We start from the raw sequence: 55,543 nt of genomic DNA, 5'->3' as shown, positions 1-55,543 counted from the left end.
GCCTGCCTGGACCGGATCGCGGCGGACGGCCTGGACACCGTGATCGCCCGCCACCGCGCGGCGGCGGCCGCCACCCGCGCGGGCGTCCGGGCGCTCGGCACGCTCGCCCCCTTCGTCCCGGACGACGCGCACGCCGCGCCGGTCGCGACCACCCTGCGCACCCCGGACGGCCTGGACGCCGCCGGCCTCGCCCGCGAACTGCTGCGGCTGGACCCGTCGCTCCCGGTCCAGGCCGGCGGTGGCGCGCTGGCTGCCACGATGCTGCGGGTGAACCACTACGGCGCCGCCGCCGCCCCCGGCACCGTCCGCGCCACCCTGACCGCCCTCGCCACCGCGACCGGCGCGGACGCCGCCCCCGCCCTCGCCGCGGCGGACGCCGCCTGGGGCGAGGCGCTCACCGTCTGACCACGTCACCCTGCCGCCGCCGCGGCCCGCTACGCTCGCGCTCCGATCTTGATCACAGGGGGAGCGCGAATGTCGACGGTATGGACCAGAACGACCGGATGGCTGACGCTGATCGGCGCCCTGGTCACCGAGGTGTGGGCGTTGCTGCCCGCGGTGAGCCCGAGCGCGGTGGCGCTGTCGGCCCCGGCCCGGCTGCTGCCGCTGCTGGTGACCTCGGTCTGCGCCCTCGGCTGGCTGGCCGCCGCGGCGGTGGCACGCCGACGGGAGCGGGCCCGGCGCGAGCTGGTCCGGCGCTCGGCGTTCCGACGCGACCCGGACCAGGACCGGTCGCGCACACCCGGCCGGACCGCCGCCGCCCTGCTGGGCGTCGCGCTCGCTCTCGGGCCGACCTCCGCCCTGGCCCAGGCGGTCGGCCCGGACGGCGCCGAGGGCCGCTGGACCCAGCGGGTCCTGCGCGCGGGCGGCGGCCTGTACACGGTGGAGATAGCGGAGGTGCTCGGCACACCCCGGCGCACCGGCGTCAACATCAACGACCACCAGGTCTGGAGCGCGCCGATGGTGCTGGCCGTGCCGTGGTCCGACGGCGAGCCCCGGCGACTGACCCTGGACCGGGTGGAGACGCTGGACGAGCCGGAACCGGGGGACTCGGTCTCGCTGATGTTCGCCGCGAACGACCTCGAACTCGGCGCCCGCGCCCACCGGTACGGCGCGATGAGCGGGATCGCCGGGCTCTGGATCCTGATCCTCGGCCTGATCGGCTCGATCTTCGGCGCCGGCACGCTGGTCTCCGGGCGCGAGACGGTCGGCCGCCTGCGGGACTTCGCCCCCGGCGTGCACCTGCCGGTCGCCGCGCTGCTGGCCCTGGGCGCCGGCCTCGACCTGCTGGTGGTGTACGCGTGGCCGCCGACCGCCCTGGGCTGGCTGCTGGCCCTCGCGGCGGCCACCACCCCGGCGCTCGCCGTCCTGTGGGCACTCCGACGACTCCTGTACCGACGCTGACGACGACGGGGCTGCCCGGCCGGGGGCGCGCACGCTCCCGGCCGGGCAGTGTTCCCGAGCCGTTCACTCCCCCGGCACCGGGACCTCACCGACCCCGGGCAGGCTCCCGCACGACGGAGAAGTTGTCTGTACAACTTTGACCCCTGCCCCCGGGCCGCCGAGGAGAAGACCATGACCACCGCCGAGCTGTCGCCGTACTGGCTGCGCGACAACTGCCCCTGCGCCGAGTGCCGCGACCCGCGCAACGGGCAGAAGCTGTTCCAGATCACCGACCTGCCGGACGATCTGGCGATCGCCGCGCGGGCCGAGCTGGACGGCCACCTGGAGGTGCTCTGGTCGGACGGGCACCGCTCGCGCTACCCGTCCGCATGGCTGACCCAGGACCCGGACGGCGACGGCCGGACCGAGGCCGACAAGCGGCTCTGGGCCGCCGCCGACTTCGCCCGCGGCATCCCCGAGGCGCACTGGGACGCCTATCTGGCGGACCCGGCCGAGCGGGCCGCCGTGCTGGCCGCCGTCCGCCGCTCCGGCTTCGCCGTGCTGCGCGGCGTCCCGGCGGTGGAGCGGCAGGTACTGGCGGTCGCGGAGACCTTCGGACACGTGCGGGTCACCAACTACGGCGCGCTGTTCGACGTCCGGGTCGAGCCGGACCCGAACAACCTCGCCTTCACCAGCGCCGCGATCACCCCTCACAGCGACAACCCGTACCGGGACCCGGTGCCCACCCTCCAACTGCTGCACTGCCTGGAGAACTCGGCGACCGGCGGCGACTCCGGCCTGGTGGACGGCTTCCACGCGGCGGCGCTGCTGCGCGCGGAGGCGCCGGAGCACTTCGCGGTGCTGACCCGCACGCCGGTGCCGTTCGTGTTCCGCGACCGGGGCACCGAACTGCGCGCCGACCGGCCGCTGATCGAGGTGGACCCGCTGGGCCGGATCCGCGAGGTGCGGTTCAACAACCGCTCGATCGCGACCCTGCGCGGCCCGGCGGCGGAGCTGGACGCCTTCTACGCCGCCTACCGGGCCTTCGCCGCGATCACCCTGCGCCCGGCGCTGCAGCTGGAGTTCCGGCTCGACCCCGGGGACTGCCTGATCTTCGACAACGTCCGGTTGCTGCACGCCCGGACGGCGTTCGCCCAGGACGGCCGCCGCCACCTCCAGGGCTGCTACGCCGACCTGGACTCGCTGTCCTCCTCGCTGGCCGTGCTGGAGCGCCGTTCGGCGGCCCTGGACGAACTGGCCGCGTTGTTCGAGGGCGAGGGCGCCGGGGAGTACCTGGGCGAGGCGGTCACCATGGCCGAACACATGCTGCAGGCCGGCGCGCTGGCCGAGGCGGCCGGCGCGGGCCCGCACCTGGTCGCCGCGGCGCTGCTGCACGACCTCGGCCACTTCTCCGACCCGGCCGACCGGAGCGCGCTGCACGGCCGGGACCTGATGGAGGGCCGGGACAACCGGCACAGCCACACCGGCGCCGACCGGCTGGCCCGCTGGTTCGGCCCGGAGGTCGCCGAACCGGTCCGGCTGCACGTGGCCGCCAAGCGCTACCTGTGCGCGGTCGAACCGGACTACCGGGCCCGGCTGTCCGCGGCCTCGGAGTACACCCTCCAGGTGCAGGGCGGGCCGATGTCCGAGGAGGAGGCCGCCGCGTTCGCCGCCCACCCGGGCGCCGAGGACGCGGTGGCGGTCCGCCGCTGGGACGACGAGGCCAAGGAGGCGGACGCGGTGACGCCGGACTTCGCGCACTTCCGGCCGCTGCTGGCCGCGCTGATGCGCTGACCCGCGCCGGACGCCCGCACAACGCCGCACCGCCGCACCGCCGTTGAAGCGGTGCGGCGGTGCGGCGGTGCGGCAGTGCGGCGGTGCGGCGGCCAGGCGGCCGATCCGTCCGGCCGTCGTGCCCCGACTCAGTCGCTCTCCCGCGCGTGCCGCGAAAGCGCCGACGTGGCCAGCGAGTTGTGGATGCTGAAGGCCACCGTGCCGGGCAGGTAGCGGTCCTGGGACCACTCCACCGGCGTACCCGTCGGATCGGTGGTCCGGCGCCGCTCCCGCAGCAGCGGACCGCCGCGCCGGCAGCCCAGCAGCCGGGCGTCGTCCGCGTTGGCCGCGACTATGTCGATCGTGTGGTCGGCGTCGGTGAACAGGATGCCGTGCTCGCGCAGCACTTCGGTGTGCGAGACGACGTCCGGCGGCAGTTCGGCGACGATCTCGCCGACCCGGGGCGGGTAGATGGTCCGCTCGACCATCACCGGCTTGCCGGAGAGCGTGCGCAGCCGGACCGTCACATAGACCTCGTCGCCCGGTTCGAGGCGCAGCTGGTCGCGCTCGGCGGCGTCGGCCGGGCGGCGGACCAGCGCGTCCAGGATGCCGCCGGGCTCCTCGCCCATCGAGTAGGCCCAGTGCGTGAAGCTGAGCAGTTCGGAGAAGCTCTGCACCCTGGCCGTGCCGAGCACGACCCGGCGGGTGCCCCGGCGGGAGGTGACGAGTCCGTCCGAGCGCAGGAGGGCGAGAGCCTGGCGGACGGTGCCGCGCGAGACGCCGTACTGCTCGGCGAGCGCGCCCTCGGCGGGAAGCCGGCCGGCCTCGCCGAACGCGCCGGTGGTGATCGCCTCGCGCAGGTCGGCGGCGACCGTTCGGTAGAGCGAACCGGTCGCGCGCTCGGCCCCGGCGGCGCCGGTCGGGCGGCTCTCGGGGCGCCCCGACTCCAGTGCCACGTCTGTCAATGTCCCTCCTGGGCGGTGTCCTGCGCAGCCCGTACCGGCGCGGACAGCCCGACCATATCCCGCTGCGCTCCCGAAGCATCGCACTCCGGCGATCATCCGTCGGCGATCCGATTCGACCGTTCCCGCAGCCGACCCCGGTTCTGGGCCATCCGTTCACCTTCCCGTCATCGGACTCCGGCGTACTTACCCCCGTCAGCGAAGTTGGCTAGTCAACTCGGACGACGACCGGCCTCTCACTCGGGCCGGCCCGCCGCCCTTCGCGAGACGCAGGCCCGCGGACCCCCCGCGAACGCCCCCTCGCAGTACGCCCCCTTTACAGGAGACTTCCCCGTGACCGTGCACCGCGCCCGCGCCGCCGCCTTCGCGGCCGTACTGACCGCCGCCGCGCTCTCCCTCACCGCCTGCGGCTCCGCCGGTTCGACCGCCAAGGCCGGCGACGCCGCCAAGGCCGGCGCCAAGGACGCCAAGGACGCCACCTCGGCCGCCGACTTCGGCGGTCTGGACGGCCTGGTCGCCGCCGCCAAGAAGGAGGGCAAGCTGCACGTCATCACGCTGCCCCGCGACTGGGCCAACTACGGCAAGATCATCGACGGCTTCAAGGCCAAGTACGGCCTGGAGGTCGAGGAGGAGAACCCGGACGGCTCCAGCCAGGACGAGATCAACGCGATCAACTCCCGCAAGGGCCAGGACCGCGCCCCCGACGTGGTCGACCTGGGCAGCGCCTTCGCCCTCCAGGCGGTCAAGGACGGCATCCTCGCCCCCTACAAGGTGGCCACCTTCGACAAGGTGCCGGACAGCATGAAGGACGCCACCGGCGCCCGCGTCAACGACTACGGCGGCTACATCTCGATCGGCTGCGACGCCAAGAAGATCGCCAACTGCCCGAAGACCTTCGCCGACCTGCTGAAGCCGGAGTACAAGGGCCAGGTCGCCCTCAACGGCAACCCGACCAAGTCCGGCTCGGCCTTCGGTGGCGTCTACGCGGCCGCGCTCGCCAACGGCGGTTCGCTGGACAACATCCAGCCCGGCATCGACTACTTCGGCAAGCTGAAGCAGTCCGGCAACTTCAACCCGGTCGAGTCGACCCCGGCGACCATCGAGAAGGGCGAGACCCCGATCTCGATCGACTGGTCCTACCTGAACGCCGGCTACAGCGACCAGTTCAAGGACAAGGGTGTCGACTGGAAGGTCTCCATCCCGGTCGACGGCTCCTACGCCCAGTTCTACAACCAGGCCATCAACAAGTGGGCCCCGCACCCGGCGGCCGCCCGCCTGTGGCAGGAGTACCTCTTCAGCGCCGAGGGCCAGAACCTCTTCCTCGGTGGCTACGCCACCCCGGCCACCTTCGAGGCGCTGAAGAAGGACGGCACCCTCGACGCCGCCGCGGCCGCCAAGCTGCCGACCGTCGAGAAGCCGTTCACCGACTTCCCGACCGTGGACCAGATCAACGCGGCCAAGAAGGTCGTCACCGAGAACTGGACCAAGGCCATCGCGGGCTGACCCACCCCGGCCACGCACCGCACATCGGGCTGAGACACCACTCATCCGGCTGAGACAAGGCACTCATGACCACGGCTCCCACCCCGGTGCCGACCACCCCCGCCGCCACCGCATCCGGTGGCGGCGCGGGGGCGTCGCCCACCGCCGCACGCACCACCCCCTCCCCCACCCGGCGGCGCGGCCCGCTCGCCCGCCTCGGCGGCGCGTCGCTCGCCACCCTGCCGCTGCTGCTGTTCTTCGTGATCGGCTTCGGGCTTCCCACCGTCGCCATCGTGATCGGCGCGTTCACCACCTCCAGCGACGCGGAGAACGGCGCCGGGCAGTTCACCTTCGACAACCTGACGGCCTCCGTCCAGGGCGCCTACCTCACCGCGATGCTGAGCAGCCTCAAGCTCTCCGCGCTGACCGCCCTGCTCGCCACCCTGATCGGCCTGCCGCTGGCCCAGGCGGTCGTCACCTCCAAGCGCGGCTGGCTGCGCCAGGCGGTCCTCACCGCCTCCGGCGTGCTCGCCAACTTCGGCGGCCTGCCGCTCGCCTTCGCGTTCGTCGCCACCCTCGGCAACGCCGGCGAGATCACCAAGCTGCTGCACCTGACCGACCACGGCTGGTCGCTGTACACGTTCACCGGTCTGACGATCGTCTACCTGTACTTCCTGATCCCGCTGATGGTGCTCACCATCACCCCGGCGCTGGACGGCCTGCGGACCCAGTGGCGCGAGGCGGCGCAGAACAACCGCGCCACCACCTACCAGTACTGGCGCCACGTCGCCCTGCCGATCCTGCTGCCCTCGCTGCTCGGCGGTTTCGTCCTGCTCTTCGGCAGCGCCTTCGCCGCCTACGCCACGGCCGCCGCCATGGTCGGCGCGACCGTCCCGCTGGTCAGCCGCTCGATCGCGGACGCGCTCTCCGGCAACGTGCTGGTCGGCCAGGGCAACCTCGCCCTCGCGCTCAGCCTCAACATGATCGTGGTGGCCGTCCTGGTGATGGCCGTGTACCTCCCCCTCCAGCGCCGGAGCGCCCGATGGCTCAGCTGACCTCCCCCGCCCCCACCCACCGCCAGGCCGCCCGCCGGCCCAAGGTGCGCTGGTGGCGCGGCGCCGTGCTGCTGCTCGCCGGCGTGTACTTCGTGGTCCCGCTCGCGGCCTCCGCCTGGTTCTCGATCGACGAGCCCAAGGGCATCTCCTTCGAGGCGTACACCGGGCTGATCTCCGCGCCCGGCTTCCTGGACAGCCTCTGGCTGACCCTCGGCCTCGCCGTGGTCACCGTGCTGGTGCTGCTGGTCCTGCTGGTCCCGGCGCTGATCGCGGTCCGGCTCGGCGCGCCCCGGCTGCGCCCGGTGATCGACGTGCTCTGCACCCTGCCGCTGGTCGTCCCGCCGGTCGCGCTGACCGCCGGCCTGATCGGTGTGCTCCGCTGGGGCCCGGACTACCTGATGGACACCCCGTTCTTCCAGACCTTCGTGTTCGTCCAGGACCCGGACTTCCCGCTGGTGCTGGTCATCGCCTACGTGCTGATGGCCCTGCCGCTCGCCTACCGCTCCCTGGACGCCGGTCTGCGCGCGGTGGACGTCCGCACCCTGGTCGAGGCCGCCCGCAACTGCGGCGCGAGCTGGCCGCGCGCGGTGTTCACCGTGATCCTGCCGAACCTGCGCGGCGCGCTGCTCAACGCCTCCTTCCTGACCCTGGCCCTCGTGCTCGGCGAGTTCACCGCCGCGTCGATCCTCGGGTACCAGCCCTTCCCGGTCTGGATCTACTCGGTCGGCAACAGCCAGGCCCACATGTCGGTCGCGGTCTCCATCCTCAGCCTGCTGCTCACCTGGCTGCTGCTGCTCCTGCTGGCCACCGTCGGCCGTCAGCGCGGCTCCAAGACCGCCACCTCCTGAAACCCCCCGGAGTCACCCATCATGACCACGGCCACCGCCCCCGTCACCGGCGTCCCCCTCGCCCCCGGCAGCGCGACCGTCGAGTTCCGCTCGCTGCGCCGCGCGTTCGGCGCCACCACCGCGCTGGACGGCCTCGACCTGACCGTCCGGCCGGGCGAGCTGCTCGCCCTGCTCGGCCCCTCCGGCTGCGGCAAGACCACCGCGCTGCGCATCCTGGCCGGCTTCGAGCAGCACGACTCGGGCCAGGTCCTGGTCGACGGCGAGGACATCACCGCGATCCCCGCGCACAAGCGCGACGCCGGCATGGTGTTCCAGTCCTACAGCCTGTTCCCGCACCTGACCGCCGCCGACAACGTCGCCTTCGGGCTGCGGATGCGCGGCGCCGGCAAGGCGGAGCGGCTCAAGCGCGCCAAGGAACTGCTGGAGCTGGTCGGCCTGCCGCAGCACGCCGGCCGCTACCCGCACCAGATGTCCGGCGGCCAGCAGCAGCGGATCGCGCTCGCCCGCGCGCTCGCCCTGCAGCCGCGCGTGCTGCTGCTGGACGAGCCGCTGTCCGCGCTGGACGCCAAGGTGCGGCTGTCGCTGCGCGAGGAGATCCGCCGCCTCCAGCAGGAGCTGGGGATCACCACCCTGTTCGTCACCCACGACCAGGAAGAGGCACTGTCGATGGCCGACCGGGTCGCCGTCCTGCGGGCCGGCCGGCTGGAGCAGTGCGCCGCCCCCGCCGAGCTGTACGCCCGCCCGGCCACCGCCTTCGTCGCCGAGTTCGTCGGCACCATGAGCCGCATCCCCTGCGAGCGCTCGGGCGACGGCGTCGAGGTCCTCGGCCGCCGCCACGCCGTGGACGGCGAGCTGCCCGCCGACGGCTCGCTCCAGGTACTGGTCCGCCCGGAGAACGTCCGGCTGACCCCGGACGCGCACGGGGTGGCCCTGGTCGTCTCCGCGTCCTTCCTGGGCGCGGTCACCCGCCTCACCGTCCGCCTGAACGACGGCACCGAGGTCAAGGCCGACCTGCCCACCGAGGCCGCCTCCGCGCTGCCGGTCGGCTCGCGCGCCGCGCTGACCCTGCCGGAGCGCCCGGTCCTGGTCGACCGGCGTAGCGTCTGACCCGACGCGGGTCGGACCCGACCGAAGTCCGACCCGACCCGACCGGGTCCGCCCGGCCGACCCACACGGCCCGGACCGCACGGCCCGACCGTCCACCCTCCGCGTGCACCACCGAAGGTACCGCCATGCCTGAAACTCCCCCACCCGCCGCCGTCCTCTTCGACATGGACGGCACCCTCGTCGACACCGAGCACCTCTGGTGGGAAGCCGCCGCCGAGCTCGCCGACGAACTGCGCCACCCCCTCACCGAGGCCGACGCGCCCGAGGTGCTCGGCCGGGCGATCGAGCACACCGCCGCCCACCTGCACCGGGTCAGCGGCACCAGCCTCAGCGAGGCCGAGCTGGCCGACCGGCTCGGCGACTCCTTCGCCGGCAAGGTCGCCGCCGAGACCGTCCCCCGCCCCGGCGCGCTCGCCCTGCTGGCCGAGCTGCGCGACGCCCGGGTGCCCACCGCTCTGGTCTCCGCCTCCCCCCGCCGGGTGGTCGACATGGTGCTGGGCACCATCGGCCGGGACTGGTTCGCGGTCACCCTGGCCGCCGAGGACACCCCGCGCACCAAGCCCGCGCCGGACCCCTACCTCGCGGCCGCGGCCCGGCTCGGCCTGGACCCGGCGGCCTGCGTCGCCGTCGAGGACACCCCGACCGGGGTCGCCTCCGCCTCCGCCGCCGGCTGCGCCGTGCTCGCCGTCCCGTCCACCGGCACCGCGATCCCGAACGGCTCCCGGGTCACCCTGCTGGACAGCCTGGAGCACGCGGACCTGGACCTCCTCGGCCGGCTCACCGCCGCGCCCGGGGTTTAATGCTCCGTGCCCTACATACTCCTCGCCCTGGCGATCATCAGTGAAGTCTGCGCCACCAGCTGCCTCAAGCTGACCGAGGGCTTCAGCCGGCTCTGGCCGAGCGTGGGCGTGGGCATCGGCTACGCGCTGTCCTTCGCCCTGCTCGGCCGCGCCCTCAAGCACATCCCGGTCTCGGTCGCCTACGCCGTCTGGTCGGGCGCGGGCACCGCCGCCGTGGCGGGCATCGGCGTCGTCGCCTTCGGCGAGTCGCTGGGGCGGACGCAGTGGCTCGGCCTCGCCCTGGTGATCGTCGGCGTGGTCGTGCTGAACCTCAAGGGCGGCCACTGACCGGTCCCGGGGCCCGGCCCGGACGAGGAGCGCGCCGGGCGGCGGGTCCACCGCCCGGCGCGCTCCCGTCCCGGAGCGGTCAGGCGTGGGCGATCGGGCCGAGGTAGGTGCCGCCCGAGACGTCGACGGTCTGCCCGGTCACCCAGCGGCCCTGCGGTCCGGCCAGGAAGCCGACCACGTCGGCGACGTCCTCCGGCTCGCCGAGGCGGCCGAGCGCGGTGATCGACTCCAGGCCCGCGACGATCTCCGGGATCCCGGTGCAGGCCGCGGTCATGTCGGTGCGCACCGCGCCGGGCGCCACGGTGTTGACGGTGATCCCGCGCAGGCCCAGCTCATTGGCGAGCGAGGGGCCCATCGACTCCAGCGCCGCCTTGGTGACGGTGTAGCCGATCTGGGTGGACACCGCGAACCGGCTGGCGGTGGAGCCCATGTTGATGATCCGGCCGCCGTCGTTCAGCAGCGTCAGCGCGCGCTGGATCACGAAGAACGGCGTGGTGACGTTGACGGCGAGGAGTCGGTTGAACTCCTCCTCGGTCACCTGGCCGATCGAACTTCCCGAGCTGATCCCGGCGTTGTTGACCAGGATGTCCAGGCCGTCCGCCCCGTGCGCCGCCAGCCCGGCGGTCACGGCCTCGAACAGCCGCTCCACCGCGCCCGGCTCGCCGAACCGGGCACCGACGGCGAACGCCCGCCCGCCCTCCGCGGCGATCCGGCCCACGGTCTCCTCCGCCGCCTCCGCGTTGCCGCCGTAGTGCACCACGACCAGCGCGCCGTTGGCGGCCAGACGACGCGCCACCGCCCGGCCGATGCCCCGCGAACCACCCGTCACCAATGCGTTCTTTCCGGCCAGTTCGGCCATGTCTTCCCCCGTTCACGCGTCACCGGCCCCGTCGCGGAACCGGCCGACGATCAACGTACCGGAGCGGCGGATCCGTATCCACGCCACCGCGGTCCGGCCCCGGCCGGGCCGCCGATCTATCCTGCGGCCATGATCATTCCTACCGGGCCGATACGGCTCGTCATCTTCGACTGCGACGGCGTCCTGGTGGACAGCGAACGGATCGCGGCCCGGGTGCAGATCGCCCTCGGCGCCGAACTCGGCTGGCCGCTCACCGAGGAGGAGGTGGTGGAGCGCTTCATCGGCCGCTCGATGGCATCGATCGACGAGCAGGTCGCCGAGCGGCTCGGCCGGGCGACCGCCGACCGCTGGTGGGCGGAGTTCGTACGCCGGCACGCCGAGCAGGTGGACGCCGGTCTGGAGCCGGTCGACGGCCTGCCGGAGGCCCTCGACGCGATCGGTCTGCCGACCTGTGTGGCGTCCAGCGGCTCGCACGAGAAGATGGCCCACACCCTGGGCCGCACCGGCCTGTTCGACCGCTTCGCCGGCCGGATCTTCAGTGCCACCGAGGTCGCCCGCGGCAAGCCCGCCCCCGACCTCTTCCTGCACGCGGCGCGGCGGATGGGCGTGCCGCCCTCGGCCTGCGCCGTCGTCGAGGACAGCGCCCCGGGCGTCCTGGCCGCGCGCGCGGCCGGCATGCGCTCCTTCGGCTACGCGGGCGGCCTCACCCCCGCCGCCCGGCTGACCGGACCGGGCACCGTCGTCCTCGACGACATGCGCGAACTCCCCGCCCTACTGACCGCGGTCGGGCCGTAGAACGGGGAGCGAACGAGCCGGGCGGGCGCGCCTCGCGTCGCGCCCGCCCGGGTCCGAGGGGCTCAGCCGAGCGGCCCCAGCAGGGCGGGCAGCTCGGCGATCGACGCCAGCACGTGGGTGGCGCCGTCGGCCCGCAGCCGCTGCTCGTCGTGGGCGCCGGTGAGGACGCCCGCGACGACCGAGGCTCCGGCGCGGGTGCCGGTCAGCATGTCGTAGCCGGTGTCGCCGGCCACCGCGACCTGCCGGACGGCGTCGGTCCCGGTGCGCAGCAGCGCGGTCAGGGCCAGGTCCGGGTAGGGGCGGCCCCGGCCGGCCTCGGCCGGGCAGAGGGTGAGGTCGGCGATGTCCTGCCAGCCGAGGGCGGCCAGGATGCGGTCCTGGGTGGACCGGGAGAAGCCGGTGGTGAGGACCACCTTGCGGCCCTGGCCCCGGAGTTCGGCGATGGCCTCGGCCGCGCCGGGCAGCGCCGCGCAGTGGCCGGCGTCGACGAGGTCGTGGTAGGCGGCCTCGAAGGCGAGGTTGGCCCGCTGGGCCTTCTCCTCCTCGCCGAACAGGTGGCGGAAGACCGAGATCTTGGACTCGCCCATGGTGGCGCGGACGTGCTCCAGCATGGTGGCGTGCTCGGCACTGTCGGCCTCGACCCCGAGCGAGCCGGCGGCGGCCCGGAAGGCCCGCTCGACCAGGCCGTCGTCGGCCACGGTGGTGCCGGCCATGTCCAGGACGACCAGGCGGATGTCGTTCGACATGTTCAATTCCTTCGACAGACGTACGGGTTGGCGGGCTTACAGGTTGGCGAGGCCGGCGGTGGTCTCGGCGATCGCGGGCGAGCAGGTCATGCCCCGGCCGCCGGGGCCGGTGACCAGCCAGACGCCGTCGCGGACGCGCTCGCGGTGGACCACCCGGGTGGTGTCGACGCACTGCGCGTAGACGCCGGCCCAGCGGCGGCGGACCCGGGGCAGCGGGCGGCCGAGCAGTTCCTCGGCCACGCCGACCAGGTGGTCGTACGGGTCCTCGACCACGTCGAAGCCGAAGGGCTGGTCGTACTCGTGGGTGTCGCCGATGGTGAGGCCGCCGTCCCGGCGCTGGACCATCAGCAGCTGCATCTTGTGCTCGGCGGCGACCGGGGGCTGCGGCTGGACCTCGCGGAGGTGGTCCAGGGCGCCGCCGGCGAAGGCCGGGTAGTAGCGGAAGGAGTCGCCGTCGGCGACCGAGGTGGTCAGCGGCTCGCCCAGCGGGTCGGTCTGCATCATCTGCAGCCGCACCTTGCGGACCGGCAGCGCGGGCGCCAGCTCGCGGACCAGGCCGCCCAGCCAGGCGCCGGTGCAGAGGATCACCAGGTCACCGGTGTGGACGTCGCCGTGGTCGTCGCGGACGGCGTGCTCGCCGACGACGTCGCGGACCTCGCGCCCGGGCAGGAAGGTGTACCGGCCGGTGGCGGTCAGGGCGGCGCGCAGCGCGGGCTGGGCGGTGCGCGGCTCGACGGCGGCGTCCCGGTCGCACCACAGGGCGCCGAGCAGCTTGCCGCGCAGGGCGGGGTTGGCGGCCCGGGTCTGCTCGGGGTCGAGCAGCCGGTAACCGCGCGCGGCGGCGTCGGGCAGGGTCAGCGCCTGCTCGGCGACGGCGAGTTCTGCCTCGGTGCGGATCGCGGTGAGCGAGCCGTTGGCGCGGAAGCCGAGGTCGGGGACCTGCGCACCGATCCGCTCCCACAGTTCGCGGGCCCGCAGCGCGGTGTCCAGTTCCTCACCCTGCGCGCGGCCGCTGACCCAGACCAGGCCGAAGTTGCGCACCGAGGCGCCGCGCGCCTCCGCCTCGCGCTCCAGGTGGACGACCTCGTGGCCGCGTTCGACGGCCTGCCAGGCGTGCATGGTGCCGAGCACGCCTGCTCCTACGACGATGACTCTCATGCGGACAGGCTGATGCCGTCAGGTGTCCGAGGGGAGTCCGAGTGGCGGACCGCAGATGAACCGACCGAAAAGTTGTACAGCCAACATGGCGCCCGCAGGGCCTCGTGACGCTCCCGGCGGACGCCCGGCCGGGTTCCCGTCGCCGGGGTCGGCCGGGGTCGGGCCGGCCGGGGTCGGCACCGGGTTCAGCGCCGCACGGCCGCCCGCAGGTAGTTCCGCCGGCCGAACTTCGGCTCGTCCACCGCCGTCAGTCCCTCCACCTGGAACCGGTACAGCGCCGCCGCCCCGCCACCGGTCAGGAACTGCCGCCGCACCTCCTCGTCCCGCGCGAAGGCCGGGTACCGCGCCTGGTACGCGGCCAGCGCCGCCTCCGCCTGCCGCCCCCACGCCTCGCCCGCGCTGCCGGTCAGCTGGAGGCCGCGCAGCTGCTCGCCGAAGACCGGCGGCGGCAGGAACACGGTGGCCGCCGCCCTGGCCTCCTCGGCCAGGTGATGGCTGTGCCGGGTGGACCGCTCGCTGACGAAGTAGAGGACGAGGTCGTCGTCGTAGGCGAAGAAGGCGAGGTTGGCGTGCGGGCCGTGCTCATGGCCGGCCGTCGCCAGGGTGAGCACCATCGCGTCGGCCAGCAGGCCCTCGACGCCCTTGCCGAGATCCTCGGCCGGCCAGTCCCCCTGGGTGATGTCGAGTCGGTACGGCATGGGCAGCACTTCCCTCCACTGGCACGCCCGGCGCGCGGCGTCCTGGCACGACTGAGCCGGGCGGGGGCCTCCCTCGGGGGCCGCCGCGCCCGGCTCACATGCTCTCCCCGGCACCCCGGCCGCACAAGGGTCGGGACAGCGTCCGGCCTGCCGATTCCGGCGCCGCTCAGTCCCGCCGGACGCCGACCGGCCGACCCGCGCCGGCGACCACCGCCGCCGCCCCCGCGCCCAGCAGCGGCCGCAGCGGACCGGTGCGGGCGTGCGCCACCAGCGGACCGGCCCGGCCGGCCGCGAGCACCAGCGGCACCGCCACCAGGACGCCGACCGCCGCCCCCGCCAGCACGTCGTGCGGATAGTGCACCCCGACCCAGACCCGGGAGGCTCCCATCAGCGCGGCGGCCACGGCCGCGACCGCGCCGATCCGCCGGTCGACCAGGAACAGCGCGGCGGCCGCCGCGAAGGCGATCACCGTGTGGTTGCTCGGGAAGGACCAGTCACCGGCGCCCGGGCAGGTCTCCAGGGTGTCCCGCACCCGCAGCTGCGCGCACGGCCGGACCTCCTCCACCAGTCCCTTGAAACCGGAGTTCACCGCGTAGGCGAGAAGGACGACCGGCGCCGAGGCCAGCACCCGGGCCATCACCGCCGGCCCGCCGTCGCGCGCCCGCCACCAGGCGGCGAGCATCAGCAGCGCGAAGAGCCCGAGGCCGAGCAGTGACCAGAGCTCGACCAGTCGGTCGAGCCAGTGCGGCGCGGCGTCCGCCCAGCCGACCACCCGGGTGTACAGGCCGCCGGAGACGCCGCTGCCGTCGTAGACGGCCAGCTCGCGCACCGGCGGCGCGGGCACCTGGGCCGCCTGGGTCATCTGGGCCATCTGGGCCCGGACCGCTGCCGTCACCGGTCGGCGCCGACGTGACGGCCGGCCCGCCGCTCACCGAACAGGTCGCAAACAATCGGGAACATAGAGACAACTACTACCAGAACGGCGATCGGCACCGGACAACGGTCGATACCGGGCGCGCCCGAGTCGGACCACCGCCCGCCCTCGCACCGGCCGCCATGACCAGCATCCGGACACGCGCCCCTCCTGCGCACCCGTGCGCCGGGCGCGCACCCCGCGGGCCCGGCGCGCCCGCTTGCCGCCGCCCGCCCCGACCGCCCCGGAACCGGGTACCCGCCCACCGCTCACGCCCCCTCGCCGCACCCGCCGAAGCCTCCGCCGAAGCCCTCGCCGAGCCCCTCGCGGCCCCCGGCCGGACCGCCCCGCCCCTTGGCATGCCCACCGGCATACCGCGGGGTATTCCGAGTTGGCAGACCCCATCCCCAGGAACGGGTGGCGCCCGTACTCTTTCGTCAGCGCGTCGGCTCCGGCGCGCCCTCGAACGGCGGCGAGGAGCGAACCGAGTGCGGCAGCCAGGACGGCAGACCCGACGACCCGAACGTCGTACGCCGCAGACCGCGGCGGAACTGGCCAAGGTCCACGAGCGCGCCCTCGCCGAGGCCGCCGCCCGCGCCGCCGCCCGCGACACCGCCCCCGACGACCCCTCGCTCTTCCAGCCCCGCCCCGAGATCGGCGACTCCTGGGAACGCCTGCGCCGCCTCGGCCTCGACCCCGACGCCGGCGCCGCCGCCGTCCACCTCGGCCCCGCCGAGATCGAACGCCGACGCCGCACCAGCGGCCTCGACCCGCTGCTCCCCGTCCTCCGCGGCACCCTGCTGGAACAGCCCGGCCAGCCCCCGCTGATCCTCGCCATCGCCGACGCGGACGGCCACATCCTCTGGCAGGAGGGCGAGCGCGGCCTGCGCCGCAGCGCCGACCGGATCGGCTTCCTCACCGGCGCCCGGTGGATCGAGGAGAGCGTCGGCACCAACGGGATCGCCGCCGCCCTGCGCGCCCAGCGCCCGATGCAGGTGCACTCGGCCGAGCACTACCTGCGCAGCCACCACTCCTGGACCTGCGTCGCCGCCCCCGTGCACGACCCCGGCACCGGCCGACTGATCGGCGCGATCAACCTCAGCGGCCCGGCCCACTCCGTCCGCCCCTACCTGCTCCAGCTGACCGCCACCGCCGCCAAGCTCGCCGAGACCGAGCTGCGCGCCCGCCGCCTCGAATCACTGCACCACCTGCGCACCCTCGCCGCCCCGATGCTGGCCCGGGTGAACGGGCCCGCCCTGGTCGTCGACGCGGCCGGCTGGACGGCCGCCGCGGCGGGCCTGCCACCACCGGCCCGGCTGCGACTGCCCGCCGAGGGCTGGAGCACCACCGCCGTGCACTGGCTGCCGAGCCTGGGCGAGTGCGTGATCGAGCCGCTCGCCGACGGCTGGCTGGTCCGCCCGGTGCTGCCCCGGGACACCGCGCCGGCGCCGACCGGCGGTCCGGACGCCCCCGGCCGTCCCGACGACACCGACGACACCGGCGGGCTCTCCGGCCTCGGCGGGCTGCTCGCCGAGCAGGCCGAAGGCGCACGGGTCCGGCTCGACCTGCGCCGCGCCGGCAGCCCCGCACTGTCGGTGCACGGCGCGGCCGGCAGCTGGTCGCACGCGCTCAGCCCCCGCCACGCCGAACTGCTGCTCCTGCTCGCCACCGAGCGGAACGGCCTCAGCGCGGCCCAGTTGGCCGACGCGCTGTTCGGGGACCCGGCCAGGACGGTGACGGTCCGGGCCGAACTGTCCCGGCTCCGCCGCCACCTGGGCGGTCTGCTGGCCCACCGGCCGTACCGCTTCGCCGAATCGGTCCTGGTCGGCGTGGCCGGACCGGACGACCCCTACGACCTGCTGCCGTCCTCCTCGGGCCCGGCCGTGCGCCGGCTCCGCGCGGGCCTCGCGGGCGGCACCGTGCGACTCCCCGGCGCCCCGCCCCCGCCGGGCCAGCTGCCCGCGCCGCGGACCGGCCGACTCCCGCTGCCGCCGGCCTGAGCGCCGTCCGGACGGGCACCACCGGCCGTCGGCCCGCCGCCCGTTCGGGCACTGTTCGTCCGGAGACCGTTCGTTCGAGGACCACTCGCCCGGGCGCCGTCCTGCAAAGCCCCGTCCTGCAAAGCCCCGAGGGCCCGAGGCCCCTCCGTCCGAGGCCGTCCGCCCGGGCCCCGTCCGTCGGGCCGGGGCAGCCGCCCGGGGCTCAGCGGCCGCCGGACAGCAGCTCGGACAACTCGTCGTCGCTCGGCCCGTGGGCCCGCTCCGCCTCCTCCGAGACCAGCGCGTACGTCCGGTCCAGCCAGGCCCGGACCTTCGGCCTGGAGACCTCCAACAGGGCGCTGCCGTGGGGCGATTCCAGCGCCAGGTGCAACGTCGAGCCGTGGCACGGACAGTAGGCCGGCCACAGCTTGACGTCGCCCTGACCGCTCAACGAGCGCAGGCCGTCGCGCAGCAGTTCGCGCGAGAACACCCAGTCGGCCTCGTCCGGCCGCCCCAGGTGGAACGTCAGCAGCACCTCGTACGGGCGCGCGGCGTCGAACCGGAACCGCGTACGGACCTCTCCGACCACCTCCTCGCCCAACGAGATCCGCAGGGGCAGCACCTCCTCCACCGCCGCCGGAGCGGCGGTGGAGCCTGCCTCATCGCCGCCCGTGGGGGTAGCGGCGAGGGGGGCACTGGAGGGTGCTGACAGCGGGTCGGGCGGCATGACGGTCTCTCCGGGGCGGCGTGGGATGCCCTTCAGACTGCGTCACCGCGCGACGGACCGGCAAGGGTTGCAAGGGGGTTGCAATAATCCCCGCAGGCTCCCGGGGTCCCTTACGGCTCTTGTCGGACGGACCGTCAACTTCCCTTTGTCAAAGGGTTGTCCACGGATTTGATCCATTCGGTCCGGACTCTGGCCATCGCCCGGGTGCCCGCTGCTACGCTCGTCCCCCTGCCGGCGCACGCCCGCGCGCGCACCCGGCGGACTCCGCACGCGTGGCCCCGGGGGGACATTCGGGCCGGAGCCGGACGCGGCCCGGCGGGCGCGCCCCGATCGGATCCCGGCCGAACCGGTCCGCCCGGCGGCCGACCGGACCGTCGGCGGCACCGGCGCCGCCGTCGGCACGTGGGAGAATGCGGCGACCGCAACGGCGACTTCAGGGGAGGGAGGGGTCCGGTGGGTCCGTCCGAGGACACCGGGCAGGACACGGCGTACCCGCACGACCGCCAGCGCACCAGGCACGGCCGACACGGACGGCCCGGCCCGTTCGGCGGCCGCCTGCGACTGCCCACCCTGCGCTTCTCCGGCGCCGCGATGGCGATGTCCACCGTCGTGGGCATCAGCATCGCCACCACCCTGCTGCTCAGCGAACAGCAGGGCGTGGGCCGCCGGGCCGGGGTCGCCCGGGTCGGTTCCAGCGCCCCGCCGCCCAGCCCGACCGTCGGCCCCGACAGCACCCCGGGTACGGCCTCCGGCCCGGCCGGTGGCGGCCGAGCGGGCGGGAGCGCCTCCGGCACCACCGCCGACCGGGAGGCCGTCACCCCGGCCGTACCCCGGCCGGGACCGAGCGACCCGGCCGCCCCGAACCACCCGACGAGCGGCTCCGGCGCCCCGGGGAACACCCCCGGCCGCCCCGCCGCCACCCCGACCGCGCCCCGCACCGGCGTCCCGCTCGCCGAGGGCCCGCCGCCACGGCACGGCGTGACCGGCGAGCCCGCCGGGGGCCACGGCGGCACCGCCGACGGCGGCCCCGACACCCTGGCCGCCGGGCAGACCGCCGAGGAGCGGTCCGCCTCCCGCGACGGCGGCCGACCCGCCGAGGAGCCGACGCCCACCGCGACGGCCCCGGCCACCTCCGCGCCCTCCCCCTCGCCGACCGCGCCCCGCCCGCTCGCCCCCGCCCCGGGCACCCCGACACCGCCCCCGCACGACTGGACCGGCGAAACGCTCACCGACACCGGTACCGACGGCACCGGCGAGAAGGACGTGACCGGAGCGAAGGGCGACACCGGCGGGAAGGGCGACAAGGGCGGCACCGACAGCGCCGACGACCTCGCGCTCACCGGCGCGGCCCTGGTCCAGCCGCTCGGCCGCGACGGGACCCGCCACCTGCTCGCGCTGACCGTCACCGAACCGCTCACCGCGCTCCAGGCCGAGTTCCGGCTCGCCCCGGGCGCGTTGGCCCCCGGGGCCGGAACCGTCTGGACGGACCTCACCGGCGCCGTGATCACCGCCCACCAGGAACGCGGCGCCGCGGTGTACCGCTTCACCACTCCGCCCGGCACCGACGTCCGCCCCGGCCGGTACACGTTCGCGGTGCTCGGCATCCGCCCTCCCGCACCGCGCCGCGGCGACCCCCGGACGCCGGGACCCCGCCCGCCCGACACCCGGGCCAACGAGCCCCGGAACGGGCCCCGGGCCAACGAGCCCCGCACCAGCGGGTCCTGGAGCAGCGGGTCCTGGAACGCCAGTGCCTTCGCGATCGACCGGCCGCGCGCCGTCGCCGCCCTCGGCGCCTTCACGGCACCGGCGGCCGCACCGGCCACGGCGCCCGCGACCGCACCCACGCCCGCACCCGCCCGCTGACCGGCGGCGGCACCCCGGCCGGCCCGGGGCGGCCGCGTCGGCCCCGGTCGGACAACCGGACAGGTCAGCGGCCCGTTCGGGCTCATCCGGCCGACCTCGTTCGTTACTGTGGTCGCCAGTCGGCACAGCCGCCCCATCGCCGGGGCCGGCCCCCGCACCACGTCATTCCCAGGAGGAGTTCGTGTCCACGGTCCTGACCCAGGGCGGCAATGCCCCGTTGACCGCCGCGCGGGTGACCGTCGAGGTCACCGCACCCAAGGCGCTGGACGTCTCGGGCCTGCTGCTGACCGATGCCGGCAAGGTCCGTTCGGACGACGACTTCGTCTTCTACAACGCCCCCGACGGGCCCGGGGTGACCCACCGCCCGGCCGCCGCGGGCGGCCCGGACGCCATCATCGTCGACACCGCGGCCGTCCCGGCCGGGATCACCAAGATCGTCGTCACCGCCAGCCCCGACGAGGCCGGCGCCACCTTCGCGGGGATGGAGCCGACCGCGACCGTCCGCGACGCCGCCACCGGCGAGGTGCTGGTCACCTTCACCTCGCCCGCGCTCGGCCGGGAGACGGCGCTGATCGTGGTCGAGGTCTACCAGCGCAACGGCGCCTGGAAGGTCCGCGCGGTCGGGCAGGGCTACGCCAACGGCCTGGCCGGCATCGCCACCGACTTCGGTGTCTCGGTCGAGGAGCAGCCGGCCCCGGCGCCGGTCGCCGCGGCCGCCCCGGTCGCGCCGCCCGCTCCGGCCCCCGCCGCGCCGACCCCGCCCCCGGCCGCCGCCCCGGTCGACCCCCGGCTCGCCATGGCCTCCGCCCCGCCGATGCCGCAGAGCGCGCCCCCGATGCCCCCGGCCCCGCCCGCCGCGCCGTCGCTCACCAAGGTCACCCTGGACAAGGGCCGGGTCAGCCTCACCAAGGGCGGCTCGGTCTCGCTGGAGAAGAACGGCAAGCCCTTCCTCTCCTCGATCCGGATGGGCCTGGGCTGGGAGCCCGCCGGCCGCGGCCGCAACATCGACCTCGACGCCTCCTGCCTCGCCTTCGACGCCAAGCGCGAGAAGCTGGACACCGCCTGGTTCATGAAGCTGGGCATCTTCAACGGCTCGATCGTCCACTCCGGCGACAACCTGACCGGCGAGGGCGGCGGCGACGACGAGTCGATCACCGTCCACCTCAACGGCCTGCCGCCGGAGGTGTGCGGACTGGTGTTCGTGGTGAACTCCTTCTCCGGCCAGAAGTTCACCGAGGTCAAGAACGCCTACTGCCGGCTGGTCGACGCCGGGACGAACCAGGAGCTGGTCCGCTTCGACCTCACCCACTCCGAGGCCCGCACCGGTGTGGTGATGTGCAAGCTGGTCCGCCAGTACTCGGGCGAATGGGTGATGACCGCGATCGGCGAGTACGTCGACGCCAAGACCGCTCGGGCGATGGTCAAGCCGGCCGCCTCGATGCTCTGACGGTCGCCGACGGCGGCTGACGGCCCGCCGGGCGGCGGGGGAAATCCACTGGACCTCCCGCCGCCCGGCCCGCATCATGTCCGAATGCTGATCAGGGAAGCCACCACCGAGGACTGGCCCGCCGTCTGGCCGTTCTTCCACTCCATCGTCGCCGCCGGCGAGACCTTCACCTACCCGCTCGACCTCGGGTTCGAGCAGGGCCGGGAGTGGTGGCTGCTGTCCGAACCCCACCGCACCGTGGTCGCCGTCGACGGGACCACCGGCGCCGTGCTCGGCACCGCCAGGATGAACCGCAACCAGCTGGGCAACGGCGGCCACGTCGCCAGTGCCAGCTACATGGTGGACCCGGCCCACGGCGGCCGGGGCATCGGCCGGGCGCTCGTCCTGGACAGCATCGACTGGGCCCGCCGGTCCGGCTACCGCGCCGTCCAGTTCAACGCCGTGGTCGCCTCCAACAAGCACGCGGTGAAGCTCTACGAGTCGCTCGGCTTCGCCGTCGTCGGCACCGTCCCGGAAGCCTTCCACCACCCCGTGCACGGCTACGTGGCCCTGCACGTCATGCATCTGGCGCTCTGAGCCCCCAGGGGGTTCCCGCCTACTCCTCGATCGCCCCGCCGACCCGCCGCAGGTGCTGCCGGAAGGTGTACCCCGGGTCGGCGGCGCGGCGCTCCAGGTACTCCGCGAACGCGGTCTGCCGCCGCAGCGTGTCACCGGAGCGGATCCGCTCCGCCTGCGCGCGCTCGGTGCGGGCGATCCCGGCCGCCGCGTCCAGCACCTCGTCCAGCCGCCCGGACGGCACGAACAGCACACCGTCCGCGTCCGCGAACACCACGTCCCCGGTGTCCACCAGGTGCGGACCGAACCGGGCCGCCTTCAGCGCCTCCGGCTCCCGCCCGTCCAGCCGCACCGGGCCGAGCGGAAGCGTGCCGTAGCTGAACACCGGCAGCCCGATCTCCACCAGCTCCGGGGTGTCACGGTGCAGCCCCCACACCACCACCCCGGCGGCCCCGGCGGCCCGCGCCTCCAGCACGGCGAGGTCCCCGATGCACGCCTCGTCCGTCCGCCCGCCGTTGTCGATCACCACGACGTCCCCGGGCTCCGCCGCACCGTACGCCTCCAGGAACACGTCCACGCTCCCGTAGTGCCGCACCGGCAGCACCCGCCCGGCCACCCGGCTCCCGGGCACCACCGCCGCCACCCCGGCCGGCGCCACCCTCAGCGCCACCCCCACCCGCATGCAGGCGTCCGCCACCAACGGCGTGGACAGCTCCGCGAACCGCTTCAGCACCATGCCAACTCCTTGCTCACACAACAGAGTTCACCAGCACGAAGATCCTACGCCGCCTGCCGCCTCATACGATCGAGTGAAAGTCCGCCGTGCACGGCACAACCCTCCGCACCCCGCCACCAGCGTGACGCGCAGAAGAAGGAGGGGCATCATGAGTGCTGTGGCGCATGAGAAACCGATCGCGGACTCTCCGTCGCAGGAGGACATCCTGCTGGAGAGCTTCCTGAGCCCGCACTCCCCCGAAGGCTTCCGGACCGAGCTCGTCTGACCGGCGCCGACGCGAGCGGCCCGGGTCCCCCCATCGCGGGAGGGGGACCCGGGCCGCTCGCGCGCCGCGCGGGGTCAGCCGCGGGTGGCCATGGCGCGCAGGAAGAAGGTCAGGTTGGCCGGGCGCTCGGCGAGGCGGCGCATGAAGTAGCCGTACCACTCCTCGCCGTACGGGAGGTACACCCGCATGGTGTTGCCCTCGGCGGCGAGGCGGAGCTGCTCCTCGGGGCGGATGCCGAAGAGCATCTGGTACTCGAAGGAGTCGCGCTTGCGGCCGTTCCACTCGGCCAGCTGGCCGGCGATCTTGATCATGTTGGGGTCGTGCGAGGCGATCATCGGGTAGCCCTCGCCGGCCATCAGGACCTTGAGCGCGCGGACGTACGCCAGGTCGACCTGGTGCTTGCCCTGGAAGGCGACCGACTCGGGCTCCTTGTAGGCGCCCTTGCACAGGCGCACCCGCGAACCGGGGCCGGAGAACTCACGGCAGTCCGCCTCGGTGCGGCGCAGGTACGCCTGGAGGACGACGCCCAGCGAGGGGTGGTCCTGGCGCAGCTCGCGGGCGATGGCGAGGGTGGAGTCGGTGGTGGTGTGGTCCTCCATGTCGAGGGTCACCGTGGTGCCGGCGTCGGCGGCGGCCTCGCAGATGCGGCGGGCGTTCTCCAGGGCGATCTTCTCGCCGTCCACCGGGAGGAACTGGCCGACGGCCGAGAGCTTGACCGAGACCTCGGCGCCGGCGGCCAGGCCGGTCTCCTTGAGCGCCTTGAGCAGGTGCTCGTACGCCTCGGCGGTGCCGGCGGCCTGGGCGGCGTCGCGGGTGTCCTCGCCGAGGTGGTCCAGGGTGACCTTGCGGCCGGTGGCGACGAGGTCGTCGCAGGCGGTGACGGCGTCGTCGAGGGCCTCGCCGGCGACGAAGCGCTCGACTATCGCGTGGGTCGGCGGGAACTTCTCGACGACGGTGCGGACCTGGGCCGAACGGGAGGCGGCGAGGAGGGCGGAACGGAGCATCGTGACTCCTGGAGCTGGTGCTTCTGCGGGGTGGCGGAAAGGGACGGGCGGCGGACCCGAGGGGTGGTGGGTCCGCCGCCCGTGGGGACGCCGCCCGGCTGCGGGGCCGGGGGCGTCGGGGGACCGCGAAGGGTCCCGGTGGGACGGTCAGCCCATGTGCGGGTAGCGGTAGTCCGTCGGCGGGACGAAGGTCTCCTTGACCGAGCGGGTCGAGGTCCACCGCGCGAGGTTCTGCTTGGCGCCGGCCTTGTCGTTGGTGCCCGAGGCACGGGCGCCGCCGAACGGCTGCTGGCCGACGACCGCGCCGGTCGGCTTGTCGTTGATGTAGAAGTTGCCGGCCGCGTTGCGCAGCTTGAGCATCGCGTGCTGAACGGCCTCGCGGTCCTGGGAGATGATCGCGCCGGTCAGGGCGTAGTCGGACACCGACTCCATCTGGGTCAGCATCTCGTCGTACGTGTCGTCCTCGTAGACGTGCACGGCGAGGACCGGGCCGAAGTACTCGTCGCGGAAGTACTCCGAGGCCGGGTCCTGGCAGACCAGCACGGTCGGCCGGACGAAGTAGCCCACACTGTCGTCGTAGGTGCCGCCGGCCAGGACCTCGACCTTCGGGTCGGCCTGGGCGCGGTCGATCGCGGCCTTGTTCTTGGCGAAGGCGCGGTCGTCGATGACGGCGGACATGAAGTTCGACAGGTCGGTGACGTCGCCCATGGTCAGGCCGTCGACCTCGTCCCGGAACTCGTCCTTGAGCTCGGCCCAGATGGACGCCGGGACGTAGGCGCGGGAGAGGGCCGAGCACTTCTGGCCCTGGAACTCGAAGGCGCCGCGGGTCATGGCGGTCTTCAGCACGGCCTTGTCGGCGGACGGGTGGGCGACCAGGAAGTCCTTGCCGCCGGTCTCGCCGACGATCCGCGGGTAGGTGCGGTAGTTGGCGATGTTGGTGCCGACCTCGCGCCACAGGTGCTGGAAGGTCGCGGTGGAACCGGTGAAGTGGATGCCGGCCAGCGCCGGGTGCTTCAGCGCGACGGCGGAGACGTCCAGGCCGTCGCCGGTCACCATGTTGATGACGCCCTTGGGCAGGCCGGCCGCCTCCAGCAGCTGCATCAGCAGGTGCGCGGAGAACTGCTGGGTCGGCGAGGGCTTCCACAGCACCACGTTGCCCATCAGCGCCGGCGCGGTCGGCAGGTTGCCGGCGATGGCGGTGAAGTTGAACGGGGTGATCGCGTAGACGAAGCCCTCCAGCGCGCGGTGGTCGCTGCGGTTCCACACGCCGTCCGAGGAGATCGGCTGCTCGGCCATGATCTGGCGGGCGAAGTGCACGTTGAAGCGCAGGAAGTCGACCAGCTCGCAGGGGGTGTCGATCTCGGCCTGCTGCGCGGTCTTGGACTGGCCGAGCATGGTGGCGGCGGCCAGGGTCTCGCGCCAGGGGCCGGCCAGCAGGTCGGCGGCGCGCAGGAAGATCGCGGCGCGGGAGTCGAAGGAGAGCGCCTGCCAGGCCGGGGCCGCGGCCAGGGCAGTGTCGATGGCCTCCTGCGCGTCCGCCTGGGTGGCGTTGCGCAGGGTGCCGAGCCTTGCCGCGTGGTTGTGCGGCTGGACGACGTGGAACTCGGTGCCGCCGCCCATGCGGCGCTCACCGTTGATCGTCATGGTCAGCTGGACCGGCTCCTGGCCGCCCAGCTCCTTCAGCTTCGCCTCCAGGCGGGCCCGTTCCGGGCTGCCCGGCGCGTAGCTGTGGACCGGCTCGTTCACCGGCGCGGGGACCTGGGTCACAGCATCCATGAGCGCACGCTCTCCTTCGTTCCTTGCGGGGGAAGCCGGCGCGGATCGCACGACGGCCACATGACGAACGCTATTCCTGCATCAGGGCCCGCTTGATTGGCCGGACGGCTAAAATCATCCGGACGGCGTTGTCCGACCGGATGAAGGATTCGGACGAAAGCCGCCCTTCGGCCACCCGCCGGCCACCCCGGCCGTCCGCGGCGAACCCCCGGGCCGCCCGGCAGCGGCCCCCAGCGACGGCGCCCCGGCAGCCCCCGGCCGGCCGCCGACAGCCCACCGGACACCTTCGAGGAGGCCCGATGACCACCCCCGGCCTCCCGCTCCGGCAACTGCTGATGGCCCTGGGCGAGCCGCTGGTCGAGCTCCAGACCGCCCCGCACGGCCTCGACGTCCCGGTCCGGGACGTGGCCATCCTCGACCCCGAGGACCCTCCCACCGCCGCCCCGGGCGAGCTCGTGCTCGCCATCGGCGCCCGCGGCCGGGCCGCCCTCCCGGCGCTGCGCGCGGCAGGCCGGGCCGGCGCCGCCGCGGTCGCCGTCAAGCTGGACGCCCCCGGCCAGGCCGACGCGCTGCGGGAGGCGGCCACCGAGGCCGGTGTGGCCCTGCTCTCGGTGCGCCGGGAGACGCGCTGGGAGCACCTCGACTCACTGGCCCGGGCGATCATCGCCGGACCTGACACCCCGGACGCGCCCGGCTCCCCCGAGCACAACGCCGGGGACCTGTTCTCGCTCGCCCAGACCGTCGCCGTGCTCACCAACGGCATCGTCTCGATCGAGGACACCTCCAGCCGGGTGCTCGCCTACTCGCGCTCCTCCGACTCCGACGAGGTCGACGACCTGCGCCGGCTCTCCATCCTCGGCTGGCAGGGGCCCGAGCCGTACCTCTCCAAGCTCCGCGAGTGGGGCGTCTTCCAGCACCTGCGCACCTCGGACACCGTGATCGCGGTCGACCCGCACCCCGAGCTCGGCCTGCGCCGCAGGCTGGCGATCGGGATCAGGACCGGCGCGCAGCCGCTCGGCACCATCTGGGTGCAGGAGGGCTCCCGGCCGCTGGCGCCGCTGGCCGAGCAGGCGCTGGTCGGCGCGGCCCGGGTCGCCGCCGCCCAGCTGGTGCGCCGCCGCCGGGAGCTCTCGGCGGACGTCCGGCTCACCCGGACCCTGGTCACCGGCCTGCTGGAGGGTTCCACCGGGCCGCAGTCGCTGGCCACCCACCTCGGCCTCGACGTGCGGCGCCCGGCCACCGTGCTGGCGTACAGCGCGGACAGCACCGAGGAACTCACCCGGGCCGAGGTGACCGGCCTCATCTCGGTGCACACGGCGGCCCGGCACCGCGCCGCGCTGCTCGCGCCGATCGAGTCCCGGGTGTACGTGCTGCTGCCCGACCTGCCCGCCAATCTGCCGATGGCCACCGTGCGCGGCTGGGCGCACGAGGTGGTCGAGGCGGCCCGGGACCACCTGGGAGTCCCGCTGCGGGCGGCGCTCGGCTCGACCGTGGAGGGCCTCGCCCTGGTGCCGGAGTCGCGGGCGCAGGCGGACCGGATCCTGGACGCGATGGGCCGCGGCGGGGTCGACCTGGAGGTCGCGGCGCTGATCGACGTCCAGGCGGAGGTGCTGGTCAGCGAGGTACTGGCGCTGCTCCAGGAGCGCGGCGGCCTGCGCGACCCGCGGCTCACCGCGCTGACCTCGTACGACCGCAGGCACGGGACCAGGCTCGCCGAGTCGGTGCTGGCCTGGCTGGACGCGCTGGGCGAGGTCCGGGTCGCGGCGGACGCCCTGCACATCCACCCGAACACCCTGCGGTACCGGGTCCGCCGGGCCGAGCAGCTCACCGGGATCGACCTGGCCCAGCCGCAGCAGCGGCTGCTGGCGATGCTCCAGCTGCGGCTGCCGGCCGACTCCTGACGGCGCGCGCCGGGACGCACCGGGCCCGGGCCCGACCCGGGCGGGCACGCGAAAGGGGCCCGCCGAAGCGGGCCCCGATCACTCACTCGCGGTCAGCTCACTGGCCGTAGCCCTGGCCGCGCTTGTGCTCGTTCAGCCGGTGCCACGGGCCGGTGATGGCCAGCTGGATGCCCGGGGTCTGGATGTTGGCGAAGAGGGTCTTGCCGTCGTCCGAGAAGGTGACGCCGGTGAACTCGCTGAACTCGGGCTTCTCGGCGGAACCGATGTTCAGCTCGTTGCGGGCGATCGGGAAGGTCAGGCCGTCCTCGGTGGCGCCGAACAGGTGCGAGACACCCTCGCCGTCCTCGGCGATCACGATGCCGCCGTAGGGCGAGACGGTGATGTTGTCCGGACCGTCGAAGTTGTCGTGGTCGCCCCAGACGTCGGTGTTGACGCCCAGCAGGACCTTCAGGGTGATGGTGCGACGGACCGGGCTGTAGAACCAGACCTGGCCGTCGTGCTGCAGCGGGCTCTCCGAGCGGGCGAAGCTGGAGACGAAGTAGAAGCCGCCGTCACCCCACCACATGCCCTCCAGCTTGCGGGCGCGGGTGACCTCGCCGTCCTTGAACTGCTTGCGGACGGAGACGGTCTTGGCGTCGCGGTCCTGGACCTTGACCCAGTCCACGCCGTAGGTGGTGCCGACCGTGGTGGCGCGGGACAGGTCGTCGATGAACTTGCCCTGGGCGTCGAAGACCTTGAAGGCTTCCAGCACACCGGCGTCGGCGGCCAGCTTGCGCAGCTGGTAGCGGCCGTGCTTGAAGCCGGCCGGCGGGGTCCAGCGGAAGAGCAGACCGTTGGGGTTCGAGGCGTCCTCGGTCAGGTAGACCTGGCCGCGCTTCGGGTCGACGACGACGGCCTCGTGGGCGTAGCGGCCGAACGCCTTCACCGGCTGCGGGTCGCGGTTGTAGTCGTCGTCGAACGGGTCGACCTCGAAGATGTAGCCGTGGTCCTTGGTGAAGCCGTTCTTGCCGGCCTTGTCCTCGGTCTCCTCGCCGGAGAGCCAGGTGCCCCACGGGGAGACGCCGCCGGCGCAGTTGGTGGAGGTACCGGCGATGCCGACCCACTGCTCGACCGTGCCGTTGGCCTTGGCGTGCACGATGGTGCAGCCGCCGGCCGCGCCCGGATCGTAGACGTGGCCCTCGGTCAGCGGGACCGGGTTGGGCCAGTTGGCGCGGGCGCCGGACAGCTCGTGGTTGACGACCAGCAGGTTGCCGCCGCGCTCGTCCTCGAACGCCGAGGTGCCGTCGTGGTTGCTCGGGGTGAACTCACCGGTGCGCAGCTTGGTGACGCCGGCGCGGTTCACGACCTTGTACTTGAAGCCCTTGGGCAGGGCGAGCAGGCCGCCCTGCGTGTCGGCGACCAGCGGGCCGTAACCGACGGCGAGACGCTCGCCCTCGACAGCCTCGGCGGCCGGCGCCTCGCCACCGGCCGGAGCGGCGATCGCACCCGGGGCGGTGGCCAGGGCCTCCGCGCTGCCGGCGATCAGCACGCCGGCCCCGACGAGGGTGGAACGGTTGACGAAGTCCCGGCGGGACAGCGACATGGCAGTCACTCCTGAAGGGTGGGGTGCCGACCGGGCGGACCCGGTGCGCGGCGTGCGAGGTGTGCGAGGTGTCGAGAAAGGTCGTCGACGCCCAGCAGACTCCGCCCGCCCGGTGAACGCCCGGTGAAGCGCATGCCTCGTCAGGGCGGCCATTTGCCAACCGTATTCGAACTCATGACTCAGCTTTTGCCATGTCCCCACAGGTCACACCGCCGGACCGGCTCCGGCCACCCCCCGTTCGGCCCCCGGGAGGGGCATCGTTCAACCGGCCTCCCGGCCCCGCGTCCCGATCCGGTCCCCCGCCCCCGACGCCGCCCGCCCGCCGTCGGCCCCGCTCAGCGGCCGGCCCGCGCCACCCGCCACTGCTCCCAGGCCGCCAGCCACAGCTGCTCGCCCATCGGGTGCTCCCCGCGCTCCCCGCTCCGCACCCGCTGCCAGGCCCGCTGGGCCGGCAGGCTCGCCACCTCGCTGGCGAACACCGAGTACCGGATCGACTCCTCCACCGCCGCGTCGCCCTCCGGTGTCCCGACCACCCAGTGCGTCAGCTGGGAGAGCCGCCGGAGCTGCTCGACCATCGCGGCCACCGCCTCCGCCGCCTCCGCCCTGGTCTCCGAGGCGAGCCGCATCTGCTGGCGCACCGCCGCCTCCCGACGCAGCGCTCCCGCCTCCGCGCGCGCCCCCCGCAGCGATCGGGGCGCGCGTCCGGACCGCAGCCGGGCCTCGACCGCGGCGGCCTCGGTGATGCCGTGCGCGATCACCTCCCGGTGCGCCTCCAGACCGGTGACCGGGGCCAGCTCGCGCCGCTCCACCGGCAGGCACCGGCCGCGCCGGCCGGCCAGCTCGCGCAGCAGCGCGGTGCGGCCGCGCAGACAGCTCTCCGGGTCCTGGATCCGGGCCAGCTCGACGCCGCCCGGCGACACGCCGCGCCCGCACACCGTCACCGTCAGCCCGTCCACCCGGAACCGGCCCGCCCAGACCGGTTCGGCGCCGCCCATCGGACAGCAGCCGGGCAGCGGCGCGCCGGACCACAGGCCGCGCCGGTCCTCGTGCACCTCGACGGCGTGCGACCGGCCGTCGACGGTGATCCACTCGCGCAGCGCCCGGACCCGGCCCGGGGTGTCGCCCTCGTCGACCCCGAGTTGCTCGTAGACGCGGTCGCGCTCGTCCTCGACCACGTCCTCCAGCTCGGGCAGCGGCTCGTACCGGTCGGCGCCCGGCCGGTGGGTGCGCACGGTGACGTAGGGGCCGGCCGCCGAGGTCCAGTCCCCGGTCCCGACCTCGACCCAGCCGGGAGCGAGGTCCGCACCGCCGCCGAACGCGACCAGCGCGACCGGGCCGCCCGGTCCCGCCGAGGGCACCACGCCGTACAGCGGGAAGTCGGCCGCCCCGATCGTCCGGCGGGCGAGGTCCTCCTGACCGCCGAGGAACTCCTCCAGGTCGCCGACCCGGCACTCGCGCGGACAGTCCCCCGGGCGGCCGCACGGGTCCACCGTGCCCGCACCGTCCCCGTACCGACCGCTCCGACCGCCTCCGCTCGCCCGCGTCATCCCGCGCCGCACCCCCTGTCCTCGCCGTTCCCGCCGTGCCGTCGACCCCGGCAACGATACGTGGCCCGACCTGCCGGGTCATCAGGCCCGTTGCGCACCGGGCCGATCCGCCGCCGCGACGGCGGCCGCGACCCGGGTCGCCGCCCACCACCGCCCGACCCCGCCCCGCCCCGCCCCGCCCCGTCCCGCCCCGTCCCGCCGGACGGCCCTGCCCGGGGCGCCGCTGTCGGTCCCCCTCCCTACGCTGGCGGCATGACAGCAACCAAGGACTTCCCGGCCCGGCTCAGCATCGTCACCCTCGGTGTGAGCGACCTCGACCGCAGCGCCCGCTTCTACGAGGCTCTCGGCTGGCACCGGTCCGCCGCCTCCAGCCCGGAGATCGTCTGGTTCCGCACCGTCGATTCGGTGCTCGGCCTCTTCCCGCACGAGGAGCTGGCCGCCGACGCGGGCGTGCCGTCCGCGGGCGAGCCGGCCTTCCGCGGCGTCACCCTCGCGGTGAACCTGGAGTCCCCGGCCCTGGTCGACGCCGCGCTGGCGACGGCCGTGGAGGCCGGCGCCGCGGTGGTCAAACCGCCGGCGCCGACCAGCTGGGGCGGCTACTCCGGCTACTTCGAGGATCCGGACGGGCACCTCTGGGAGCTGGCCCACAACCCGTTCTTCCCGTTCACCGAGGACGGCTCGCTCGACCTGCCCCACTGAGCCCCCGCCGCACCTGGCGCCCCGGCCCGGCCGGGCGGGGGCCCACGACCCCGGCTCAGCCCCTGGAGCGCGCCTTGAACGCCGCCTTGCGGGCCTCCTTCGCCACCGCCCGGTCCGGGTGCATCTCGCCGACCGCCTCCAGCACGTCCGCCGTGTAGGGGTGCTCGACCCGCCACAGCTCGCCGAGGTAGTCCGCCGGGTCGTCCGTCACCGGCAGCTCGGCCACCAGCTCGCGCAGCAGCTCCGGATCACCGCCGGTGTCCAGCAACTGGGCCGCGAAGGCGTCGACGACCGTCCACAGCGCCGTCGCGCGGTCCGGCGCGGGCACGTCCGCCGCGCCGAGCGCGACCAGCCAGGCCGCCGCGCCGCCGGCCAGCTCGGGATCGTCCAGCACCTCCCGCACGGCCGGTTCGGCCGGCGCCCCGATCAGGGTCAGCGCCGAGTGGCAGAGCATCCGCCGCATCGGGGCGTACGCGTCGCTGCCGCGCGCCGCCGCCAGCAGCTCGCGCGCCGCCGCCACCGGCTCCCGCCCGTCGAGCCAGACCTTCAGCTCCTCCTCGGGCAGCACATTGGCGGCCTCGCTGACCCCGCGGAGCAGCTCGGCCGCGTCTCCCCCGGCCAGGTCGCCGACCAGCGGCGCGTCGTAGCCGTCCTCCAGCAGCCACTGGCGGATCCCGTACTGGCCGAGCGGGGTGAGCCGGACCAGCCCGAACCGGGCCGACTCCGCCTCGTCCAGCTCCTCCGGACCGCCCTCCGCGGGGGCCCCGGCCGCGTCCTCGTCCTCGCCCTCCTCCTCGTCGAAGAGCTCGGGGTCGATCGGCCGGTAGTCCAGCAGGCCCAGCTCGGCGAGGTCGGCGAGCATCGGGTCCAGGGCCACCATGACGTCGGTGATGTCGCCCAGCAGCTCGTCGCTCGGCTCCTCGCCCTCGGGGACGACCAGCAGCGCCGCCAGCACGCCCAGCGGCACCGTCTCGATGCCCGGCTCGGCGAAGGCCGTGGTCTCGTACAGCACCTGGAGCGCCTCGTCGAGCAGCTCGGCGGCCTCGTCCCTGGCGTCCTCGACCTCGCCGAGGCCCTCCTCGTCCTCCTCCGCCTCGCCGTCCCCGTCCTCGTCCCGGTCCGGTTCCAGCTCCTGGGAGTCCGCCTCCACCGCCAGCTCGCGGACGATCCCGGCCGCCGTCAGCCACAGCTCCAGGACGGTCTCGGGGTCACCCTCCTCGGCCGGCTCCAGGTCCGGGCCGGGGACGGCGACGTGCTCCCCGGCCGCCGTGGTGCCGATCTCGACGAGGTCCAGGTCGCAGGCGAGCGACCAGGCGCGCATCGCCTCGACCACCGCCTCCTCCGGCCCGTCCCCCTCCTCGGGGGCCAGGCCGAGCAACCGGGCGGCCGGGAGCCGGTCCGGGGCGGTCAGGTCGCCGAACTCGTCCACCGCCCGGTGCGGGGCCGCCCAGCGCGCCAGCCGCAGCGCCCAGTCGAACATCGGGACGGCCTTCGCCAGCGCGGCCAGCTCCGGTTCGCCCGGCAGCCGGACCGGCGGCACCAGCACGGCCGCGTCGTCCAGGTCCTCGTCGTCCAGTCCGTGCGCGGCGAACGCGCCGTACAGATCCTGCAGCTCCAGGTCGGCGGGCAGCACCGCGCCCTCGCCCGGGGTCCCCGCCGCCGAGGGGCCGGCGTTCCTGCGACGTCGTGCGGCCATCGTTGCGCGTTCTCCCTACACCGAGCTACATCGAGCCAGATCGAGCTACTGCCTGTGCCGAGCCACCGCACCGAGCGGTCGGCCGGGCCGGGTGCGGAGATCAGCTCCGCGTACCCGCCCACTACCTCAGCGTATAGGCCGGGCACCCCCGACGCCCGGCCTCCAGGGGCGCGCGCCGCGAGCGCGCGCCCACCCCTTATCCTTCGAAGTCGGTACCGCGCACCACCCCGCGCGCGCCGACGGGCAACGTAGCCCCGCTCTCGCTCACCTGCACCACCAGGGAGCCCGCACCGAGGCCACCACCACAGCGCCCTGGACGGGCGCGCCGGCACACCCCGCCGACCCGTGTGGTGCCCGGCCACAGGAGACCCCTGCCATGGCGGACCTCTCCCCCGCCGGCTCCGTCCTGCGCACCGCGCAGCTCGACGGACGCCGACTGTCGGAGGCCCTGCTTCCCCTGGAGCTCGCGCCCCGCGCCCAGCTCCGGCTCGCCGCGATCAGCCGCTGGAACGCGCTGCGCGGTGTCCGTGTCGGCCTCGTCGCCGCCGCCCTGCTCCTCATGCTCATCGGCGCCAATCTGGCGACGCCGATCTACCCGATGCTCCAGCAACGGCTCGGCCTGGGCCCGCTCGACACCACGATCCTCTTCACGGTCTACGTGTTCGCACTGGTCCCGGTACTGGCCGTGGTCGGCCACTGGTCCGACCACCTGGGCCGACGCGCCGTGATCCTCCCCGCCGTCGCCCTGGCGGCCGCGGGTGACGTGGTCTTCGCGACCGCGGGCAGCTTCTGGCAACTGGCCGCCGGACGGGCCGTCCAGGGCATCGCCGTCGGCCTGTCCACCGGCGCCGCCGGGGCCGCCCTCGGCGATCTGATGCCGGACCGCCCCACCCTGGCCGCCAAGCTCACCCTCGCCTGTTCGGCGGGCGGCGTGGCGCTCGGCCCGGTGGTCGGCGCCCTGCTGGCCGACGGCGCCGACCCGCTGCTCACGCCCTTCCTGCTGCACGCGATCGCCCTGCTCGCGCTCTGCGTGCCGCTGGCCCTGGTCCACCCCCGGATGCCCGGCCGCAACCGCCCGCCGGCCTCCCCGCCGCGGATCACCACCCCGGCGCACCTGCGCCCGCAGCGCCTGCGGCTGCCGCGCACCGGCCGCCGCGAGTTCCTGCTGGCGGCCTCGGCCGGCTTCGTCTCCTACGCGGTGTTCGGGGTCTACCTGAGCCTGGCCCCGGCCTTCTCCGCCAAGGTGCTGCACACCGACTCCCACCTGGTCGGCGCGGTCGTCGCGGCCCTGCTGCTCGGCTCCTCGGCGCTGGCCCAGCTGGTCGTCCCGCCGACGGCCGACCGCCTGGTCGTCGCCCTGGGCATGGCCGGCCTGGCCACCGGCCTGGGCCTGGTCGTCACCGCGCAGTACACCGGCACCCCGGCCCTGCTCTTCATCGGCAGCGTCCTCGGCGGCGCCTGCCAGGGCATCGCCTTCCGCTCCCTGTTCACCACCGCCGTCGCCGCGATGGACCCCGAACGCCGGGGCTCCGAGCTGAGCTCCCTGTGGATCATCGTCTACCTCGGCTCGTCCCTGCCCATCGTCGCCGTCGGCGCCCTCGTCAAGGCGTACGGCCTGCTCCCGGCGACCAGCGGCTTCACCCTCCTCGCCGCCACCCTCTGCGCCGCCCTGGCCGTCGCCGTCGCCCGCCGCCCCAAGGCCGCCTGACCCCGCGCACGAACGCCGCCGCCCCGGAACGGAGTCCGTTCCGGGGCGGCGGCGTTCCACGGGCCTTCACACACTCCAGGGCTTCCAGGCATCGGTGTCGATCTCGACCCCGAACGGCTCCGGCAGCCGGACTGCCTCACCGAACTTCCACTCGCCCAGCAGCTCGTATGTGGCCTCGGCCTTGTTCGGCTCACCGAACAGCATGACACTGGGCTGCCTCGGGTCACGGTCGACCAGAAGGTAGTACGGCACGCCGCCCCGTGCGTAGCCGTTCCACTTGGTCGGCTTGACCTGTCGCCCGAACATGGGACGACGGTCCTGACGGGCGTTCGACGGCGATGTCACCTCGACCACCATGGCGATGTCGTGCGGATGGAGACGGGCGACATCGCCGGCCAGCGCGCGTTCCTCCACCTCTGTGTCCACGATGACGAGATCCGGAATGTAGCCGTCGCCCGTCTCGACCAGATCCAGTTCGATCCCCTGCATCGCCCGCCACGGATAGGACGGGTCCGGGACGGCGGCACGAGTGAACGGCCGGTCGATGTGTGCGAGGAACACCGCATGCGTAACTACCGGCGCCGGTGACACGACGATCTCCCCTCCGACAACCTCCACCCGCGTACCGTCGTCCGGGAGTCGGAGGTACTCCTCCAGTTCCCCCCGGACCCACATGGCGTACGGCGAATCAGGCAGAAGCAACTGCGCGAACGCAACCACTGACATGACTTCGCTCCCTCCGAGGTCGCGGCACCAGCCTGGCCGCCCGGTCGCAGATATACCACTGCCGCCCGAAACCTTCCCCCGAAGGAGCGGTTTGGGCGGCAGTGGGTTGACGTCGGGCCGTCGGTCAGACGTTGAAGCCCAGGGCGCGGAGCTGGTCGCGGCCCTCGTCGGTGATCTTGTCGGGGCCCCACGGCGGCATCCAGACCCAGTTGATCCGCAGGTCCTTGACCAGGCCGTCGGTGGCGGTCCTGGCCTGGTCCTCGATCACGTCGGTCAGCGGGCAGGCCGCCGAGGTGAGGGTCATGTCGATGGTGGCCACGTCGGCGTCGTCGATGTGGACGCCGTAGATCAGGCCGAGGTTGACGACGTCGATGCCCAGTTCGGGGTCGACGACGTCCATCAGGGCCTCGGTCAGGTCCTCGACGGAGACGGTGCCGGCGCTGGTGCCGACCGGGCCGGCCGGGGTCTCCTCCGCGGGGGAGGTGGTCTCTTCGGTCATGGCTGGTGTCCTCCTCTGCGGTGTCAGTCGGTGGCGGGGTGCTCGGCGAGGGCCTTGGCGGTGGCGTCCTTCCAGGCCATCCAGCTGAGCAGGGCGCACTTGACCCGGGCCGGGTACTTGGAGACGCCGGCGAACGCGACCGCGTCCTCCAGCACCTCCTCGTCGCCCTCGCCCTGGCCCTTGCTCTGCATCAGCTCCAGGAACGCCTCCTGGACCGCCTGTGCCTCGCCCACGGACTTGCCGACCACCAGGTCGTTCAGCACCGAGGCGCTGGCCTGGCTGATCGAACAGCCCTGGGACTCGTAGGAGACGTCGACGACGGTGGAGCCGTCGAGCTTCACCCGCAGGGTGATCTCGTCCCCGCACGTCGGGTTGACGTGGTGGACCTCGGCGTCACCGTCCCGCAGCCCCTTGCCGTGCGGGTTGCGGTAGTGGTCCAGGATGATGTCCTGGTACATCGAGTCGAGCTTCATGGTCGCGTGCCCCGTCCTCAGCCGAAGAAGTTCCGGACGTGGTGGAGGCCGTCCACGAGCGCGTCGACCTCGCCCGGCGTCGAGTACAGGTAGAACGACGCCCGCGTGGTCGCCGGAATTCCGTACCGCAGGCAGACCGGCCGCGCGCAGTGGTGGCCGACGCGCACGGCGATGCCCTGCTCGTCCAGCACCTGGCCCACGTCGTGGGGGTGGATGTCGCCGAGCGTGAACGAGATCGCCGCGCCGCGGTCGACGGCCGTCCGCGGACCGATGATCCGCAGGTCCGGGACCTCCAGCAGCCGCTCGATCGCGTACTCGGTGATGGCGTGCTCATGGGCGGCGATCCGCTCCATGCCGATGCCGGTCAGGTAGTCGACGGCCGCGCCCAGCCCGACCGCCTGGGCGATCGGCGGGGTGCCGGCCTCGAACTTGTGCGGCGCCGGGGCGTAGGTGGACGAGCCCATGGTGACGGTCTCGATCATCTCGCCGCCGCCGAGGAACGGCGGGAGGTCCTCCAGCAGCTCCTGACGGCCCCAGAGCACGCCGATGCCGGTCGGTGCCAGCATCTTGTGGCCGGTGAAGGCGACGAAGTCGGCCTCCAGCGCCTGGACGTCCAGCACCATGTGCGGCGCGGCCTGCGAGGCGTCGATCACGACCAGCGCGCCGACCGACTGGGCCTTGCGCACGATGGCTTCGACCGGGTTGACGGTGCCCAGCAGGTTGGAGACCAGGGTGAAGGAGACCACCTTGGTCTTCTCGGTGATCAGCTCGTCGATGGCCGACAGGTCGAGCCGGCCCTCGTCGGTGAGACCGAACCACTTCAGCTTCGCGCCGGTGCGCTGCGAGAGCAGCTGCCACGGGACGATGTTGGAGTGGTGCTCCATCTCGGTGATGACGATCTCGGACTCGGCGTCCACCCGGTACGGCTCGTCCGCCCAGGTCAGCATGTTGGCGACGAGGTTGAGCGACTCGGAGGCGTTCTTGGTGAACACCACCTCGTCCCGGCTCGGTGCGTTGACGAAGGCCGCGACCTTGTCCCGGGCTCCCTCGTACAGCGCCGTGGCCTCCTCGGCGAGCACGTGCACGCCGCGGTGGACGTTGGCGTTGTGCCGCTCGTAGTAGGCGTTCAGGGCGTCGAGCACCTGGCGGGGCTTCTGGGAGGTGGCCGCGTTGTCCAGGTAGACCAGCGGCTTGCCGTCGTGCAGCAGGCGCTGCAGGACCGGGAAGTCCTTGCGGATCGCGTCGGTGTCGAGCAGGCCCGGCAGGACCGCCGGCTCGTGCGTGGGGGTCACTCGGACGCGCCACCCTTCACATAGGACTCGTAGCCCTCCGACTCCAGCTTGTCGGCCAGCTCCGCGCCGCCGGACTCGACGATGCGGCCGCCGGCGAAGACGTGGACGTGGTCGGGCTTGATGTAGCGCAGGATGCGGGTGTAGTGGGTCACCAGCAGGGTGCCCACCTCGCCGGTCGAGCGGACCCGGTTGATGCCCTCGGAGACGACCCGCAGCGCGTCGACGTCCAGGCCGGAGTCGGTCTCGTCGAGGATCGCGATCTTCGGCTTGAGCAGCTCCAGCTGGAGGATCTCGTGGCGCTTCTTCTCGCCGCCGGAGAAGCCCTCGTTGACGTTGCGCTCGGCGAACGCCGGGTCCATCTGCAGGCCGGCCATCGCCTCCTTGACCTCCTTGACCCAGAGCCGCAGCTTGGGGGCCTCGCCGCGGACGGCGGTGGCGGCGGTGCGCAGGAAGTTGGAGACCGAGACGCCGGGGACCTCGACCGGGTACTGCATGGCCAGGAAGACGCCGGCCCGGGCGCGCTCGTCGACGGACATCTCCAGGACGTCCTCGCCGTCGAGCAGCACCGAGCCGCCGGTGACGGTGTACTTGGGGTGGCCGGCCAGGGAGTAGGCCAGGGTGGACTTGCCGGAGCCGTTCGGACCCATGATGGCGTGGGTCTCGCCCTGCTTCACGGTCAGGTCGACGCCCTTCAGGATCTCCCGGGGACCGTTCTCGGCCTCGACGGAGACGTGCAGGTCGCGGATTTCAAGGGTAGCCATGTGTACTCAGGACTCCTGGTTGACGGAGACGAGCACATCGTCCCCTTCGATCTTTACGGGGTAGACAGCGACCGGCCGGGTGGCGGGCAGGCCGGAGGGCTTGCCGGTGCGCAGGTCGAAGCTGGAGCCGTGCAGCCAGCACTCGATCATGCAGTCCTCGACCTCGCCCTCGGACAGCGAGACGTTCGCGTGCGAGCAGATGTCGTTGACCGCGAACACCCCCTCGTCGGTGCGGACGACGGCGACCGGTACGCCGTTGAGGTCGACGCGCTTGGGCTCGTCCTCAGCCAGTTCGCTCAACGCGCAGGCGCGAAGGAAGCTCATGGGTGTCAGACCGCCGCTTCGAGCTCGGCCTCGATCTTCGCCATGAGGTGGTCCTGGATCTCGGCGACGCCGATCTGCTGGACCAGTTCGGCGAAGAAGCCGCGCACCACCAGGCGGCGGGCCTCGACGGCCGGGATGCCGCGGGACTGCAGGTAGAAGAGCTGCTCGTCGTCGAACCGGCCGGTGGCGGAGGCGTGGCCGGCCCCGACGATCTCGCCGGTCTCGATCTCCAGGTTCGGCACCGAGTCGACCCGGGCGCCGTCGGTGAGCACCAGGTTGCGGTTGAGCTCGTAGGTGTCGGTGCCCTCCGCGGCGGCGCGGATCAGCACGTCGCCGATCCACACCGCGTGCGCGTCCCGGCCCTGCAGCGCGCCCTTGTAGACGACGTTGGAGCGGCAGTGCGGGGTGTCGTGGTCGATGACCAGACGGTGCTCCAGGTGCTGGCCGGCGTCGGCGAAGTAGAGGCCGAGCAGCTCGGCCTCGCCGCCGGGGGCGGCGTAGTTGACCCGCGGGTGGATCCGGACCACGTCGCCGCCGAAGGTGACGACGACGGACTTCAGCGTGGCGTCGCGGCCGACCAGCGCGGTCTGCTGGGTGGCGTGCACCGCGTCCCGGTCCCAGTCCTGGACCGAGACGAAGGTGAGCTTGGCGCCGTCGCCGACCAGCAGCTCGACGTTGGCGGCCCGGGTGCCGGTGCCGGTGTGGTTGATCACCACGACGGCCTCGGCGAACGGCTTGACGTCGACGACCACGTGCGCGAAGCGGGTGCCGCCCTCGCCGTGCACGTCGACCCGGACCGGTTCGGTGAGCGCCGTCTCCTGGGGGACGGTGATCACGAGCGCCTGCTCGAAGGCGCTGAACGCCTGCGCGGCGACCCGGTCGACCGGCTTGCCGGCCTTGCCCAGGCGGGCGTCGTCCCGGCCGACGGTCTCGGCGGTGACCCCCTCGGGCAGGCTCAGCTCGACCTTGTCCTCGCCCTTGTCGGCGGTGGCGGCGGTGCCGTCGTGCAGGCCGCCGAGGCGGTGCAGCGGGGTGAACCGCCAGTCCTCCTCGCGGCCGGTGGGCACCGGGAAGTCCGCGACGTCGAAGGACGGCGCGACCGCGACGCGCGCGTCGATCGGCTGGCGGACACTGTCCCGGCCGGTGCCGGGACCGGCGAGCTGGGCGCCGGCACCGGCGGTGCCGACCTCGATCGAACCGGCGGTCGTGGAGCCGGAGTTGTTCGCAGCGACATTCAAAGGCGTGTCAGCCATGGCTGTTCGTTGTGCTCTCTTCCTCAAAAAAATGCTCGATGGACGGCGGGCGGCCGGCGGGTCAGCCGACGGAGCCCTCCATCTGCAGCTCGATCAGCCGGTTCAGCTCCAGCGCGTACTCCATCGGCAGCTCGCGCGCGATCGGCTCGACGAAGCCGCGGACGATCATCGCCATGGCCTCGAACTCGGTCATGCCGCGGCTCATCAGGTAGAAGAGCTGGTCCTCGCTGACCTTGGAGACGGTCGCCTCGTGGCCCATGGACACGTCGTCCTCGCGGACGTCCACGTAGGGGTAGGTGTCCGACCGGGAGACGGTGTCGACCAGCAGCGCGTCGCAGAGCACGTTGGACTTGGCGCCCTTGGAGCCCTCGCCGATCTCGATCAGACCCCGGTAGGAGGTCCGGCCGCCGCCGCGCGCCACCGACTTGGAGACGATGTTGGAGGAGGTGTTCGGCGCCATGTGGACCATCTTGGCGCCGGCGTCCTGGTGCTGGCCCTCGCCGGCGAAGGCGATCGACAGGGTCTCGCCCTTGGCGTGCTCGCCCATCAGGTAGACGGCCGGGTACTTCATGGTGACCTTGGAGCCGATGTTGCCGTCGACCCACTCCATGGTCGCGCCCTCGTACGCCACGGCGCGCTTGGTGACCAGGTTGTAGACGTTGTTCGACCAGTTCTGGATCGTCGTGTAGCGGCAGCGGCCGCCCTTCTTGACGATGATCTCCACGACCGCGGAGTGCAGCGAGTCGGAGGAGTAGATCGGCGCGGTGCAGCCCTCGACGTAGTGGACGTAGGCGTCCTCGTCGACGATGATCAGCGTCCGCTCGAACTGGCCCATGTTCTCGGTGTTGATCCGGAAGTACGCCTGGAGCGGGATGTCGACGTGGACACCCTTCGGCACGTAGATGAACGAGCCGCCGGACCAGACGGCCGTGTTCAGCGCGGCGAACTTGTTGTCGCCGACCGGGATGACGGTGCCGAAGTACTCGTGGAAGATCTCCGGGTGCTCGCGCAGCGCGGTGTCGGTGTCCAGGAAGATGACGCCCTGCTCCTCCAGGTCCTCGCGGATCTGGTGGTAGACGACCTCGGACTCGTACTGGGCGGCGACACCGGCGACCAGGCGCTGCTTCTCCGCCTCCGGGATGCCCAGCTTGTCGTACGTCGCCTTGATGTCGGCGGGCAGGTCCTCCCAGGACTCGGCCTGCTTCTCGGTGGAGCGCACGAAGTACTTGATGTTGTCGAAGTCGATGCCGGAGAGGTCGGAGCCCCAGGTCGGCATGGGCTTCTTGCCGAAGAGCTTCAGGCCCTTGAGACGCAGGTTCAGCATCCACTCGGACTCGTTCTTCTTCGCCGAGATGTCGCGGACCACGTCCTCGCTGAGCCCGCGCTTGGCCTCGGCGCCGGCGACGTCCGGGTCGGCCCAGCCGTACTCGTAGGTGCCCAGGCCCTCAAGCTCGGGGTGCGAAACGGTGTCAGTCATGCGAGCTTCCTAACGCGCGGACGCTGAATCTTCGGTGGACGTACCGGCAGTCGGCGCGACATCGGTGTCCCGGCCCGCGGCGGTGCGCAGGGCGGGCGACGATGCGGCACCGGGTGCCGGCACATAGGTGGTGCAGACCCCGTCGCCGTGGGCGATGGTGGCCAGTCTTTGCACGTGGGTGCCCAGCAGCCGGGAGAAGACCTCGGTCTCCGCCTCGCAGAGCTGCGGGAACTGCTCGGCGATGTGCGCGACCGGGCAGTGGTGCTGGCAGAGCTGGGCGCCCGCCGGGGCCTGGGCCGCGGCCGACGGGACCCACCGCACCGTGGCAGCGTACCCGTCGGCACTGAGCGCCTGGGCCAGTGCCTCGGTGCGCTCGCCCTCTCCGGCGGAGCTGACGGCCTCCAGGTACTTCTCCGCCTGTCGGCCGAACCGGGCCCGGGCGAAGGCGGCGACCGCCTCCTCACCGGCCTTGCCGCCGCCCACCGCGTCGGAGATCCAGCGCAGGGCGTCGGCGGCGAGCTGGTCGTACGCCTGGTAGAAGGCGTCACGGCCGCCGTCGGTCAGGGCGAAGACCTTGGCCGGACGACCACGGCCGCGGCTGCCGTAGACCCGCTGCTCGCGGGACTCGACCAGGCCGGCGGCGGTGAGGCCGTCCAGGTGACGGCGGACGGCCGCGGTGGTGAGACCGAGCCGGGTCGCCAGGTCGGTGGCGGAGGAGGGGCCGTGGTCCAGGATCGACCGGGCGACCCGGTCCCGGGTGGCCCGGTGGCCCTCCAGCAGTACTTCCGCCGCCGTCGCGGGCACGGCGCAGCCGGGGGCCGACTCGGCCTCCTGGTGCGTGGAGTGCTCGCGCATGTTTTTCACAACACCAGTGTTGCGTAATTCCTTCCGGCAGGACAAGCCGTGACCCACACCTCACCCGTGGCATCTGTCACGCAGGTTAGCCTTACCTGACCTGCGGAAATGATCACCAAACCCGGTGTCGGGGCCATCCGTTGGGCCCTCTTAGACTCACAGGCATGCAATCCGAACCCGCGGTCCAGATCACCGGGCTGGTCAAGCGCTACGGCGAGAAGACCGCGGTGGACGGTCTGGACCTGCGCATCTCCCGGGGCACCGTCACCGCCGTCCTCGGCCCCAACGGCGCCGGCAAGACCACCACCGTCGAGACCTGCGAGGGCTACCGCCGCCCCGACGCCGGCACGGTCCGGGTGCTCGGCCTCGACCCGGTCGCGCAGAACGCCGAGCTGCGACCCCGGATCGGCGTGATGCTCCAGTCCGGCGGCGTGTACGCGGGCGCCCGCGCCGTCGAGATGCTCCGGCACACCGCGAAGCTGCACGCCCACCCGCTGGACGTCGACGCGCTGGTGGAACGGCTCGGCCTGGGCTCCTGCGGCCGCACCACCTACCGCCGGCTCTCCGGCGGCCAGCAGCAGCGGCTCGCGCTGGCGATGGCCGTGGTCGGCCGCCCGGAACTGGTCTTCCTGGACGAGCCCACCGCCGGCCTCGACCCGCAGGCCCGCCGCGCCGCCTGGGAGCTGGTCCGCGACCTGCGCCGGGACGGCGTCACCGTGGTCGTCACCACCCACCACATGGACGAGGCCGAGCAGCTCGCCGACCGGGTCGCGATCGTCGACCGGGGCCGGGTGATCGCCGGGGGCACCCCGGAGGAGCTGTGCCGCGGCGGCGCCGAGTCCAGCGTGCGCTTCGACGCCCCGCCCGGGCTCGACCTCACCACCCTGCTCAAGGAGCTGCCCGAGGGCGCCACCGCCGCCGAGTCCTCCCCCGGGAGCTACCGCGTCGAGGCGCCGGTCGACCCGCAGCTGCTCGCCGCCGTCACCGCCTGGTGCGCGGCCTCCGGCATCCTCCCGGAGCGGCTCGCGGTGCAGCGCCGCAGCCTCGAAGACGTCTTCCTCGACCTGACCGGACGGGACCTGCGCTCGTGACCGACTACTCCCCCCGTCCCGGAGCGGCGCCGGTCGGCCGGATGCTGCTCGCCCAGACGGCGTTCGAGACCCGGATGCTGCTGCGCAACGGCGAGCAGCTGCTGCTCACCGTGGTCATCCCGACCGTGCTGCTGGTGCTCTTCTCCGCGGTGGACATCGTCGCCGTCGAGGGGCCCGGCGAGCGGGTCGACTTCCTCGCGCCGGGGCTGCTGGCGCTCGCCGTGATGTCGACGGCCTTCACCGGGCAGGCCATCGCCACCGGCTTCGAGCGCCGCTACGGCGTGCTGAAGCGGCTGGGCGCCAGTCCGCTGCCGCGCTGGGCGCTGCTGACCGCGAAGACCGGCTGCGTCCTGGTCACCGAGGCGCTCCAGGTGGCACTGCTGTCGGTGATCGCGCTGGCCCTCGGCTGGTCTCCGCAGGGCAACCTCCTCACCGTGGCCGCCCTGCTCGTCCTCGGCACCGCCGCCTTCTCCGGGCTCGGCCTGCTGATGGCCGGCACGCTGAAGGCGGAGGCGACGCTGGCGGCCGCGAACCTGGTCTTCGTCCTGCTGCTGCTGGCGGGCGGGGTGGTCGTGCCGCTGTCGAAGTTCCCGGCGGCGGCGCGGTCCGTGCTGGAGCTGCTGCCGATCTCGGCGCTGTCGGACGGTCTGCGCTCGGTCCTCCAGAGCGGCGCCGGGGTGCCGTGGGCCGATCTCGGCCTGCTGGCCGGCTGGGCCGTCCTCGGCCTCGCCGCCGCCGCGCGCTTCTTCCGCTGGGAGTAGCCCCCGGGAGCGGCCCGGCGCTCTCCCCTCCGTTGCTCATGACGACGGCCCCCGACCCGGTGCACGGGTCGGGGGCCGTCGTCGTACGACCGCGCGGCGGTCAGCTGTCCGCGCCACCGCGACGGCGGCGGGCCAGCAGGACGAGCGCGCCGCCGAGGAGCACGACACCGCCGCCGACGGCCGCGATGACCGGGGTCGCGTCGCTGCTACCGGTCGCGGCCAGCGCCGGGCCGGCCGGGGTCGGCGAGGACGTCGCGGGCGGGACCGGCGCGGCGGTCGACGGGGTGGCCGTCGGCGTGGCCGACCGGCTGGGCGTCACGGTCGGGGTGACCGGGGGCGTGGTCGGCGTCACCGTGCCGGTGGGCGTCGGCGTCACCGTCGCGGTGGGCGACGGGGTGGGCGTCACCGTCGTGGTGGGGGTCGGCGTCGGCGTGACGGTCGGCGTGGGAGTCGGAGTGGGCGTCGGGGTCGCGCAGACCTCGATCGTCTTCGTCTCCGTCTTGTTCCAGTCCGCGTTCTTCGGGTCCTCGGTGGTGGTCACCACGAACGTGGCCTTGATCGGCGCACTGTGGGCCTTCACCGGGAAGGTCTGCTTGAAGGACTTGCCGAAGACCTTCTGGTCCAGCAGCTTCTCACCGTCGACGGTCAGACTGACGGCGTTCTTGACGCCTTCCTTGTCGCTGTAGTTGGCGAGGTCGATCACGATCTTGTCGCAGGTGACCTGCCAGGTCGGTACGTGGGCCGAGGCACTGGTCGCCAGCGCCACCGGCAGCAGGACGGCCGCCACGGCCGTTCCCGCGATCGCCGCACTGCCGATGCCTATCTGCCGCCGCTGTCGCGCCATTTCGTAGTTCCCTCCGAACGGTCTTGTGCAGCAGGCGCATTGAGTGGAACAGCGGTGGGCCCGCTACGACTGTCCGGGGGACTCTACCGGCACCCCCCTACCGCTCCACACCCCGCTGCACGTCCGGATTTCGACTTTCCGGTGACATCTGGTTGTGCTTCGGCGGCCTCGCGGGCCCGTCAGCTCGGGCAACACGGCTCCGGCCGACCCGAATGGACACGGTCAGGGTGGCCGAAAGACTGCACCCCTGGTGATCGTTTTCGATCACCAGGGGTGCCTGAAGGAGCAGAACGGGTCATGCGCCTTCAACCGCTACGGAGCGGACCGTCGCGGGTCAGACCCGGCCGGCCGCCTTGCGCCGACGCGCGACCAGGACCAGCGCGCCACCGGCGGCGAGGGCCAGGCCACCGGCGATCGTCAGCGGCACCACCGGACCGGAGCCGGTGTGGGCGAGACCGCCCTCGGTGACGGCCCCGGCCGACGGGCTCGCCGAGGCGCCCGGCACGGCCGCCGAGGCGGACCCGCTCGCGGACGGGCTCGCCGACCCGCTCGCGGAGGGCCTGCCGGTGACCGGGGCGGACGGGCTGCCCGAGGCGCTCGGGGTCACCGAGGGCGACGGGGTGCCGGTCGTGCCGGGGGTGGCCGGCGGCGTGCTCGGGGTCCCGGTGGAGCCCGGCGTGCTCGGGGTGACGGACGCCGACGGCGTACCGGTCGGCGGCACCACCGGCGGCGTGGTGGCCGGGGTGGTCGGCGGCGTCGTCGGCGGCGTGGTGGGCGGCGTCGTCGGCAGGCAGCCGGTGAAGGGGTAGTGGTGCGTCTCCGCACCGCCCTTGCCGGTCAGCGACTTGACGATGACCGAGCCGTTCACCGGGGCCGCCGAACCGAGGTCGAACGCCGCGTTGGGCGCCAGCACGGTGCCGGACCAGGCGGCCTGGCTGTTCTTGACCACCTTGGTGGCGGTCGGGAAGTTCCAGAGCAGCTTGGAGCGGATCGCCCCGCCGTGCGCGCTCTGCAGCTTGTCGTCCAGGACGTACGCCTTCTTGCCCTCGTCCCAGAGGAAGAAGCCGGTGGTCTTCGCGGCGGCCATGTCGTAGGAGGCGCCGGTGACGGTGACCACGGTGACCGAGCCGGCCGGCACCTTCACGAAGATCCCGGTGGCGCCCTGGAGCGCGGCGGCGGAGACGGTGAAGCTGTTGAAGGCGGCGTCGCCGCTGGTGAGGTAGAGCTCCTTGCCCTTGGCCTCGACCGTGGCGCCGGCGGTCTGCGGGGTGCCGGCCAGGGCGGTGGAGACGGCACGGACCCGGGCGAACTCGGCGGCGAAGTCGATCGGGGACCTGCCCTGGGCGACCGTGCCCTGATGGGCCTGGACCACGGCGCCCTCGGCCTTCGAGCCGTAGACGCCGTTGCCCTTCATCACCTGGGTGTTGTGGCCGGTGATCCTGCCGGCGACCACCAGGGCGTTGCCGCCCGGGAGTGCCTTCACCTGCTCGGGGGTCAGCTCCTGGCCGACCGAGAAGCCGCCGGTGAAGTCGGCGTTGCCGCCGACCGCCACCGCACCCTCGGCGTCCGGCGTGTGGGTGTCGTCGCCCTCGACGAACTCCCCGTAGAGGTTGGCGACCCCGAGGCTCAGGCACTGGCCCGGCTCGGCGACGGCGTGGGCGGCGGCCGGGGCGACGAGCCCGGCCAGAACGAAGGATCCGCCGAGCGCGAGCGCTGCGGCGGGAACGGATATGCGCATGTGCAGGTTCTCCGCTTGCGTGCGGGGGGTGGGAGAGGTCCCGAAAAAGGTATGGACCAAACCGCACTCTTTCGGCCAGACCTGCGATTGGTCAAGACCACTGGGACGCTTGACCGAATGGTCGCTTTTGCACCGTCATGCCCATGGTGGTTTTACCGCCAAGTCGACACCGACGCCCCGCGGCCTCCGCCCCGCCCCCGCCCCAAGATCGGCTGTAAGGCCGCATAGCATGGACGCCGTGCCTAACACCACCCCCTTCTCCCTGCTCGCCGAGCGCTGGCAGCCCTCCGCCGCCATGGTCAAGCGCGCCGCGTTCGCCGCGCTGGTGATGAGCGTGGTGATCGTCGTCACCGGCGGTGCCGTCCGCCTCACCGCCTCCGGCCTCGGCTGCACCACCTGGCCGCGCTGCACCGACGAGAGCCTGACCCCGACCGCCGAGATGGGCTTCCACGGCGTCGTGGAGTTCACCAACCGGATGCTCACCTACGTCCTGAGCGCCGCCGTCGGCTGGGCGATCGTCGCCGCCCGCTGCGCCCGGCCCCGCCGACGCGGCCTGACCAAGCTCGGCTGGGCCCAGTTCTGGCTGGTGATGAGCAACGCCGTGCTCGGCGGCATCACCGTGCTGACCGGCCTCAACCCGTACACGGTGGCGCTGCACCTGATCGCCGCGATGGCCCTGGTCTGGGTCGCGACCCTGATGTGGGAGCGGTCCAAGGAGGGCGACGGCCCGGCCCGACCGCTGGTGGCCGAGCCGATCAAGCGGCTCTCCTACGCCCTGGTCGGCGTGATCGGCCTGCTGGTGGCCGCCGGCACCCTGGTCACCGGCGCCGGCCACCACCCCGGCACGCCCAAGGACAACAAGATGGTCCCGCGGATCCCGCTGGACTACGACCGCCTCGCCCAGGCCCACGCCGACCTGGCCTTCCTCTCGATCGGCCTCTCGATCGCGGTGATCTTCGTGTTCGCCGCCGTCAAGGCCCCGCCGGCCGCCCGCGCCCGCGCCCGCGAGCTGGTGGTCGGCCTGCTGCTCCAGGGCGTGATCGGCTTCGTCCAGTACTTCACCGACGTCCCGGAGCTGCTGGTCGGCCTGCACATGCTGGGCGCCACCCTGATCTGGATCGCCGCCCTGCGCATCCCGCTCGCCCTGCGCGCCCGCGAGGACATCCCGGCCCCCGCCGACACCCCCGCACCCCGCACCCCCCGGCCCGCGGCCGTCTGACCCCCGGCACCCCGCGCGCGCACGCCGAAGGGCCCCGGTCTCCGCGACCGGGGCCCTTCGGCGTGCGGTGGGGCGGAATGTCAGCCGCCGATCTGGATCCCGGCCATCCGCTTCCACTCGTAGGCACCGGTGCGGACCTTCAGGCCCAGCTCGCCCTCGAAGCTCTCGTGCAGGGTGACCCCGGCCAGTTCGGCGGCCCGGCGGCCGACCGCGTAGCTGGGCGCGACCTGGTCGCCCCAGGCGCCGTCGGCACCGACCACGACGATCCGGGTGGCGACCGCGCCGACATACTCGACGACGCCGTCGGCGCTGCCGCCGTGCGCCGCGGCGAAGGCGGTCAGGTTCTTGGCGATGCGCTTGGCACGGCGCTCGGCGCGGGCGTCCGGCGCGGCGGGGGTGGCGGTCTCTGCGCTGCTCATGCCCGCATGCTACCGAGCGGTAGCAGAGCTGGCGACGGGAGCGCCGTGTGCACCGGGCCACATACTGGTGAGGTGACCTTCGACGGCTGGCCGGCCGAGGCGCTCGACTTCTACGAGCACCTCGAGGCCGACAACTCCAAGACCTTCTGGCAGTCCCACAAGGACCGGTACGAGCAGACCGTGCGGGAGCCGATGGAACAGCTGCTGGCCGAGCTCGAACCCGAGTTCGGGCCGGGCAGGATCTTCCGGCCCAACCGCGACGTACGGTTCAGCGCCGACAAGTCCCCGTACAAGACGCACATCGGCGCCCACCTGGCGGCCGGCGGCTACGTCCAGCTCTCCGCCGACGGTCTGGCCTGCGGCAACGGGCTGTACCGGCTCGCCCCCGACCAGCTGGACCGCTACCGGACCGCGGTCGCCGAGGACGTCTCCGGCGCCGAGCTGGAGCGGGTGGCCGACCGGGTCCGCCGGGCCGGCCCCGAGGTGGTCGGCCGGGACTCCCTGAAGTCCGCCCCCCGCGGCTACCCCAAGGACCACCCCCGGATCGACCTGCTCCGCCACAAGGGGCTGATCGCCTGGCAGGAGTGGGCCCCCGAGCCCTGGCTGGGCACCCGCGCCGCGTACGAGCGGATCACCGGGTTCCTGCGCGCCTCGCAGCCGCTCAAGGACTGGCTGGACGGCCACGTCGGTCCCTCCGAGCTCCCCGCCCGGTAGCCCCGCCGCACGCCGCCACGAACGCGGAGAACGCGAAGGGCCCCGGTCGAATCGACCGGGGCCCTTCGTTCACGTCGCCGTCGTCGTCACTTCACGAACGGGTCCACCGCGATCACCACGAACAGCAGCGTCAGATAGGTGATCGACCAGTGGAAGAGCCGCATCTCCTTCAGCTTGGCGCCGACCACGCCGGACTTCGCCCGGCCGTACAGCGCGTGCGCCTCCTTCAGCCAGAACGCGCCCAGCACCACCGCGGCGGCCGGGTACAGCCAGCTGGTGTCGGCCAGCGGCCACAGCAGCAGCGAGACCGCCACCATCACCCAGGAGTAGGCGACGATCTGCTTGGCCACGGCCAGGTTGCCCTTGATCACCGGCAGCATCGGCACCCCGGCCCGGGCGTAGTCCTCACGGACCTTCATCGACAGCGGCCAGTAGTGCGGCGGCGTCCAGAAGAAGATCACCAGGAACAGCACCAGCGCCGACCAGGAGAGCGAGCCGGTGATCGCCGCCCAGCCGACGAAGACCGGCATGCAGCCGGCGATCCCGCCCCAGACGATGTTCTGCGCGGTGCGGCGCTTCAGCCCCAGCGTGTAGACGAACACATAGAAGAGGAGTGCGCCGAGCGCCAGCGCCGAGGACAGCCAGTTGACCAGGACGCCCAGCCAGACCGTCGACAGGACGCCGAGCGCGATGCCGAACACCAGCGCCTCGCGCGGCGACACCATGCCGGTGACGATCGGCCGGCGCTCGGTGCGGGTCATCACCGCGTCGATGTCGCGGTCGATGTACATGTTGAGGGCGTTGGCGCCGCCCGCCGAGAGGTACCCGCCGATGACCACCTTCAGCACCAGCAGCAGGTTCGGCACCCCGCGCTCCGCCAGGAACATCACCGGCACCGTGGTGATCAGCAGCAGCTCGATGATCCGCGGTTTGGTCAGTGCGACGAAGGCGCCGACACGGGCCCCGAACGGCCGGTGCGCAGGCGTCGCCCCGGTGACCCCGGCGGGACGGGATTCGACGGCGGTCACTAACACCCCAACTGAAGATGAATCCTCACAGGCGGCCACCGGAACGTTGTTCCCGAATCGTCCGCTCTGCGCGTACCACGCCACCTTAGACGCTCCATATCTCCCCACCGGCCCCGGGGTGCCCCGGCGGGGCGGAACGCACACCCCCGGGTGAACCCCCGCTGTCCCGACCTGGAACGTTGTCCGCGACGCCGCCGCCGGGCCGGTCGGGAGCGCCGGTCCCCCGTCCCGCGCGCCGGAGAGGCGAACCGGACGGATCCGGGCGAGGGTGGACAAAGGGACCGGACCCCCGGTCGCACGGTCGTCCACGAAATGTCCGGGGAATGACCGTCAACATGCCTGGGTTGTCCCACCACGGAGGGTGAGCCCCGGGCCGGACGGTAGGCTCGCCCACAGAAGCGGGATCTACCCTCCGTGACCGGCACCACCCAGCGTCCGGCCCCAGCGACGTGGCCGACCCGGTCCCTCACGGGGTCACTCTTCACAATGGAAGGAGCCCTGAGACAGGGTGAGCACGACGCCGAATGCATTCGAGTGGTCGGACCTCGACGACCGGACCGTCGACACGGCCCGCGTCCTGGCAATGGACGCGGTTCAGAAGGTCGGCAACGGGCACCCGGGGACGGCCATGTCGCTGGCCCCCGCCGCCTACCTGATCTTCCAGCGCTTCCTGCGCCACGACCCGACGGACCCGGCCTGGGCCGGCCGTGACCGGTTCGTCCTCTCCCCCGGGCACACCAGCCTGACCCTCTACACCCAGCTCTACTTCTCCGGCTACGGCCTGGAGCTCGACGACCTGAAGGCGTTCCGGGTCGCCGGCAGCCGCACTCCCGGTCACCCCGAGCACGGCCACACCGCCGGCGTCGAGACCACCACCGGCCCGCTCGGCCAGGGCATCGCCAACGCCGTGGGCATGGCGATGGCGGCCCGCTTCGAACGCGGCCTGTTCGACCCGGAGGCCCCGGCCGGCGAGTCGCCGTTCGACCACACCGTCTGGGCCATCGTCTCCGACGGCGACCTGGAGGAGGGCATCTCCGCCGAGGCGTCCTCGCTGGCCGGCCACCAGAAGCTCGGCAACCTGGTCGCGCTCTACGACGACAACCACATCTCGATCGAGGGCGACACCGAGACGGCCTTCTCCGAGGACGTCCTCAAGCGGTACGAGGCGTACGGCTGGCACGTCCAGCGCGTCGCGCCGAAGTCCAACGGCGACATCGACGTCGCCGCGCTCGCCGAGGCCCTGACCGCCGCCAAGGCCGAGACCTCCCGCCCGTCGATGATCGCTATGCGCACGATCATCGCCTGGCCGGCCCCGGACGCCCAGAACACCGCCAAGGCCCACGGCTCCGCGCTCGGCGCCGCCGAGATCGCCGCCACCAAGAAGGTGCTCGGCTTCGACCCGGAGAAGACCTTCGAGGTCTCCGACCACGTCATCGAGCACGCCCGACTGGTCGTCAAGCGCGGCAAGGCCGTCCGCGGCGAGTGGGAGAAGTCCTTCGACGCCTGGCGCGCCGCCAACCCGCAGCGCGCCGCCGAGTTCGAGCGGATCACGGCCGGCGAGCTGCCCGAGGGCTGGAAGAAGGCCGTCCCGGTCTTCGAGGCCGGCAAGGCCGTCGCCACCCGCAAGGCCAGCGGCGAGACCCTGAAGGCCCTCGGCGCGGTGATCCCGGAGCTGTGGGGCGGCTCGGCCGACCTCGCCGAGTCCAACCTCACCACCATCGACGAGGACAGCTCGTTCCTCCCCGAGGGCAACCCGCTGAAGTCGGCCAGCCCCTACGGCCGGACCATCCACTTCGGCATCCGCGAGCACGCCATGGGCTCCACCATGAACGGCATCGCGCTGCACGGGCGGACCCGCGTCTTCGGCGGCACCTTCCTGGTCTTCGCCGACTACATGCGCCCGGCCGTCCGCCTGGCCGCCCTGATGAAGCTGCCGGTCACCTACGTGTGGACGCACGACTCCATCGGCCTCGGCGAGGACGGCCCGACCCACCAGCCGGTCGAGCACATGGCCTCGCTGCGCGCCATCCCGGGCCTGGCCATGGTCCGCCCGGCCGACGCCAACGAGACCGCCGTCGCCTGGCGCACGGTGCTGGAGCGCCAGACCACCCACCCCGGCCCGGTCGGCCTGGCCCTCACCCGGCAGAACGTCCCGACCTTCGACCGCACGGTGTACGGCTCCGCCGAGGGCACCGCCAAGGGCGGCTACATCCTGGCCGAGGCGTCCACCGGCACCCCGCAGGTGATCCTGCTGGGCACCGGCTCCGAGGTCCAGCTGGCCGTCAAGGCCCGCGAGGTCCTGGAGGCCGAGGGCATCGCCACCCGGGTCGTCTCGGTCCCGTCCTTCGAGTGGTTCCAGGAGCAGGACCAGGCGTACCGCGACAGCGTGCTGCCGCCGTCGGTCAAGGCCCGGGTCTCGGTCGAGGCCGGCATCGCCCAGGGCTGGCGCGAGCTGGTCGGCGACCACGGCCGGATCGTCTCGCTGGAGCACTTCGGCGCCTCCGCCGACTACCAGGTGCTGTTCGAGGAGTTCGGCATCACCGCCGAGCGCGTCGTCGCCGAGGCCCACAACGCCCTCCGCTCGCTCGAGGCCGTCAACCGCTAGCGGTACCCGGGCCGGGGCGCCGACCGCACACCGGCGCCCCGGCCCGCCCCACACACCCCACAGCAAAAGACGTAAGGACTGAAGCACCATGACCGACGCACTGAAGCGCCTCAGCGACGAAGGCGTGGCGATCTGGCTGGACGACCTCAGCCGCAAGCGGCTGAACAGCGGCAACCTCGCCGAGCTGGTGCAGCACAAGCACGTGGTGGGCGTGACCACCAACCCGACCATCTTCCAGAAGGCCATCGGCGGCGGCGACAGCTCCTACGACGGCCAGCTGAAGGACCTCGCCGTCCGCAAGGTCACCACGGACGAGGCCGTCCGCATGATCACCACCTCGGACGTCCGGGACGCCGCCGACGTGCTGCGCCCGGTCTACGACGCCTCCAACGGCCGCGACGGCCGGGTGTCGATCGAGGTCGACCCGCGCCTGGCCCACGAGACTGCCGCCACGGTGGCCGAGGCCAAGCAGCTGTGGTGGCTGGTCGACCGCCCGAACGTGTTCATCAAGATCCCCGCCACCCGGGCCGGTCTGCCCGCGATCGCCGAGGTCATCGGCAAGGGCATCAGCGTCAACGTCACGCTGATCTTCTCGCTGGACCGCTACAAGGCCGTCATGGACGCCTACCTGACCGGTCTGGAGGCCGCCAAGGCCAAGGGCCTGGACCTCTCCCAGATCGAGTCGGTCGCCTCCTTCTTCGTGTCCCGCGTGGACACCGAGATCGACAAGCGCCTGGAGAAGATCGGCGGCGACGCCAAGGACCTCCGCTCCAAGGCCGCGCTGGCCAACGCCCGCCTCGCCTACCAGGCGTACGAGGAGGTCTTCGGCAGCGTCGACGGCAAGAGCGCCGGCAGCGCCCGCTGGGCCGCCCTGGAGGCCGCCGGCGCCAAGCCGCAGCGCCCGCTCTGGGCCTCCACCGGCGTCAAGGACCCGGCCCTGCCGGACACCCTCTACGTCACCGAGCTGGTCGCCCCCGGCACCGTGAACACGATGCCCGAGGCCACCCTGGACGCCACCGACGACCACGGCGTGGTCAGCGGCGGAACCATCGTCCCCAACTACGCCGACGCCAAGGCCGTGATGGACGCCATCGCCGCCGCGGGCGTCGACTACGACGACGTCGTCCAGGTGCTGGAGGACGAGGGCGTCGAGAAGTTCGAGCAGTCGTGGAACGAGCTGCTCGACACCGTCACCGCCTCGCTCGCCTCCTTCGCCGACGAGAAGTGACCCCCCGCGTACGGCGCACGAAAGCGGAGCCCCTCACGTGAGCACTGATTTCCCCGAGTTGACCCCGGTGCAGGACGCGGACGACCTCCCGTCGGCACCCGTCAACCCGCTTCGCGACCCCTCGGACCGGCGGCTCCCGCGCATCGCGGGGCCGTCCGGCCTGGTCATCTTCGGGGTCACCGGCGACCTGTCCCGCAAGAAGCTCATGCCGGCCATCTACGACCTGGCCAACCGCGGCCTGCTGCCGCCGGGCTTCTCGCTCGTCGGCTTCGCCCGCCGCGAGTGGAAGGACGAGGACTTCGCGCAGGAGGTCCACGACGCGGTCAAGGAGCACGCCCGCACCCCCTTCCGCGAGGAGGTCTGGCAGCAGCTCGCCAAGGGCATGCGCTTCGTCCACGGAACCTTCGACGACGACGACGCCTTCGACAAGCTCCGCGAGACCATCGAGGAGCTGGACCAGGCGCAGGGCACCGGCGGCAACTTCGCCTTCTACCTGTCCGTGCCGCCGAAGTTCTTCCCGACCGTCGTCCAGCAGCTCAAGAAGCACGGGCTGGCCGACCCGCCCAAGGGCTCCTGGCGCCGCGCCGTGATCGAGAAGCCCTTCGGCCACGACCTGGAGTCCGCCCAGGAGCTGAACCGGATCGTCCACGAGGTCTTCCCCCGGGACGAGGTCTTCCGGATCGACCACTACCTGGGCAAGGAGACCGTCCAGAACATCCTGGCGCTCCGGTTCGCCAACCAGATGTTCGAGCCGATCTGGAACCGGTCGTACGTCGACCACGTGCAGATCACGATGGCCGAGGACATCGGCATCGGCGGCCGGGCCGGCTACTACGACGGCATCGGCTCCGCCCGTGACGTCATCCAGAACCACCTGCTCCAGCTGATGGCCCTCACCGCCATCGAGGAGCCGGCGTCCTTCCACCCGAAGGCGCTGGTGGCCGAGAAGCTCAAGGTGCTCAGCGCCGTCAAGCTCCCGGCCGACCTGGGCGACCACACCGTGCGCGCCCAGTACACGGCCGGCTGGCAGGGCGGCGAGGAGGTCGGCGGCTACCTCGACGAGGACGGCATCAACCCGGACTCCAAGACCGACACCTACGCGGCCATCAAGCTGGAGATCAACAACCGCCGCTGGGCCGGGGTGCCGTTCTACCTGCGCACCGGCAAGCGGCTGGGCCGCCGGGTCACCGAGATCGCGGTGGTCTTCCAGCGCGCCCCGTACCTGCCGTTCGACTCCTACGCGACCGAGGAGCTGGGGCAGAACGCCCTGGTCATCCGGGTGCAGCCGGACGAGGGCGTCACCGTGCGGTTCGGCTCCAAGGTGCCGGGCACCTCCTTCGAGGTCCGGGACGTCACGATGGACTTCGCCTACGGCGAGTCCTTCACCGAGTCCTCCCCGGAGGCGTACGAGCGGCTCATCCTCGATGTGCTGCTCGGCGACGCCAACCTCTTCCCGCGCCACCAGGAGGTCGAGCTCTCCTGGCAGATCCTCGACCCGATCGAGAAGTACTGGGACGCCCACGGCAAGCCCGCGGACTACGCGGCCGGCACCTGGGGCCCGGCCGAGGCGGACGAGATGCTCGCACGAGACGGCAGGAGCTGGCGCCGGCCATGAAGACCGACCTCACGGACACCACGTCCAGCAAGATCAACGCAGCGCTCATGGAGGCGCGCCGGGCCAGCGGCTCGACGGCCGCCGGCATGGTGCTCACCCTGGTGATCGTGACCGACGAGGGCAGCGCGTACGACGCCCTCCGGGCCGCCAACGACGCCTCCCGCGAGCACCCCTCGCGCACCCTCGCGGTCATCAAGCGCGCCGGGCGCTCGCCCCGGGCCCGCGCCGAG

51 protein-coding genes (2 of these 51 cut by a window edge) are annotated in these 55,543 nt (G+C 73.3%); 25 read left to right on the top strand and 26 right to left on the bottom strand.

What is annotated here, in order from left to right; all coding sequences use genetic code 11:
• The 3 genes from ACIQ9P_RS23600 to ACIQ9P_RS23590 form a co-directional block, all read left to right on the top strand.
• On the top strand, positions 1 to 405 hold the end of the coding sequence (locus ACIQ9P_RS23600) for a pyridoxal-phosphate-dependent aminotransferase family protein (protein ID WP_402359399.1). Its footprint begins 690 nt before the window's first position; 405 of the gene's 1,095 nt are visible here — the last part of the coding sequence; its start codon lies beyond the left edge, outside the window; it ends in the stop codon at positions 403 to 405.
• 69 nt (positions 406 to 474) lie between these two features.
• A complete protein-coding gene (locus ACIQ9P_RS23595; RefSeq protein WP_402359396.1) occupies positions 475 to 1,404 on the top strand; it encodes a hypothetical protein in 930 nt (309 codons plus the stop codon).
• Positions 1,405 to 1,575: 171 nt separating this feature from the next.
• Positions 1,576 to 3,177: a TauD/TfdA family dioxygenase gene (locus tag ACIQ9P_RS23590; RefSeq protein WP_402359393.1), complete on the top strand. Its 1,602-nt coding sequence runs from the start codon at positions 1,576 to 1,578 to the stop codon at positions 3,175 to 3,177.
• A 128-nt stretch (positions 3,178 to 3,305) separates the two neighbouring features.
• Here the strand turns inward: ACIQ9P_RS23590 and ACIQ9P_RS23585 are convergent, their stop codons facing one another.
• Positions 3,306 to 4,112: a GntR family transcriptional regulator gene (locus ACIQ9P_RS23585; RefSeq protein ID WP_402359772.1), complete on the bottom strand. Its 807-nt coding sequence runs from the start codon at positions 4,110 to 4,112 to the stop codon at positions 3,306 to 3,308.
• 339 nt (positions 4,113 to 4,451) lie between these two features.
• Between ACIQ9P_RS23585 and ACIQ9P_RS23580 the strand changes: the two genes are divergently transcribed.
• The 6 genes from ACIQ9P_RS23580 to ACIQ9P_RS23555 all read left to right on the top strand — a co-directional run bounded on the left by ACIQ9P_RS23580 (position 4,452) and on the right by ACIQ9P_RS23555 (position 9,737).
• Positions 4,452 to 5,621: an ABC transporter substrate-binding protein gene (locus tag ACIQ9P_RS23580; protein WP_402359390.1), complete on the top strand. Its 1,170-nt coding sequence runs from the start codon at positions 4,452 to 4,454 to the stop codon at positions 5,619 to 5,621.
• A 65-nt stretch (positions 5,622 to 5,686) separates the two neighbouring features.
• Entirely contained in the window at positions 5,687 to 6,655 is a 969-nt protein-coding gene (locus tag ACIQ9P_RS23575; protein WP_402359387.1) for an ABC transporter permease, read from the top strand.
• The gene (locus ACIQ9P_RS23570) at positions 6,643 to 7,503 is read left to right on the top strand and encodes an ABC transporter permease (protein ID WP_402359384.1); all 861 of its coding nucleotides are present in this window, start codon (positions 6,643 to 6,645) and stop codon (positions 7,501 to 7,503) included. Before ACIQ9P_RS23575 ends, ACIQ9P_RS23570 begins: the two co-directional genes overlap by 13 nt.
• 21 nt (positions 7,504 to 7,524) lie before the next feature.
• Positions 7,525 to 8,610, top strand: coding sequence for an ABC transporter ATP-binding protein (locus ACIQ9P_RS23565; protein ID WP_402359381.1), 1,086 nt, complete (start codon positions 7,525 to 7,527; stop codon positions 8,608 to 8,610).
• 125 nt (positions 8,611 to 8,735) lie between these two features.
• Positions 8,736 to 9,410, top strand: coding sequence for an HAD family hydrolase (locus ACIQ9P_RS23560; protein ID WP_402359378.1), 675 nt, complete (start codon positions 8,736 to 8,738; stop codon positions 9,408 to 9,410).
• A gap of 6 nt (positions 9,411 to 9,416) precedes the next feature.
• Complete coding sequence (locus ACIQ9P_RS23555; RefSeq protein WP_402359375.1) at positions 9,417 to 9,737, top strand: DMT family transporter; 321 nt, start codon at positions 9,417 to 9,419, stop codon at positions 9,735 to 9,737.
• Between the two features lie 79 nt (positions 9,738 to 9,816).
• On the opposite strand, the gene ACIQ9P_RS23550 is transcribed toward ACIQ9P_RS23555, so the two are convergent.
• On the bottom strand, positions 9,817 to 10,596 hold the full coding sequence (locus tag ACIQ9P_RS23550; protein WP_402359372.1) for an SDR family oxidoreductase: 780 nt from the start codon (positions 10,594 to 10,596) through the stop codon (positions 9,817 to 9,819).
• Positions 10,597 to 10,725: 129 nt separating this feature from the next.
• Between ACIQ9P_RS23550 and ACIQ9P_RS23545 the strand changes: the two genes are divergently transcribed.
• The gene (locus tag ACIQ9P_RS23545; RefSeq protein ID WP_402359370.1) at positions 10,726 to 11,391 is read left to right on the top strand and encodes an HAD family hydrolase; all 666 of its coding nucleotides are present in this window, start codon (positions 10,726 to 10,728) and stop codon (positions 11,389 to 11,391) included.
• Between the two features lie 62 nt (positions 11,392 to 11,453).
• On the opposite strand, the gene ACIQ9P_RS23540 is transcribed toward ACIQ9P_RS23545, so the two are convergent.
• The 4 genes from ACIQ9P_RS23540 to ACIQ9P_RS23525 all read right to left on the bottom strand — a co-directional run bounded on the left by ACIQ9P_RS23540 (position 11,454) and on the right by ACIQ9P_RS23525 (position 14,864).
• Positions 11,454 to 12,137: a phosphonatase-like hydrolase gene (locus ACIQ9P_RS23540; protein WP_402359367.1), complete on the bottom strand. Its 684-nt coding sequence runs from the start codon at positions 12,135 to 12,137 to the stop codon at positions 11,454 to 11,456.
• Between the two features lie 36 nt (positions 12,138 to 12,173).
• Complete coding sequence (locus ACIQ9P_RS23535; RefSeq protein ID WP_402359365.1) at positions 12,174 to 13,295, bottom strand: TIGR03364 family FAD-dependent oxidoreductase; 1,122 nt, start codon at positions 13,293 to 13,295, stop codon at positions 12,174 to 12,176.
• A 185-nt stretch (positions 13,296 to 13,480) separates the two neighbouring features.
• Positions 13,481 to 13,993 carry a pyridoxamine 5'-phosphate oxidase family protein gene (locus tag ACIQ9P_RS23530; RefSeq protein WP_402359362.1) on the bottom strand — a complete coding sequence of 171 codons (513 nt, stop codon included), beginning with the start codon at positions 13,991 to 13,993 and terminating at the stop codon, positions 13,481 to 13,483.
• Positions 13,994 to 14,159: 166 nt separating this feature from the next.
• Positions 14,160 to 14,864, bottom strand: a complete 705-nt coding sequence (locus ACIQ9P_RS23525) for a phosphatase PAP2 family protein (RefSeq protein WP_402359359.1) — start codon at positions 14,862 to 14,864, stop codon at positions 14,160 to 14,162.
• A 530-nt stretch (positions 14,865 to 15,394) separates the two neighbouring features.
• Between ACIQ9P_RS23525 and ACIQ9P_RS23520 the strand changes: the two genes are divergently transcribed.
• Positions 15,395 to 16,906 (top strand): GAF domain-containing protein, encoded by a 1,512-nt coding sequence (locus tag ACIQ9P_RS23520; protein WP_402359357.1) that lies wholly within the window; start codon positions 15,395 to 15,397, stop codon positions 16,904 to 16,906.
• Between the two features lie 202 nt (positions 16,907 to 17,108).
• Here the strand turns inward: ACIQ9P_RS23520 and ACIQ9P_RS23515 are convergent, their stop codons facing one another.
• Positions 17,109 to 17,612 carry an SsgA family sporulation/cell division regulator gene (locus ACIQ9P_RS23515; RefSeq protein ID WP_402359354.1) on the bottom strand — a complete coding sequence of 168 codons (504 nt, stop codon included), beginning with the start codon at positions 17,610 to 17,612 and terminating at the stop codon, positions 17,109 to 17,111.
• A 453-nt stretch (positions 17,613 to 18,065) separates the two neighbouring features.
• Here ACIQ9P_RS23515 and ACIQ9P_RS23510 point away from each other — a divergent pair, with 453 nt between their 5' ends.
• From ACIQ9P_RS23510 to ACIQ9P_RS23500, 3 genes are all read left to right on the top strand, one after another.
• The gene (locus ACIQ9P_RS23510; protein WP_402359351.1) at positions 18,066 to 19,475 is read left to right on the top strand and encodes a hypothetical protein; all 1,410 of its coding nucleotides are present in this window, start codon (positions 18,066 to 18,068) and stop codon (positions 19,473 to 19,475) included.
• A 193-nt stretch (positions 19,476 to 19,668) separates the two neighbouring features.
• Entirely contained in the window at positions 19,669 to 20,922 is a 1,254-nt protein-coding gene (locus ACIQ9P_RS23505) for a TerD family protein (protein WP_402359769.1), read from the top strand.
• 84 nt (positions 20,923 to 21,006) lie between these two features.
• The gene (locus tag ACIQ9P_RS23500) at positions 21,007 to 21,498 is read left to right on the top strand and encodes a GNAT family N-acetyltransferase (RefSeq protein WP_402359348.1); all 492 of its coding nucleotides are present in this window, start codon (positions 21,007 to 21,009) and stop codon (positions 21,496 to 21,498) included.
• Positions 21,499 to 21,517: 19 nt separating this feature from the next.
• Here the strand turns inward: ACIQ9P_RS23500 and ACIQ9P_RS23495 are convergent, their stop codons facing one another.
• The 3 genes from ACIQ9P_RS23495 to pruA form a co-directional block, all read right to left on the bottom strand.
• Positions 21,518 to 22,213: an RraA family protein gene (locus ACIQ9P_RS23495; protein ID WP_402359345.1), complete on the bottom strand. Its 696-nt coding sequence runs from the start codon at positions 22,211 to 22,213 to the stop codon at positions 21,518 to 21,520.
• Between the two features lie 339 nt (positions 22,214 to 22,552).
• Complete coding sequence (locus tag ACIQ9P_RS23490; protein ID WP_402359342.1) at positions 22,553 to 23,482, bottom strand: proline dehydrogenase family protein; 930 nt, start codon at positions 23,480 to 23,482, stop codon at positions 22,553 to 22,555.
• 147 nt (positions 23,483 to 23,629) lie between these two features.
• Positions 23,630 to 25,258, bottom strand: a complete 1,629-nt coding sequence (gene pruA / locus ACIQ9P_RS23485) for an L-glutamate gamma-semialdehyde dehydrogenase (RefSeq protein ID WP_402359339.1) — start codon at positions 25,256 to 25,258, stop codon at positions 23,630 to 23,632.
• A gap of 299 nt (positions 25,259 to 25,557) precedes the next feature.
• On the opposite strand from pruA, the gene ACIQ9P_RS23480 reads away from it, so the two are divergent.
• The gene (locus ACIQ9P_RS23480; RefSeq protein WP_402359336.1) at positions 25,558 to 27,159 is read left to right on the top strand and encodes a PucR family transcriptional regulator; all 1,602 of its coding nucleotides are present in this window, start codon (positions 25,558 to 25,560) and stop codon (positions 27,157 to 27,159) included.
• Positions 27,160 to 27,256: 97 nt separating this feature from the next.
• On the opposite strand, the gene ACIQ9P_RS23475 is transcribed toward ACIQ9P_RS23480, so the two are convergent.
• A complete protein-coding gene (locus ACIQ9P_RS23475) occupies positions 27,257 to 28,741 on the bottom strand; it encodes an alkaline phosphatase PhoX (protein ID WP_402359333.1) in 1,485 nt (494 codons plus the stop codon).
• 335 nt (positions 28,742 to 29,076) lie between these two features.
• Complete coding sequence (locus ACIQ9P_RS23470) at positions 29,077 to 30,231, bottom strand: hypothetical protein (RefSeq protein WP_402359330.1); 1,155 nt, start codon at positions 30,229 to 30,231, stop codon at positions 29,077 to 29,079.
• A 309-nt stretch (positions 30,232 to 30,540) separates the two neighbouring features.
• Here ACIQ9P_RS23470 and ACIQ9P_RS23465 point away from each other — a divergent pair, with 309 nt between their 5' ends.
• Entirely contained in the window at positions 30,541 to 30,987 is a 447-nt protein-coding gene (locus ACIQ9P_RS23465) for a VOC family protein (protein ID WP_402359327.1), read from the top strand.
• A 55-nt stretch (positions 30,988 to 31,042) separates the two neighbouring features.
• Here ACIQ9P_RS23465 and ACIQ9P_RS23460 read toward each other — a convergent pair whose 3' ends face one another.
• Positions 31,043 to 32,683, bottom strand: a complete 1,641-nt coding sequence (locus ACIQ9P_RS23460; protein ID WP_402359324.1) for a hypothetical protein — start codon at positions 32,681 to 32,683, stop codon at positions 31,043 to 31,045.
• A gap of 376 nt (positions 32,684 to 33,059) precedes the next feature.
• Here ACIQ9P_RS23460 and ACIQ9P_RS23455 point away from each other — a divergent pair, with 376 nt between their 5' ends.
• On the top strand, positions 33,060 to 34,391 hold the full coding sequence (locus tag ACIQ9P_RS23455; RefSeq protein ID WP_402359321.1) for an MFS transporter: 1,332 nt from the start codon (positions 33,060 to 33,062) through the stop codon (positions 34,389 to 34,391).
• Between the two features lie 66 nt (positions 34,392 to 34,457).
• Here the strand turns inward: ACIQ9P_RS23455 and ACIQ9P_RS23450 are convergent, their stop codons facing one another.
• From ACIQ9P_RS23450 to ACIQ9P_RS23410, 9 genes are all read right to left on the bottom strand, one after another.
• Positions 34,458 to 35,117, bottom strand: a complete 660-nt coding sequence (locus ACIQ9P_RS23450) for a Uma2 family endonuclease (RefSeq protein ID WP_402359318.1) — start codon at positions 35,115 to 35,117, stop codon at positions 34,458 to 34,460.
• 124 nt (positions 35,118 to 35,241) lie between these two features.
• The gene (locus tag ACIQ9P_RS23445) at positions 35,242 to 35,616 is read right to left on the bottom strand and encodes a metal-sulfur cluster assembly factor (protein WP_093860081.1); all 375 of its coding nucleotides are present in this window, start codon (positions 35,614 to 35,616) and stop codon (positions 35,242 to 35,244) included.
• A 23-nt stretch (positions 35,617 to 35,639) separates the two neighbouring features.
• The gene (gene sufU, locus ACIQ9P_RS23440) at positions 35,640 to 36,089 is read right to left on the bottom strand and encodes a Fe-S cluster assembly sulfur transfer protein SufU (RefSeq protein ID WP_093860082.1); all 450 of its coding nucleotides are present in this window, start codon (positions 36,087 to 36,089) and stop codon (positions 35,640 to 35,642) included.
• Positions 36,090 to 36,106: 17 nt separating this feature from the next.
• The gene (locus tag ACIQ9P_RS23435; RefSeq protein WP_402359765.1) at positions 36,107 to 37,354 is read right to left on the bottom strand and encodes a cysteine desulfurase; all 1,248 of its coding nucleotides are present in this window, start codon (positions 37,352 to 37,354) and stop codon (positions 36,107 to 36,109) included.
• Between the two features lie 23 nt (positions 37,355 to 37,377).
• Positions 37,378 to 38,142: a Fe-S cluster assembly ATPase SufC gene (sufC, locus tag ACIQ9P_RS23430; protein WP_402359314.1), complete on the bottom strand. Its 765-nt coding sequence runs from the start codon at positions 38,140 to 38,142 to the stop codon at positions 37,378 to 37,380.
• Positions 38,143 to 38,148: 6 nt separating this feature from the next.
• Positions 38,149 to 38,466 (bottom strand): bifunctional 3-phenylpropionate/cinnamic acid dioxygenase ferredoxin subunit, encoded by a 318-nt coding sequence (locus ACIQ9P_RS23425; protein ID WP_402359311.1) that lies wholly within the window; start codon positions 38,464 to 38,466, stop codon positions 38,149 to 38,151.
• Between the two features lie 5 nt (positions 38,467 to 38,471).
• Complete coding sequence (sufD, locus tag ACIQ9P_RS23420) at positions 38,472 to 39,719, bottom strand: Fe-S cluster assembly protein SufD (RefSeq protein ID WP_402359308.1); 1,248 nt, start codon at positions 39,717 to 39,719, stop codon at positions 38,472 to 38,474.
• Positions 39,720 to 39,780: 61 nt separating this feature from the next.
• Entirely contained in the window at positions 39,781 to 41,196 is a 1,416-nt protein-coding gene (gene sufB, locus ACIQ9P_RS23415; RefSeq protein WP_402359305.1) for a Fe-S cluster assembly protein SufB, read from the bottom strand.
• Positions 41,197 to 41,205: 9 nt separating this feature from the next.
• Complete coding sequence (locus ACIQ9P_RS23410; protein ID WP_402359763.1) at positions 41,206 to 42,051, bottom strand: helix-turn-helix transcriptional regulator; 846 nt, start codon at positions 42,049 to 42,051, stop codon at positions 41,206 to 41,208.
• Between the two features lie 164 nt (positions 42,052 to 42,215).
• Between ACIQ9P_RS23410 and ACIQ9P_RS23405 the strand changes: the two genes are divergently transcribed.
• Positions 42,216 to 43,142, top strand: a complete 927-nt coding sequence (locus ACIQ9P_RS23405) for an ABC transporter ATP-binding protein (protein ID WP_402359302.1) — start codon at positions 42,216 to 42,218, stop codon at positions 43,140 to 43,142.
• A gap of 41 nt (positions 43,143 to 43,183) precedes the next feature.
• Entirely contained in the window at positions 43,184 to 43,903 is a 720-nt protein-coding gene (locus ACIQ9P_RS23400) for an ABC transporter permease (RefSeq protein ID WP_402359761.1), read from the top strand.
• 100 nt (positions 43,904 to 44,003) lie between these two features.
• Here ACIQ9P_RS23400 and ACIQ9P_RS23395 read toward each other — a convergent pair whose 3' ends face one another.
• Together ACIQ9P_RS23395 and ACIQ9P_RS23390 are read right to left on the bottom strand one after the other, a co-directional pair.
• Positions 44,004 to 44,747 (bottom strand): LAETG motif-containing sortase-dependent surface protein, encoded by a 744-nt coding sequence (locus ACIQ9P_RS23395; RefSeq protein WP_402359299.1) that lies wholly within the window; start codon positions 44,745 to 44,747, stop codon positions 44,004 to 44,006.
• Between the two features lie 334 nt (positions 44,748 to 45,081).
• Positions 45,082 to 46,485, bottom strand: coding sequence for a choice-of-anchor A family protein (locus ACIQ9P_RS23390; protein ID WP_402359296.1), 1,404 nt, complete (start codon positions 46,483 to 46,485; stop codon positions 45,082 to 45,084).
• A gap of 229 nt (positions 46,486 to 46,714) precedes the next feature.
• On the opposite strand from ACIQ9P_RS23390, the gene ACIQ9P_RS23385 reads away from it, so the two are divergent.
• Positions 46,715 to 47,704 carry a heme A synthase gene (locus ACIQ9P_RS23385; protein ID WP_402359293.1) on the top strand — a complete coding sequence of 330 codons (990 nt, stop codon included), beginning with the start codon at positions 46,715 to 46,717 and terminating at the stop codon, positions 47,702 to 47,704.
• 80 nt (positions 47,705 to 47,784) lie between these two features.
• Here the strand turns inward: ACIQ9P_RS23385 and ACIQ9P_RS23380 are convergent, their stop codons facing one another.
• Positions 47,785 to 48,123: a hypothetical protein gene (locus ACIQ9P_RS23380; protein WP_402359290.1), complete on the bottom strand. Its 339-nt coding sequence runs from the start codon at positions 48,121 to 48,123 to the stop codon at positions 47,785 to 47,787.
• Positions 48,124 to 48,195: 72 nt separating this feature from the next.
• Between ACIQ9P_RS23380 and ACIQ9P_RS23375 the strand changes: the two genes are divergently transcribed.
• The gene (locus tag ACIQ9P_RS23375; protein WP_402359287.1) at positions 48,196 to 48,837 is read left to right on the top strand and encodes a DUF2461 domain-containing protein; all 642 of its coding nucleotides are present in this window, start codon (positions 48,196 to 48,198) and stop codon (positions 48,835 to 48,837) included.
• Positions 48,838 to 48,923: 86 nt separating this feature from the next.
• Here the strand turns inward: ACIQ9P_RS23375 and ACIQ9P_RS23370 are convergent, their stop codons facing one another.
• A complete protein-coding gene (locus tag ACIQ9P_RS23370; protein ID WP_402359285.1) occupies positions 48,924 to 49,865 on the bottom strand; it encodes a heme o synthase in 942 nt (313 codons plus the stop codon).
• 508 nt (positions 49,866 to 50,373) lie between these two features.
• Between ACIQ9P_RS23370 and tkt the strand changes: the two genes are divergently transcribed.
• The 4 genes from tkt to opcA form a co-directional block, all read left to right on the top strand.
• On the top strand, positions 50,374 to 52,470 hold the full coding sequence (gene tkt / locus ACIQ9P_RS23365) for a transketolase (protein ID WP_402359282.1): 2,097 nt from the start codon (positions 50,374 to 50,376) through the stop codon (positions 52,468 to 52,470).
• 88 nt (positions 52,471 to 52,558) lie between these two features.
• Positions 52,559 to 53,698, top strand: a complete 1,140-nt coding sequence (gene tal, locus ACIQ9P_RS23360) for a transaldolase (RefSeq protein ID WP_402359279.1) — start codon at positions 52,559 to 52,561, stop codon at positions 53,696 to 53,698.
• A 67-nt stretch (positions 53,699 to 53,765) separates the two neighbouring features.
• A complete protein-coding gene (gene zwf / locus ACIQ9P_RS23355) occupies positions 53,766 to 55,313 on the top strand; it encodes a glucose-6-phosphate dehydrogenase (RefSeq protein ID WP_402359759.1) in 1,548 nt (515 codons plus the stop codon).
• Positions 55,310 to 55,543 carry the 5' portion of a glucose-6-phosphate dehydrogenase assembly protein OpcA gene (opcA, locus tag ACIQ9P_RS23350; protein ID WP_402359276.1) on the top strand. The gene runs 852 nt beyond the window's last position, so only the first 234 of its 1,086 coding nucleotides appear in the window; its start codon is at positions 55,310 to 55,312; the stop codon falls past the right edge of the window. The genes zwf and opcA overlap by 4 nt, the downstream gene beginning before the upstream one ends.

It is taken from the genome of Kitasatospora sp. NPDC094019, from assembly GCF_044764505.1.
In the GTDB taxonomy this organism is placed as follows: Bacteria; Actinomycetota; Actinomycetes; order Streptomycetales; family Streptomycetaceae; genus Kitasatospora.
This window is presented reverse-complemented; position numbering and strand designations above follow the sequence as displayed.

What these genes read in the sequence shown, in the direction of transcription:
- ACIQ9P_RS23590 (WP_402359393.1), top strand. Translation starts at nt 1,576, where the DNA reads ATGACCACCGCCGAGCTGTCGCCGTACTGGCTGCGCGACAACTGCCCC.
- ACIQ9P_RS23425 (WP_402359311.1), bottom strand. Translation starts at nt 38,466, where the DNA reads ATGAGCTTCCTTCGCGCCTGCGCGTTGAGCGAACTGGCTGAGGACGAG.
- ACIQ9P_RS23495 (WP_402359345.1), bottom strand. Translation starts at nt 22,213, where the DNA reads ATGGTGCTGAAGCGGTTCGCGGAGCTGTCCACGCCGTTGGTGGCGGAC.
- ACIQ9P_RS23570 (WP_402359384.1), top strand. Translation starts at nt 6,643, where the DNA reads ATGGCTCAGCTGACCTCCCCCGCCCCCACCCACCGCCAGGCCGCCCGC.
- ACIQ9P_RS23575 (WP_402359387.1), top strand. Translation starts at nt 5,687, where the DNA reads ATGACCACGGCTCCCACCCCGGTGCCGACCACCCCCGCCGCCACCGCA.
- ACIQ9P_RS23385 (WP_402359293.1), top strand. Translation starts at nt 46,715, where the DNA reads ATGGACGCCGTGCCTAACACCACCCCCTTCTCCCTGCTCGCCGAGCGC.
- ACIQ9P_RS23395 (WP_402359299.1), bottom strand. Translation starts at nt 44,747, where the DNA reads ATGGCGCGACAGCGGCGGCAGATAGGCATCGGCAGTGCGGCGATCGCG.
- ACIQ9P_RS23560 (WP_402359378.1), top strand. Translation starts at nt 8,736, where the DNA reads ATGCCTGAAACTCCCCCACCCGCCGCCGTCCTCTTCGACATGGACGGC.
- sufD (WP_402359308.1), bottom strand. Translation starts at nt 39,719, where the DNA reads ATGGCTGACACGCCTTTGAATGTCGCTGCGAACAACTCCGGCTCCACG.
- sufU (WP_093860082.1), bottom strand. Translation starts at nt 36,089, where the DNA reads ATGAAGCTCGACTCGATGTACCAGGACATCATCCTGGACCACTACCGC.
- ACIQ9P_RS23515 (WP_402359354.1), bottom strand. Translation starts at nt 17,612, where the DNA reads ATGCCGCCCGACCCGCTGTCAGCACCCTCCAGTGCCCCCCTCGCCGCT.
- ACIQ9P_RS23380 (WP_402359290.1), bottom strand. Translation starts at nt 48,123, where the DNA reads ATGAGCAGCGCAGAGACCGCCACCCCCGCCGCGCCGGACGCCCGCGCC.
- sufC (WP_402359314.1), bottom strand. Translation starts at nt 38,142, where the DNA reads ATGGCTACCCTTGAAATCCGCGACCTGCACGTCTCCGTCGAGGCCGAG.
- ACIQ9P_RS23565 (WP_402359381.1), top strand. Translation starts at nt 7,525, where the DNA reads ATGACCACGGCCACCGCCCCCGTCACCGGCGTCCCCCTCGCCCCCGGC.
- ACIQ9P_RS23545 (WP_402359370.1), top strand. Translation starts at nt 10,726, where the DNA reads ATGATCATTCCTACCGGGCCGATACGGCTCGTCATCTTCGACTGCGAC.
- tal (WP_402359279.1), top strand. Translation starts at nt 52,559, where the DNA reads ATGACCGACGCACTGAAGCGCCTCAGCGACGAAGGCGTGGCGATCTGG.
- ACIQ9P_RS23480 (WP_402359336.1), top strand. Translation starts at nt 25,558, where the DNA reads ATGACCACCCCCGGCCTCCCGCTCCGGCAACTGCTGATGGCCCTGGGC.
- sufB (WP_402359305.1), bottom strand. Translation starts at nt 41,196, where the DNA reads ATGACTGACACCGTTTCGCACCCCGAGCTTGAGGGCCTGGGCACCTAC.
- ACIQ9P_RS23445 (WP_093860081.1), bottom strand. Translation starts at nt 35,616, where the DNA reads ATGACCGAAGAGACCACCTCCCCCGCGGAGGAGACCCCGGCCGGCCCG.
- ACIQ9P_RS23410 (WP_402359763.1), bottom strand. Translation starts at nt 42,051, where the DNA reads ATGCGCGAGCACTCCACGCACCAGGAGGCCGAGTCGGCCCCCGGCTGC.
- ACIQ9P_RS23540 (WP_402359367.1), bottom strand. Translation starts at nt 12,137, where the DNA reads ATGTCGAACGACATCCGCCTGGTCGTCCTGGACATGGCCGGCACCACC.
- ACIQ9P_RS23460 (WP_402359324.1), bottom strand. Translation starts at nt 32,683, where the DNA reads ATGGCCGCACGACGTCGCAGGAACGCCGGCCCCTCGGCGGCGGGGACC.
- ACIQ9P_RS23550 (WP_402359372.1), bottom strand. Translation starts at nt 10,596, where the DNA reads ATGGCCGAACTGGCCGGAAAGAACGCATTGGTGACGGGTGGTTCGCGG.
- ACIQ9P_RS23535 (WP_402359365.1), bottom strand. Translation starts at nt 13,295, where the DNA reads ATGAGAGTCATCGTCGTAGGAGCAGGCGTGCTCGGCACCATGCACGCC.
- ACIQ9P_RS23595 (WP_402359396.1), top strand. Translation starts at nt 475, where the DNA reads ATGTCGACGGTATGGACCAGAACGACCGGATGGCTGACGCTGATCGGC.
- ACIQ9P_RS23450 (WP_402359318.1), bottom strand. Translation starts at nt 35,117, where the DNA reads ATGTCAGTGGTTGCGTTCGCGCAGTTGCTTCTGCCTGATTCGCCGTAC.
- ACIQ9P_RS23475 (WP_402359333.1), bottom strand. Translation starts at nt 28,741, where the DNA reads ATGTCGCTGTCCCGCCGGGACTTCGTCAACCGTTCCACCCTCGTCGGG.
- ACIQ9P_RS23530 (WP_402359362.1), bottom strand. Translation starts at nt 13,993, where the DNA reads ATGCCGTACCGACTCGACATCACCCAGGGGGACTGGCCGGCCGAGGAT.
- ACIQ9P_RS23490 (WP_402359342.1), bottom strand. Translation starts at nt 23,482, where the DNA reads ATGCTCCGTTCCGCCCTCCTCGCCGCCTCCCGTTCGGCCCAGGTCCGC.
- ACIQ9P_RS23500 (WP_402359348.1), top strand. Translation starts at nt 21,007, where the DNA reads ATGCTGATCAGGGAAGCCACCACCGAGGACTGGCCCGCCGTCTGGCCG.
- ACIQ9P_RS23465 (WP_402359327.1), top strand. Translation starts at nt 30,541, where the DNA reads ATGACAGCAACCAAGGACTTCCCGGCCCGGCTCAGCATCGTCACCCTC.
- ACIQ9P_RS23405 (WP_402359302.1), top strand. Translation starts at nt 42,216, where the DNA reads ATGCAATCCGAACCCGCGGTCCAGATCACCGGGCTGGTCAAGCGCTAC.
- pruA (WP_402359339.1), bottom strand. Translation starts at nt 25,258, where the DNA reads ATGGATGCTGTGACCCAGGTCCCCGCGCCGGTGAACGAGCCGGTCCAC.
- ACIQ9P_RS23455 (WP_402359321.1), top strand. Translation starts at nt 33,060, where the DNA reads ATGGCGGACCTCTCCCCCGCCGGCTCCGTCCTGCGCACCGCGCAGCTC.
- ACIQ9P_RS23400 (WP_402359761.1), top strand. Translation starts at nt 43,184, where the DNA reads ATGCTGCTCGCCCAGACGGCGTTCGAGACCCGGATGCTGCTGCGCAAC.
- ACIQ9P_RS23525 (WP_402359359.1), bottom strand. Translation starts at nt 14,864, where the DNA reads ATGGCCCAGATGACCCAGGCGGCCCAGGTGCCCGCGCCGCCGGTGCGC.
- ACIQ9P_RS23390 (WP_402359296.1), bottom strand. Translation starts at nt 46,485, where the DNA reads ATGCGCATATCCGTTCCCGCCGCAGCGCTCGCGCTCGGCGGATCCTTC.